Consider the following 55,478-nt stretch of genomic DNA (forward strand, 5'->3'; position numbering starts at 1 on the left):
GCCTGCCGGATACGCCGTGTCAGCGGTCGCTCAGGAGCCGGTGGCCCCCCAGGTGTGGGCCAGCGCGGCCGCCTCGCCGCGCGAGGTGACGCCCAGTTTCTCCAGGATGTTCGCCACGTGGAACTTCACCGTGGACTCGCTGATGTGGAGCTCCTGGGCGATCTGCCGGTTGCGCCGTCCGCGGGCCAGCCGCTCCAGCACCTCCAGCTCGCGCGCCCCCAGGACGTCCAGCGGATCCTCGCGGGCGGGCTGCGGCGGGCCGAGCGGCACGGTGGCCGTCACCGTGGTGCCCCACTCCGGGACCGCGTCCACGTCCAGCCGTCCGCCCAGCGCGGCCAGCCGCTCCCCGACCCGGCGGGCGTCCAGGGCGGTCCGCGTCAGGACGCCGGGGCCGTCGTCCCGCACGGTGGCGCGCAGCTCGCCCTCGCCGACCTTCCAGCCGATGTGCACGCGGCCCACCGGGCGCGGCGCGCCGTGCTGACCCGGCCCCTGCTCGTTGAGCATGGCGTGCACCACGGCCCGCACCACCGCGCGGGCCGTGTTGGCCACATCGGCGGCGAGCAGCCGGTCCGCGCCCTCCTCGGTGCCGGGCGGGCCGAGGTCCAGCCTGACGGACAGGCCGCGCAGCTCGGGGCGGAGCGATTCGGCGAGCCGGGCGAAGGCGTCACCGGCCGGCTCCTCCACCAGCGCCTGATCGCGTTCGGTCCGGGCGCGCACTTCGGCCAGGGCGCTGACGGCGAGGTCCACCGCGCGGGCCCGCGCGGTCCGGTCGTCCAGATCGCGGGTGCGCAACACGCCGAGCAGGGCGGACAGCGCGGCGCCGTGGGCGTCGACGAGCTCGGCGATGGCCGTGGCCCGCGCCGCCGCCGCGGCCCGCGACTGGCCCAGCGCCCCGGGCACCGCCTCGGCCGCCATCCGGTCGCGGTGGGCGGTCACCAGGTCCCACAGGGCGCGGGTGGCCGCCAGGGCCCCGGCCGGGACGGGGGTCTCCTCGGTCCGTACGAGGACGAGCAGCGCGCCCCGTGCGGTGGCGTCGCTGTGCACGGCCAGCACGGGCACCTCGGCCCCGGCCAGCCACGCCCGGCCCTGCCAGGTGCCCTCGGCGCGCGCCGCCGGGGCGAGGGCCGCCAGCTCGGCGGTGGTGATGGCGGTGCCGGGGTCACCGGGCGGGTCGCCATGGGTCTTGAACGGCGAGTGCGGGCAGTTGCCGGAGAGCTCGGCCACCGCCCGGTGCGCGATCGCCCCGGAGAGCGCTGCGGACAGGCGCGGCAGTATCTCGCCCAGGGGTGCCCGGATCACATCGACTGCGGCCGTGAGGTCCATGTCCGTCAGCGTAATGGCCCGTCCCGCGGCCCCGGCCGTTCCTCCGGCCAGGTGGAACTGGCCGAAGGAACGGCCGGGGTGGGGCATGTCCCGGCCCAGGATGGCGTTGTCACGGCAAACATGCCCTGGACAAGGCTGACGGGAGTGTGAGTGAGATGAAGGCGATCGTCTACGAGGAGTACGGCGGCCCCGAGGTGCTGCGGCTGAAGGAGACCGAGGAGCCCCATCCGGGCCCGGGGCAGGTGCGGCTGAAGGTTGTCGCCGCCGCCGTGAACCCCATCGACTACAAGATCCGCAGTGGCTGGATGCCGCAGATGGGCCCCGCCGCGTTCCCCGCGATCCCGGGCATGGAGGCGGCCGGGGTCGTCGACGAGGTCGGTGACGGGGTCACCGGTGTGTCGGTGGGCGATGAGGTGCTTGGCTGGACGGACACCGGGGCCTATGCGACGTACGCGCTGGCCACGGATGTCGTCCCCAAGCCCGCCGGACTCGACTGGGAGACGGCCGCGGCGCTGCCCGTGGCCACCGAGACCTCGGAACGCGTGCTGGACCTGCTGGGGCTGAAGGAGGGCGAGACGCTGCTGCTGCACGGGGCCGCCGGTGCGGTCGGCGGGATCGGTGTCCAGCTCGCGGTGGCCCGGGGCGCCACCGTCATCGGCACCGCCTCGCCCGCCAACCACGACTATCTGCGCTCGCTCGGCGCGATCCCCGTGGCGTACGGCGAGGGCCTGGCCGACCGGGTGCGCGCCGTGGCGCCGAAGGGTGTCGACGCCGTCTACGACGCGGCCGGCCAGGGCGCCCTGCCCGTGTCGATCGAGCTGCGGGGCGGCACGACCGACCGGGTCGTCACCATCGCGGACCCCGCGGCCGCCGATCTCGGTGTCACCTTCTCCGCGGGTGGCGGGGGCCGCCGCATGGAGCTCATCGCCGACTACGCCCGGCTCGCCGCGGAGGGCCGGTTGCGGGTGCCGGTGGTACGGAGCTTCCCGCTCGCCGACGCCGCCGAGGCCCATGAGCAGAGCGAGAGCGGCCACAGCCGCGGCAAGCTCATCCTGCGGCCCTGATATGAGCGCTGCCGCTGCCGTGGCTTCTGTCGTGGCTTCTGCCGTCGTCTAGGAAGCCGCGTTCATCAGGTCCAGCGCACTGTGCTGTCGTGCCGCGTCGGTCTTGTCCAGCGGTCCTGACCAGCGCAGTCCGTACTGGTCCAGGGCGTTGCGGTCGGCGGCGTAGGCGCGGTCCGCCTGCCGTGTGAGGTAGGCCGTGTAGGGATGGTCGGGCAGGGCCGCGTTCAGCTTGGCCAGCCCCCGCACATGGGCGCCCTTGAACGACGGGCCGTCGGCGCCGCAGTCACCGGTCTCACAGGGGTCCCTGAGGATGCCGTCGGCCGTGTTGAGCCGGGTCGAGGTGGTGGCGGCCGTGCCGATGCGACGGGCCGTGTCGAGCACCGAGCCGTCGCCGGTCGCCCGGTGCAGCTCGCTCAGGCCGCCGAGCAGCACACCCTGGTTGTAGGACCAGACCTCGCCGCCGTTGTTCTTGCAGGTGCCCAGGTCGATGCCGTCGTTGACCAGGTTCGAGGAGTTCACCATGCCGGTGCCCTGGAACCAGGTCCACTCCGCCTCGGCCCGTTGGAGGTAGGCGGTGTCGCCGGGGATCCGGTTGTGCAGGGCGGCGTTCAGCTGGAGGTAGAGGGAGTTGGCGATGGCGTTCTTGTACGTCTTCGCGGTGCTCCACCACACCCCGCCGCCACAGGTGGAGTCCCAGTAGGAGGCCATGTAGTCGGCGTCGGCGCGGGCGGTGGCCAGATAGCGGGAGTCCCCGGTGAGGTCGTAGGCGGCCACCCACGCCAGGCCCCACCAGCCGGTGTCGTCGATGTAGTCGTTGCGGAACTGCCCGCCCTGCGCACCGAGGTTGAGGTCGTAGGTGCGGGCGATCGCGTACTCATAGCTGTGCATGCCCGTGACGCGGATGTTGTCGATGACGGCCGTGAGGGCGTTGGCCGAGTTCCACCAGCCGGTGGTGGAGAACAGCCCGGTGTCGTACGAGTAGAACGCCATCTGGGCGGTGGCGGCGGCCGTACGGCGGTCGCCCGCGTTCCAGGTCGTACGGGCCCACGGCGTGCACGCGATGTCGGCGCGGTCACCGGCCTTGCCGCAGGCCCGCAGCGCGCCGACGCCCTTGGCACCCCAGTCGTCCACGTTGTACATCAGGGTGCGCCAGCCGCGCTGTCCGGCGGGGACGGCGGTGTTGCCCAGACGGCTGCCGGAGGACCAGGTCCTGCCGCCGTCGAACGAGCGGTCCAGCCACACCTCGTCGCCGGGGCTGCCGTTGTCGACGGACGCCCAGCCCATCGCGTCGGTGTCGTCGAAGTGCAGGGCGATCGAACGGGAGAAGACGGAGGCCGTGACGGGGGTGCGGCTCTGTGGGGCGAGCGCCGGGTCGCGGGCGTCGCAGTACTTGTTGCACACGGTGGCGGACGGCGCCGCTTCGGGCGTGGCCCTTTCGGCGGCGGCCCTTTGGGCGGTGGCCGCGTCCGCCGTGGCCGCTTCGGCCGTGCCCGAGAGGAGCTGCGGGGCCAGCAGGGCGAGTGCTCCGATGGCGAGGGCGGCCAGGCGGGTGCGCGGCGGTCTCTCTTGTCTCATACCGTGCCTCCTCCCGGCCTAGTTGAAGGGGTCCAGGGTGATGGACGCCTGCTGCGGATCGCCGTCGTGGACCAGCGACTCGTGCTGGCCGACGTCGTCGAAGGCGAAGGCGTACGCCTTTCCGTCCGCCATCTGGCCGTGGATGACGCGCGCGTAGTGGTTGGTCACGCCGTCGGCGTAGAACCCCGCGCCGCCGGTGTCCGGCTGGTTGGGGTTGGTGAGCAGGGTCGTGCGGTTGTAGCCCGCGCACAGGGTCCGCGAAATGGGGCCGCGCACCTGGTCGTTGGGGGCGTCAAGACGCTTGTAGCAGCCGAAGACGGAGTCGGAGTCCGGCTTCTGGAAGCTGGTGACCACGGCTCCCGAACCATCGGTGAAGTTCATGACGTCGCCGGAGACCCGCCCGGAGTACCTGACGTTCGGCCGGTCGGCGAAGGGTGTGACCGTGAGGGTGGTGCCGGTGTACTTCTGCCACACCCGGTTGATGTAGTCGTCCATCGCGTTGGCGGGCAGGGCGCCCGCCTCGATGCCGTGCCCGGGTGACAGGGCCCGCAGCACGGTGCCGTCCGGGCGGGTCTGGATGAGCTTGTCCCAGCCGCCGGGCTGTGCGCGCAGTGCGTTGAGGACGCCGTTGTAGCCGCCGGGCTTGAGGTGACCGGTGGTCTTCGTGCCCCCGCCGGCGCCCTGCACGCCCACCGCGTAGGGCGCGGAGAACATGTCGACCTGGGTGCTGTTGATGTACAGCCCGGAGTCGTCGAGGGTGAACTCGCTCCAGTTGAACAGGATGTTCCGGTTGGGGTCGGAGGGGTTCTGCACGGCGGGCTGCACCAGACCACCGGTGGTCAGCCTGAAGTCGATCTTCTGGCCGTAGGAGAAGTAGACCCGACCGGAGAGCTTGGGGATGCGGATCGTCAGGGACTGGCCGCCCGCCGGTCCGGCGATCGACGCGTCGGGCGCCGGGGTGGGCGGGTTGCCGCCGGCGGGCCAGGGGTGGAAGGTCCCGGAGGCGTCGGCCCAGCCCTGCTGCCCGGTCGAGAGCAGGGTGCCGAGCGTATAGACGTAGATCTGGTCGCCGCGCCCGGAGTTATTGGTGAACTCCAGCGGGATCGTGCTCGGCACGGCCGGCCGGGCGGACGCCTCGGGGGCCAGTGCGGTCGCGCCCAGGGCCAGGAGCAAGGCCGACGCCCAGCAGGGCAGGGCCCGGAATCGGGTGGAGACGCGTCTGGACATACGCCACCTCTCGCGCGGCCGCACGGCCGCGTCAGCGGGGGAAATGAGGAGTGCATATGAAGCGGGGGGTGCGCGGGGTACCGGGAGTGCGGTGGTGCCGGCAGTGCGGAGTTGTGCCGGTAGTGCCTTGTCATCATTGCAGTGAACATGTCACTGGACTAGACATAGACATCCTCATATGCCGACATCAGTGCATGGTGGCCGGGAACAGCCCGTGAGAGGTGGTGGCACACCGTGGCGAGGCGGCCCCGCGACCCGGCCGCACCACGCCCACGTGGGCTTTCGGGCGTAAAATCGGCAGCGTCCGCACCAGGGGGCACGAGGAGCGGAGGCATCACATGACCGAGGCAGCCCCCTCCCGCACCGAACGCGAACGGGAAACCGGCCATCCGGACGTGCCGTGGACGACCCCCTCGCAGGCCGAGGGCGAGCGCGACGACGAGACGGACACCGGGCACCCCGATGTACAGAGGTCGACTCCCTCACAGGCCGAAGGGGAGCGGGACTAGCCCTCCCGGGACTAGCCCCCCTCCCGGCCGCATGGCCAGGAGTCGGCGGCCGAGCGGCCCCGGCGGCTCGCTATCCTGGCCCGGGAGGCGAGATGGCACGCGCGACACAGACCACGGGCACGCCCGGCACCGGCCGACCGGCGGCACGCCACCACGGCAACCGGCACGGACGCAGCGAGCAGGCCCGGCTGGCGGTGCTGAACGCGGCCGACGACCTGCTGGTCGAGAAGGGCTTCGCGGGCGTCACCATGGAGGGCATCGCCACCCGGGCCGGTGTCGCCAAACAGACCATCTACCGCTGGTGGAGCACCAAGACCGCCGTCCTCATGGACGCCTTCCTCCAGGACGTGGCCGAGGACCTGACCGTGCGCGACCTCGGCGACCTCGCCCGGGACCTGCGCACCTATCTGTGCGAGCTGGCCTGGTTCCTCAGCGCGTCCGACTCCGGTGCCGTCTTCAAGGCCCTGATCGCCCAGGCGCAGCACGATCCGGCGTTCGCCGGGGACTTCCGGTTGCGGTTCCTCGACGACCAGCGCGGCCGCGACCGGCTTCCGCTGGAACGGGCCGTGGAGCGCGGGGAGTTGCCGCCCGGCCTGGATCTGGTGGCCGAGACCGACCAGCTCATGGGGCCCGTCTACTACCGGGTGCTGGTGACCGGCGAACCCGTCGGCCAGGAGTTCACCGACCGGCTCGTCGACGCCTTCCTCCACCGCCACGGACTGACGCCACCGCCCAAGGGCGGGCCGGTGCCGTGACCGCCGGTGCCGGAACGGACCACGGATCGGCCGCACCCACCCCGATTCCGGCCCGTTCCGGCCCCGTGACAGGGGAAGCCGGGGTTGCTTCAATGGTCCGTCGGTTCCCGCCGGACCCCGTCGACCGTTGGAGCGTGTCCGTGCCCCTCTCGCGCCGTGCCCTCATCTCCACGCTCCCGTCCGCCGCCCTGGCCGCCGTGGCCCTGCCGCTGCGGGCACGGGCCGCGGGAGGTCCGGCCGCGGCCGGTGGTACGACGGCCGGGGCCGCTCACACCCGGCTGATCGACAACACCGTGGCCGTCTTCGCCGGGACGCGGGAGACCAACGCCCGCCCCGAGCCGCGCGCCAAGCTCGCCGCCATCGCCGCGACCGCCCGCTCCCGGCTCACCGCGATGGACCGCGCAGGTCAGGGCGAGCTCTTCCAGGGTCTCGCCCTGGGCACCAGCGATCCCAACCTGGTCAGCTCCTTCCAGTACCTCTACGAGATCGCCCTCGCCACCCGCACACCGGACGGCGGCACACCCTCCGGCCTCTACGGCGACACCGGTGTCCAGCGACGCGTCATCGACGGTCTGATATGGCTCCATGAGCACTACTACGGCGACCAGTCCAAGGGCTACTACGGCAACTGGTTCACCTGGGAGATCGGCATCTCCACCCACGTCAGCAAGGTGCTGGCGCTGCTCGCGGACGAACTCGCCGCCTACCGGCCCGATCTCGCCGCCACCTACGTGGCCTCGATGGACGCGTATCTGCGAAACGGCAAGGACGGTGACGTCGACCTCGACTCGCGCTTCCACACCGGCGCCAACCTCGCAGACATCACCACCAACCGCGTCCTCCAGGGCGCCGTGCTCGGCGACGACGCCCGGATCGCCAAGGCCCTCGCCGACCAGCTGACCATCCTGGCCACCATCGACCCGTATGAGCTGCGGCACGGGGTCACCGACGGCTTCTACGCCGACGGCTCCTTCATCCAGCACGCGTCCGTGGCCTACACGGGCTCCTACGGCAAGGGCCTGCTCACCCGTGTCGTGCAGAGCGTCAAGATGCTCGACGGCACCGGCTACACCACCGATGACCAGCTGGTCCGGGTCGCCCAGGGGTGGGTGGTGGACGGCTTCGCACCGCTGCTCTTCGAGGGCTGGCTGATGGAGATCGTCAAGGGGCGCGGGGTGTCCCGGCCGGCCACCGGATACGCCGACGCGGCCGAGGTGGTGGAGGCCGTGGTGGGCCTGTCCGCCCATGCCACCGGCGCCGACGCCACGGCGCTCAAGGGCTATGTGGCGTATCTGCGGCAGACCTCGAAGGCCACGCTCGACCCTTCGGCGTTCGTGTCCCCGGTGTCCATCACGGCCTACGCCGACATCCTCGCCGACTCCTCGGTCCCGGCGGGCGACCTCGGGCCCGCCGAGCACCATGTGGCGTTCAACGCGATGGACAGGACCGTCCACCGGCGCCCCGGCTACGCCTTCGCCCTGGCCCGGAGCTCGTCCAGGATCAGCAGATACGAGTACATGAGCGGGGAGAACCTGATGCCCTGGTTCCAGGGGGACGGTGCCCACCACCTGTATCTGTCCGGCCAGGACCAGACCCAGGCGTTCGGCGTCGACTACCTCACCGCCGTGCCGCCCCACCGCCTCGCCGGTGTCACCGCCCCCGTGGAGACCCGCCGCACGGTCCCCGAGCTCTACGGCACGCCCTGGTACGACAACCCCGAGCGTGGCTTCACCTCCTCCTCGGAGTCGCAGAACACCTATGTCTACTTCCCCCGGAGCACCCACCCGTTCTCCGGTGGCGCCGCCCTGGGCCCGTACGGGGTGGCGGGGTTCGTCCAGTCCGACGACGTGGCGTACGCCGCGAAGCAGGCGGGCGACCTGCCCGAGGACTTCGTGGTGTACCGCGACGCCGACGCCACCAAGTCGTGGTTCCTGTTCGACGACGAGATCGTGGTGCTGGCCGCGGGGGTCGGCGACGCCGCCGGCCGCCCGGTGACGACCACCCTCGACACCCGGATCGCCGCGCCTTCGGACACCCTCACCCTCACCGGGCGGCGCCGCGGCGGTGCGCACTGGTCCGGCACCGGCACGGCCCCGCTCGCCTGGCTGCGCTACGCCAATGCCACCCGGGCCGCCTCGGTCGGGTATGTCTTCCTGGACGGCCCGCCGCCCACCGTCACACTGGACACCGTCACCCGCAGCCGCCGCGCGGTCCGGCTCGCCAACCCCGACACACCGGTGACCAAACAGCTCTTCGCGGTCACGGTGGAGCGAGCCGCTGACGCGCCGCACACCTCGATGGCGTACGCCCTCGTCCCGAACGCCACCGAGCGCCAACTGGGCGGCTACGCCCGTCATCCGCTCGCCGTCCTGGCCAACACCACCCGGCTCCAGGCCGTGGCCCACCGGGACTTGCGGATCACCGCGCTCAACGCCTTCGCCCCCGGCGGCCACCACGCCGGGCGGCTGTCGGTGCGCGGGCCCGCCTCGGTGATCCTGCGGGAGACCCACGACGGCGGCGTGGCGGTCGCGGTGTCCGACCCGACCACCGAGCGCGACACGGTCTCGGTCGTCATCCGGGGCCGGAGGATGCGGACCGTGGCGGCGGACGACGGTGTCCGGGTGAGCCGGGTCCCCGGCGGCACCCGGATCGTCGTCACCACCCGCCGCGCCTACGGCCGGAGCTTCACCGCGACGCTGCGCTGATCCGCGAGGTCCGCAGGTGCTGGGCGCCCGCGCGGACCGCCCACAGGAACACGGCGAGCGCGAGGACGCCCACCGTCACGGTGTCGTACGGCGCCGGGAGGCGGCCGGAGCCACCGAAGGTGCCCAGCCACGACAGCGCGGTCAGCGCGGCCAGGTGGAAGACCAGCCAGGCGCCGCGCCGCAGCTCCTCCCCCAGCGGTGTGTCCCCGTCCTCGCGGCGCTGCAGCAGGAACAACACGGCGCCGAGCAGGACGAAGGGCAGCGCGAGCCGCAGATCGTGCCAGCCGGACCAGTAGACGAACTCACTGGCCACCACGAAACTCACCGGTGCGATCCAGTGCACCCCCGGCACCTGGCCCTCGGCCCGTGCCACTCCCCGCTCGCGGTCATGTGCCCGGAACGCCGCGACGGCCACCGCCGAGGCGGCGTAGATCAGCAGATACATGTCGCCCATCACGCTCACGATGTCCTGCCAGCCGCCGAAGGGCAGCATGAAGACGACGATGACCGCGAGGTTGAGCAGCAGCGCCCGGCGCGCCACTCCGGACCAGGGATGGATGCGCATGAAGAAGCGGGGCAGCAGACCGTTCTTGGCCAGGGCGTACGTATGGCGAGCGTCGATGGCCACGCCCACATAGGCCGATCCGCCCGGGGAGACCACCGCGTCGGCGTAGAGCAGCGTGGCCAGCCAGTGGAGGTTGAGCACCAGGGCGAGCTGTCCGAAGGGCGACTCGAAGTCGACGCCCTTCCAGCCGTGACCCAGCAGCGCCTCGGGCACCGTGTACAGGAACGCCAGCTGGAGCCCGAGGTAGACCAGCACGGCCAGCCCGATCCCGGTGAGCACCGCGGCCGGTACGTTACGGCGCGGATTGCGGGCCTCACCGGAGAAGTCGAGCGGCGCCTGGAAACCGTTGACGGAGTACACGATGCCGCCGCCGGCGAGTGCGGTCAGGCAGGCCGCGTAGCCGTACGGGGCGAAACCGCCGTGCTCGGTGAGGCGTCCGGAGTGGGTGCCGGACAGGAACAGCGCACCGATGGTGAGGAGGGGGACGACGACCTTGAACACCGAGATCAGATTGTTCAGCCGGGCGAATATCCGCACCGCGAACCAGTTGAAGGCCGTCAGCACGACACTCAGCGCGACGGCCACCGCGACGCCGGAGGCGCTGAGGGTGGTGCCGTTGTAGAGCCCCGGCAGATAGTGCGCGGCGTACTCCATGATGGCGCTGATCTCGGCCGCCGTACCGCCCACCGAGAGCAGCACCGACCAGCCGACCAGCGTGCCGACCAGCCGTCCGCTGGCGTACAGCGGCCAGCGCACGGTGCCGCCGCCCTCCGGGCGAGTGGCGCCGAGCTCCACCATGACCAGCGCGATCAGGGCGCACAGCACACCCGCCGCGATCCAGGACAGCAGGGCGGCGGGGCCGGCGGTCTGGGCGGCGTACAGCGCCGCGAACAGCCACCCGGACCCCAGGATGTTGGAGAACCCGATCGCGGTCAGGGCCCAGAATCCGAGGTCCTTGTGGAGTCGTCCCTCCTCGGTGAGCACCTCCGGCTCGGCGATGGACTCTGGTGGGGGGTTCTGCGACACGGCGGCCTGTCTCCTCGGTGGTGCACGAACTCTGCAAGGGCCCAGCGTGCCACGCGTGCCAAGGGGCTCCGTCGACGTGCCCCTGGCCCGGGTGCGGGCGCGGGCGAGGCGTTCGACGGAAAAACACCCTCCGCCGGAGGGGAACCGCCGCATACCGGCCGGGGCGTGTTCTCATGCTGCAGATGTCCTCTCCCTCCCGCCGTGATGTTCTGCGGTCCGCGAGCGGTGCCGTGGCGGCCACGACGTGTGGCGCCGGCTGCGGCCACCACGCCGATTCCTCGTCGTCCAGACCGGCCGGTGCCGGCGAGACGCCCTCCTCCGGGGTGGTCTCGGACGGCGCCACGCCCGCCGGGCACGCGCCGCGCGGACCGGTGCGCTTCCCCGGGCTGCCACCGCGGATCGTCCACGGGCCGCGTGGCGGAACCGCGGTGGCCCTCACCTTCCACGGCCAGGGCGACGCGGGGCTCGCCCGCTCGCTGCTGTCCGAGGCCGAGCGCGCCGGGGCCCGGGTCACCGTCCTCGCCGTCGGCACCTGGCTGGACGAACACCCGGAGATGGCCCGGCGGGTCCTGGACGGCGGCCATGAGCTGGGCAACCACACCATGCGGCACCGCGCCGTGTGCGCCCTGCCCGCCGACCAGGCGTACGCGGAGATCGCCGAATGTGCCGAGCGGCTGCGCCGCCTCACCGGGGCCATCGGCAGCTGGTTCCGGCCGTCGCAGGCCCGTACCGCCACGGACCTCGTGACCCGTCTCGCGGCCCGCGCCGGATACCCGCACGTCCTCTCCTACGACGTGGACTCGCTCGACTTCCAGGACCCGGGCCCGGCCGCTGTGCGGGACACGGTGCTCGGCCAGGTCCGCGCCGGTTCGGTGGTCAGCCTGCACTTCGGCCACCCCGGGACCCTGACCGCGCTTCCCCCGCTCCTCGACGGTCTGCGCGGGCGCTCTCTGCACGCGGTCACCACGACGGAGCTGATGCACTCCGATGGCGTAGCAGCGACGGCGGGGCCCGGGAGGCGTACCGAGACTGGGTGAGACGCCGCGCGGCCGCCCGTGGTGTGCCCGTACGGGAGCGGAGGAGACACCATGCGCCGGAGCGGAAGAGACCCCATCACCCACCGCAAGGACCTCGGACTGCTCGCCCTGCGCCTCGGCGTGGGCGGGGTCCTGGTCGCGCACGGCACTCAGAAGCTCTTCGGCTGGTGCGGGGGTGAGGGAGTGGCCCGTACCGCCGAGGTCATGGAGGCGATGGGCTTCCGTCCGGGGCGGGTCAGCGCGGTGGGGGCCGGGCTGGGCGAGGCGGGCGGCGGGCTGCTGCTCGTGCTGGGCCTCGCCACTCCCGCGGCCGGGGCGGCGGCCGCGGGGACGATGGCGGGGGCGGTGTCGGTGCACGCACCGGCCGGGTTCTTCACCCAGTCCGGGGGTTATGAGTTCCCGGCGCTGCTGGGTTGCTCGGCGGCGGCACTCGGGATCTCGGGGCCAGGCCGCTACTCCCTGGACCACCTCACCTGCCATGTGCTGGACCGGCCGTGGCTGATCGCGGCGGCGTTCACCACGAGCGCCCTGGCGGCGGCCGCTGTGATCAAGCGCAGGCTGGCGGTGACCGCGGAGCGCGGGCTCGCCGAGGAGGAGGAGTACGAGTAGGGGCCCATCACGGGGATGCTGTCGGGCCCGGAGGAGCGGGGGGTGTCGGCCGCACGGGCGATCACGCTGAAGGGCATCGGCCACAATGTGACCCAGGAGGCTCCGGAAGACTTCGCCGGTGCCGTGCCGGTCGGGGCCGACCGTTCGCGGCGGCGCTGAGCGGCGCGGCCGGGCCCGGGAGGGCATGGAGGGCCAGGTCCGAAGGGGGCAGGGGATGGCGGAGTTCGAGGTGGCCACCGGCGCCGCGGAGCTCCCCGCCGACGAGGACCGTGGCCGCGGGGCCGCGGTGCGGACCGCGTTCGAGGGGCTGCTGCAGATCCGCCGGCTGATGAACACCGGCGCCGCCGATCCCGAGGGGGCGCCCGCCGACTGGGAGCGGCGTCAGCCGGTGCGGGCCGTGGCCCTGGCGCTGGAGGCCGCCGGTGTTCCGCCGTCGGCGGTCGACGCGGCGGGCCGCCGCACGGCGACCGGCTACTGCCTCGGCGCGGCGGAGCGGACCGGGGTGGTACGGGTCGAGTGGCTGGGGCCGCCGGGAAGTGGCGCCGGGTACGCGGCGGAGGGCGCGCTGCGGAGGTGTGCGGAGGTACTGCGGCGGCTGGGGTGGGAGGCGCTGGAGTACCGGGGGCCGCGCCGCCACCGCTACCTCGAGGTCGAGCCGCCCGTGGCCGGGCCTCCCCGGAGCTGACCCGCGCCGGGGAGCACACCCGGCCCCGGGGGGCGGGGGCTGACGCCCCGTCGCCTCCCGGGGCGGTGCCGCTTATGCGTTGGGGTCGAAGGGGATGTCGGACGGCTTGGCCTTCTCGAGGTGGGAGTTGAGCGTGTCGTCCTTCAGGCCGAGGGTGGCGCTGCCGAAGTCGGCCTGGCTCAGCTTGTCACGCAGCCCGGCGGGGTAGCCGTTCCAGCCGACCAGCGCGGGGTACTGCCAGGTCTGGTGGTGGTTCTCCGGCGGCTCGTCGTTGTCGTTCGCCGGGCGGAAGCAGTGGGTGCTCAGGCCGTCCTTGTGGTACACGACCTTGGGGTGGGTGCCGTCCCAGCGGATCTGGTCCCGGTTGTAGATGTTGAAGTTGCCGTGGGCCGAGGTGGCGACGTACTTGGCCTCGTCGTTCTGCACCCACACCACGACATGCTCCCAGTCGTGGCGGTGGCCGCCGAGACCGCTCCCGGCCACGGCCTGGTCCTTCTCGAAGTACAGGCCGTAGATGATCGCGCACCAGTCGTTGTTGCACTTGGAGCGGGAGTATCCGTTGGTGTTGTCCAGGTCCCAGGAGTCGCGGCACTGGCCGTTGAGGGCGCCACTCGGGTTGAGCCCTTCCGCGATCGTCCCGTCGGGGCCGATGGCGGGCGTGGGGTAGCAGCCGTCGGTGTCGTAGTCGAAGGCGGGCTCGAACGTCTGCTCCGTACCGTCCGCGTTGGCGGGCAGGGCCGTGGGCGGGTCCGCGAGCGCACTGCCCGGGAAGGCCACGACCAGCGCGATGGCGCTGCCGAGGATGGCGGACACTCTGCCGATCCGTGAACTCTTCTTCACTGCGTCCTCCTGAACGACCGCGGCGTGCTCGCACGCCGGGAAGGTGGGGGTTGGCATGCTCAGGTCAGCATGATCGCATTCCTTGGGCGTCGGCGGGAGATGTCGCCGTGATGAAGAGTCAGCCAACAGCTATAGCAGGTGTGGTGGAACGTGACGAAGGAGGGGGCGGGCACCGGGCGGGGAGGTGGCGGGCCCGCGGACGATATCCGGTGAAATACTCGGCACCCACCGCGGGCAGCGTCTCCGCGGGGCGTCCCGCCCATCACCGTCTCGCAGGCCCGGAAGGGAATCGCATGGACCGTAGCCAGGCAGGCACCACCGGCTGTTGCGCACCGTCGCGCGGCGGCGGCGCGGCCGTCACCGCCCCCGCGGCCGGGCACCGGGCGGACCCGGCGGAGACCGGCCGCCTCGGGGCGGACCCGGCCGGGACCGGTGGCGACGGGGCGGACACGGCACCGCTGCCGGGCGGGGCGTTCCTGATGGGGGCCGAGGACGCGGAGGGTTTCCCCCCCGATGGCGAGGGGCCGATCCGGGAGGTGACCGTGGCCGCGTTCCGGATCGATGTGCACGCGGTGACCAATGAGCGGTTCGCCCGCTTCGTACGCGAGACCGGCCACATCACCGAGGCCGAACGGTTCGGCTGGTCCTATGTGTTCGCCGGGTTCCTGCCCGCCGCGCTGCGCCGTGGCGCACCGCGCCCCGAGGGAACGCCCTGGTGGTGCGGGGTGGAGGGGGCCTCGTGGCGGGCGCCGGAGGGGCCGGGCAGTGGGCTCGGTGAGCGGGACCGCCACCCGGTGGTCCATGTCTCCTGGAACGACGCGGTGGCGTACTGCCGGTGGGCCGGGGCCCGGCTTCCCACCGAGGCCGAATGGGAGTACGCCGCCCGTGGCGGGCTGGTCGGGCGCCGGTACCCCTGGGGCGACGAGCTGACCCCCGGCGGTGTGCACCGCTGCAACATCTGGCAGGGGCGCTTCCCCACCAAGAACACGGCGGAGGACGGCTATCGGGGGACGGCCCCGGTGGACGCCTTCGAGCCCAATGGATTCGGTCTGTACAACGTGTCGGGGAACGTGTGGGAGTGGTGCGCCGACTGGTGGTCCACCGACCACGCCGAGCGGCCGCGCACCGGTCCCGGCGGCCCGGCCACCGGCCTCGCCAAGGTCATGCGCGGCGGCTCCTATCTGTGCCACCAGTCGTACTGCAACCGCTACCGGGTGGCCGCCCGCACCTCCAACACCCCCGACAGCTCCACCGGCAACCTCGGCTTCCGCTGCGTGCGGGAGGCCTGAGCCCTCTTTTATTCCGGGGTGTTGACGAAATAGATCGCCATGCGCATGCTGGTCGGCATGCACCCCCATCAGGACGGCCCGCTGGCCCGGCTTCGGCGGGGCCATGAGGACTTGGTACTGGACCTGTTGCGCAAGCACGGTCCGCTCAGCCGGGCCGAACTGGGGCAGCACAGCGGGCTCTCCCGGACGACCCTCAGCGATATCGTCGCCGGGCTGATCGAGACCGGCGCCGTGGTCGCCACCGCGCCCGGAGCGGCCCCGCGCAGGCGGGGGCGGCCGGTGGAGGCGCTGACCCTCAACCCCAGCGCGGGCCAGGCCATCGGCATCGACTTCGCCCGCCGGGCGGTGCATGTCTCCGCGGTCAACGTCGCCCACGAAGTGATCGGTTCGGCCAGTGAGCCGCACGATCCGGGGCTGCCCTGGGAGGAGCGGATCGCCCTGGCCGAGCGGCTGGTCGGCACGCTCGCCGACGGCGCCCTCCGGCTGGACGCGCTGAACGCCATCGGCGTGGGTGTCGTCGGCCCGGTCGAGGACGCCGCCGCGGAGCCCGGCTCGGGACCCGGCACCGGGCCCGCGCGGCCCTGCCGCTCCGCCGATCTGCCCGCCCTGCTGCGCAAGCGTTTCGATGCCCCGGTACTGCTCGACAACAACACCCGTCTTGCCGCGCTCGCCGAGGCCACCTGGGGCGCCGCGGCGGGCGGTCAGGACGTGCTGTATCTCCGGCTGTCGCACGGTGTGGGCGGCGGTCTCGTGGTGGCCGGTGCCCTGCACCGCGGGGCGTACGGCCTGTCCGGCGAGTTCGGGCATATCGCGGTCGAGTCGGGCGACGGACGATGTTCGTGCGGCGCCACCGGCTGCCTGGAGACGGTGGCCTCGGTGGGTGCCGTGCTCGCCGCCTACCGCCGCGCGGGCGGCCACGCGGACGGCCTGGCCGCGCTCCTCGGGGCGCTGGAGGCCGGCGATCCGGTGGCGCTGCGCACGCTCGAGGCGGCCGGCACCCATATCGGCACCGTGCTGGCGGCGGTGTGCAACGCGGTCGGCCCCGGGGTGATCGTGCTCGGTGGTGAGCTCGCCGCGGCGGGCCCACCGCTCTTCGAGCCGGTCGAACGGGCGCTGCGCGCGCACATCATGCCGATCTCACGGGACCGTGTGGACCTGAGGCCGGCGGCGCTCGGCGAGACCGGTGGCGCCCTGGGCGGTATCGCCCTTGTCCTGCGTGAATCCCCCCTGCTCAGCCAGTACCCGGCCCGTCCGGGCTGATCCGGCCCGGTCCCGGGCCGGAGAGGAGAACCCATGTACCCCGCGAGGCGTCCATGACGGTGGTCACCGCGCCCGAGAAGACCCCCACGACACCAAAGGCGCCACGCGGCGCGCGACACACCGTCCACCCCCTCGTGTTCAATCTGATCGCCCTCGTCCTGGCCATCGCCCTCTGGGCGCTGACCGCCGCGGCGGGGCTCGCGGACATCCCCGGACCGCTCTCCGTGAGCTCCCGGGCCCGCGAACTGCTCTCCGACGGAACCCTCACCGAGGACGCGCTGGCCAGCCTCCAGCGGGTGCTCCTGGGGTTCGCGCTCGGCACCGTGGTCGCCGTGCCGGTGGGCTTCCTGATGGGCTGGTATCCGGTGGCCCGGGGCCTGCTGGAGCCGTACGTCCAGTTCTTCCGTACGATCCCGCCACTCGCGCTGATCCCACTGGTGATCGTGTTGATGGGCATCGGCGAGACACCGAAGATCTTCGTCATCTTCCTGGCGGCGTTCATGTCCTGCGTGGTGGCCGCCTTCCAGGGAGTGACCGGTGTGGACCGGACGCTGATCGACGCGGCGCGGGTGCTCGGCGCCTCGGACCGCACCGTCTTCCTCAAGGTGGTCATCCCGGCGTCCACGCCGTTCATCCTGGTGGGCATGCGCATCGGGCTCGGCGCGGCCTGGGCGACCGTGGTGGCGGCCGAGATGATCGGCGCCCAGAAGGGTCTCGGCTTCGAGATGGTCCACGCCCAGACCTACTACGACGTACCCACGATCTTCGTGGGCCTCATCACCATCGGCGTCATCGGCCTGGTCATGGACCGGCTGTTGCTGCTGGCCGAACACCGTCTCACCGCGTGGCAGGAGCGTCGATGAGCCCCAAGATCTCCTTCCGGGACGTGGTCAAGACCTACCCGCTGAAGAGCACCACCTTCACCGCCCTCGGCCAGGTCTCGCTGGACATCGGGGACCGCGAGTTCGTGGCGGTCGTCGGCCCGTCCGGCTGCGGCAAGTCCACCCTGCTGTCGATGGTGGCCGGACTGGTGGAGCCCACCTCCGGCACGGTCACGGTGGACGGCGCGCCCGTCACCGGGCCGGGGCCGGACCGTGGGGTGATCTTCCAGCAGTACGCGCTGTTCCCGTGGCTGACGGTGCGCGGCAACGTCGAGTTCGGGCTGAAGCTGGCACACGTACCCGCGGAGGAGCGCCGACGCCGCGCCGACCACGCCATCGAGCTGGTCGGGCTCGACGACTTCGCCGACGCCCTGCCCAAGACCCTCTCCGGGGGGATGAAACAGCGCTGCGCCATCGCCCGGGCCTACGCCGTGGACCCCGAAGTCCTGCTGATGGACGAGCCGTTCGGGGCGCTGGACGCGCTGACCCGGGTGCAGTTGCAGGACCAGCTGCTGGACACCTGGACTCAGGAGCGGCGCACCGTCCTGTTCATCACCCATGACGTCGACGAGGCGGTGTACCTGGCCCAGCGGGTGGTGGTGATGGCCGCCAGGCCCGGGCGGATCCACCGGGTCATCGATGTGGACCTCCCCTATCCGCGGACCGAGGAGATCCGGCTCTCCGCGGAGTTCGCGCGCATCCGCAATGACGTCTGGACCCACGTCTACCACCAGTCACCGGCCGGCTCCGCCGTCTGACCCCAACTCCCCAACCCCACTCACTTCTTCACTTACTTCTCCGAGAGGACTCACCCGCGATGAGGATGAGCCGACGCGACTTCATGATCTCACTCTCCGCGACCGGGGCGGCACTTTCGGTGGCGGCCTGTTCGTCCTCCGGCAGCGGCGGCGGCTCCTCGGTCAGGTTCGGCTATATCGCCGACTACAACGGAGCGAGCCTGCTGGCCATAGCCGAGGAGCGGGGCCTGTGGAAGAAGCACGGACTGAGCGCCGAGCCCAAGGTGTTCGTCAACGGCCCGGTCCAGATCCAGGCCCTGCGCACCGGCAATCTCGACTACGGCTACATCGGCCCTGGCGCCCTGTGGCTGCCCGCCTCCGGCAAGGCCACCATCGTGGCCATCGACACCCTCACCTACGCCGACCGGGTCATCGCCAGGCCCGGTATCACCTCGATCCGGGGCCTGAGGGGCAAGAAGGTCGGCGTCCCCGAGGGCACTTCCGGTGAGATGGCGCTCAATCTGGCGCTGCAGAAGGCCGGGATGACGATGAAGGACATCTCGAAGGTGGTGATGGACGCGCCCACCGTCGTCTCCGCGTTCTCCTCCGGGCAGATCGACGGCGCGGGGATCTGGTATCCGCTCATCGACACCATCAAGGAGAAGGTGCCGGGGATGAGGGAGGTGGCGAGCACCGAGGACCTGCCGGGCTCCTCCTTCCCCACCGCGTTCGTCTCCGCTGCCAAGGCGAAGCCGGAGCGCGACCAGAAGGTGGTGAAGGTCCTCCAGGAGGCCAATGACTGGCGGGCCGCCCACGCCGAGGAGTCCATCGCGCTGGCCGCGAAGCTGCTGAAGGCCGATGAGGCGAAGGTCGCGGCGGACGCGAAGCATGTGAAGACGATGACGACCGCCGAGCTGGTGGCCAGGACCGAGGACGGCACCGTCGGGAAGTGGCTGGACGGCATGAGCCAGTTCTTCGTCAGGACCGGGCAGCTGACGAAGTCCCCCGACCCGGCCACGTTCTACGCCGGTGACCTCTACACCAAGGCGGCCGCCCGATGAACCTGCTGTTCCTGATGACCGATCAGCACCGCGTCGACACCCTCGGCTGTTACGGCAATCCGCATGTGGCCACACCGAACCTCGACCGGCTGGCGGCCACCGGCACCCGCTTCGACCGCTTCTACACCCCCACCGCCATCTGCACTCCGGCCCGCGCCAGCCTGCTCACCGGGCAGGCGCCGTTCCGCCACCGGCTGCTGGCCAACTACGAGCGCAACGTCGGCTATCTGGAGGATCTGCGCGAGGACGCGTTCACCTTCCCCGGCGCCCTGGCCGAGCGCGACTACCAGCTCGGACTGGTCGGCAAGTGGCATGTCGGCACCCGTCGCAACGCCGCCTCGTACGGCTTCGACGGGCCCGATCTGCCCGGCTGGCACAACCCCGTCGACCACCCGGACTACGCGGCGTACCTGAAGGAGCGCGGCCTGCCGCCGTACCGGATATCCGATCCGATCCGCGGCACCACGCCCAACGGCAATCCGGGCAATCTGCTGGCGGCGCGGCTGCACCAGCCGGTGGAGGCCACCTTCGAGCACTATCTGGCCACCCGCGCCATCGAGCAGCTGGAGCGCTACGCCGCGGACGGGCGGCCGTTCTTCCTGGCCACCCACTTCTTCGGGCCGCATCTGCCGTATCTGCTGCCCGACGCGTACTTCGACCGCTACGACCCCGGTCTGGTGGAGCTGCCCGCCTCGATCGCCGAGACCTTCGAGGGAAAACCACCGGTACAGCGCAACTACAGCGCCCACTGGACCTTCGACACCATCCCGATCGAGGTTTCCACCAAGCTGATCGCGGTCTACTGGGGCTATGTCACGCTGATCGACGAGCAGATCGGGCGCATCCTCACCCGGCTCGACGAGCTCGGGCTCGCCGATGACACCTCGGTGTTCTTCACCGCCGACCACGGCGAGTTCACCGGCGCCCACCGGCTGCACGACAAGGGCCCGGCGATGTACGAGGACATCTACCGCATCCCCGGCATCATCCGGATCCCAGGGGCGGCCCCACAGGTGCGCCAGGAGTTCGTCAGCCTCACCGACTGCACCGCCACCATCCTGGACCTCGCGGGCTGCGACACCTCACCGGCGGTGGACAGCCGCAGCCTGGTGCCGCTGGTGCGGGGCGAACATCCGCGGTGGCCGGCCGAGCTGCTCGCCGAGTTCCACGGCCACCACTTCCCGTATCCGCAGCGGATGATCCGGGACGAGCGCCACAAGCTCATCGTCAACCCCGAGTCGGTCAACGAGCTGTACGACCTGGATACCGACCCGCACGAGCTGACCAACCGCTATGACCACCCCGAGCTGCTGCCCGTGCGCCGCCGTCTGACGCGCCGCCTGTACGACCTGCTGCGGGAGCGCGGCGACAACTTCTACCACTGGATGACCCCGATGTTCGACATCGGCGACCTGGACCACGACCCGAGCCTGAGCTCCTTCGAGCCGGAAGGGACCGCGTAGATGAGACGACGCCGCAGCCGGAGCGCCCGGCACCGCCCCGGCACCCTCGTCGCCGCGCTGCTGTGCACACTGCTGGCCGGGCTGTTGCCCGCGGCCCGTTCGACGGCCGCCGCACATCCGGCGGCGGAGCGCACCACCACGGCCCACCGGGCGACCACCTACCGCAACCCCCTCACGGCCGGAGTGGTCGACACCTTCCCCGACCCGGTGATGGTCCGGGGCAAGGACGGCGTGTGGTACGCGTACGGCACCCAGAACCCGGTGTTCCAGGGCAAGGGCGAGGACGGTGAGCGGATGCTGCCGATCCTCCGCTCGGCCGACCTGGCGCACTGGGAGTACGCCGGGGAGGTCTTCACCCCGGAGACCAAACCCGCCTGGCACAAGGGCGCCCGGCTGTGGGCCCCCGACATCCGCTATGTGGACGGCCACTACAACCTCTTCTACTCGGTGTCCTCGGAGAACACCGTCGGAGTGGCGACCGCGCCCACCCCCACCGGACCCTGGACCGACCGCGGAGCCGTACTGCCCTCGCCGAGCGGCTGCGCCACCGGCAACATCGACCAGGCGCAGTTCACGGACGAGGGCGGTCAGCCGTATCTGTACTGGGGCAGCTACGACACGATCTGCGTGGCGAAGATGAACGCCGCCCGCACCCGTATCGAGGGCGCGGTGACCGAAGTGGCGCAGGGCCGCCGGATGGAGGGCGGATTCGTCGTCCGGCGCGGTGGCCACTACTACCTGTTCTACTCCGACGCGGGCTGCTGTGACGGCGCCTACAGCGGCTACCAGGTCAAGGTCGGCCGGGCGACCAGCCCGACCGGCCCGTTCGTGGACGACGGGGGCGTTCCGCTGACGGTCGCCACCAGCAAGGGCGGCGTGGTGCTCACCGCGAACGGCAACGGCTGGATCGGCCCCGGGCACAACGCCCTGCAGACCGATCTGTCCGGCCAGGACTGGCTCGTCTACCACGCCATCTCCTCCGGCGACCCGGATCTCAAACCGGCCGCGGGCGGCACGCTGAAGCTGTCCAAGCGCCCGATGCTGATGGACCGGCTAGACTGGATCGACGGCTGGCCGGTGGCACGGGCCGGGGCCGGGGCCGGGGCCTCCCGGGGCGCCCAGCGGGCCCCGGTGGCCTCCTGGGCGGCGGGCGGCACCTTCAACGACGGCTCGCTGAAGGGGTGGCACGGCGGTGGCGGCTGGAGGGTCGGCCATGAGCGGGACGCCCGTGGCTTCGTCACACCGCGCGGGAATCCCACCGGCGCCGCCCAGCTGGTCTCGGACCGGTCCGCCCCGGCTGCCCGGCGCGCCGAAGCCGATCTGCGGGTCACCTCGGCCACCGGCGCGGCCGGGCTGCTGGTCCGGTACACCGGCCCGGGCGATGCCGTGGTGGCGTGGCTGGACCGGCGGCGCGGCGCACTGGTGACGGACGTACGGGTGGACGGCCGCAGCCGTGGCATCCGTACGACCCCGCTGCCGCCCGACTTCGCCTGGGACACCTGGCACAACGTGGCCGCGGAGATCCGCGGCACCCGGATGACCGTGGAGGTGAGCGCGGACCGGCTGCGGGACGCGGTGGCCACCCAGGAGCGGCCGCTGCCCGCGGCGGCGGTGCGCTCCGGCAAGGTCGGCGTGGCCGCCCGGGGCGCCGGTGCGGCGGCGGACAACGTGGGGGCCGCGGCGCTCCACACACCGGTCACCCGCCGCGTCCCCGAGCGGGTGCCGGGTCCGCCGCTGCCCGCCTACAGCGATGAGTTCGACACCGCCACCGTCCCCGGCACCACCGCGGATTCGCCGTGGTCCTGGGTGCGCGGACCGGCGTCCGGGGTCGCGGTGTCCGGTGGCGCCCTGTCCTGGCCCACTGAGGATGCCGAGCTCCAGCTCGGCACCAATACGGCGTCGGTGCTGACCCGGGCCGCTCCCCCGGGCGACTACACGGTCGAGACCAGGCTCCGGTTCGCTCCGGGGCGCACCAATCAGCAGGCCGGGCTGGTGCTGTACGGGACCGACGACCGCTACTACAAGCTGGTGCACGCGGTGCTCCCGGTGAGCCACACGGACGGGAAGGTCACGCACGTCACCGAGTTCGCGAAGGAGGGCGAGCGTCCCACCACCACACCGCCGACACCGGTGGCCTACGGGCCGATGTTCGGCGGCCCGCCCGCGGACACGCTGTGGATGCGGCTGTCGTACCACGCCGACACCGCGCGGGACGAGACCGAGGTGCGCGCCGCCACCAGCACGGACGGTGTGCGTTGGGTCCACACCGGCGTCTGGACCCTGCCGGCGCTCGGCAAGCTCAGGATCGGTCTGATCGCGCAGAACACCGCGGGCGCGCTCGCGCGCTTCGACTATCTGCGCACCTACCGCGGCTGACCCGCCAAGTGGCCCCCGTCCTATGCTGATCACCGTTGTTGGGGCGAGACGGGGGCCACGTCGGTGGCCGGAAAGGTGAGAGAGCGTGGCCAAGCCTGTACGTGCGGCTATCGGGGGTGTGTGGATCACCTGTGTGTTCTGCAAGGGCGGCCTCTTCCGGGATCGTGAGGTGAAGCTCAACAGCACCGGTATGGAGCTGTTCAACTTCGCCTGGGCCAACGAGTCGGCCATCGGGCTGATCTGCTGGAACTGCGGCTATGTACACCTTTTCGCCAACAAGGACGTCGAGCTGTACAAGGTGCGGAAGGACGAGTTCTAGCCAGGCCCACCGATGGTCGCCCGAGGTCATGGCAAAAGTTGCTGCGCGGGATCTTTACATCGATGTAAACCGGTGATGGCATACCCCTGCCCGGCCGAATCCCCCGCCCTCCCGGAGATCCCATGGCCCATCTGGACATCACTTCGCCCGGAGTCTCGAACGACGTTCCGCGGCCCGAATATCCCCGGCCCAGTTTCATCCGTGAGGACTGGCTCAATCTCAACGGCGCCTGGCAGTTCGCCTTCGACCCCGGCGACAGCGGACTCGAGCGCGGTCTGGTCCACCGGGAGCTGGACGGACGGATCCTGGTCCCGTTCTGCCCCGAGTCCGAGCTGTCGGGGATCGGGGACACCGACTTCCACCCCGCGGTCTGGTACCGGCGCACGGTCCGGATACCGGCGGACTGGGCCGGGCGGCGGGTGCTGCTGCACTTCGGGGCCGTCGACCACGATGCCACCGTCTGGGCCGACGGCCGCGAAGTGGCCCGGCACAGCGGCGGCTTCACCTCCTTCACCGCCGACCTCGGCGTGGTGGCGGGGACGGGCGGCGGCGACGCGGAGGTGGTGATCGTGGTCCGGGCCCGGGACGCCCGCCACGGCCCCCAGGCACGTGGCAAGCAGGCCATCGAGTACGCCAACAGCGACTGCCACTACACCCGCACCACCGGCATCTGGCAGACGGTGTGGGCTGAGCCGGTGCCCGAGGTCCATCTGCGCAGGCCGCGGATCACCCCCGACCTCGCGTCCGGGGCCTTCCACCTCGAACTGCCGCTCAGCGCCAACCGCCCCGGCCACCGGATCACGGCCCGGGTGAGCGACGCGGACGGCGAGACGGTGGCCGAGGCCACCGTGCGCGCCGACCTCGACCTGGCCCCCCGTATGGCGCTCGCGCTGCCCGAGGACCGGCGCCGCCCGTGGTCTTTGGAGGACCCCCATCTGTACCGGGTGCGGATCGAGCTGCTGGACGGCGGCGGTGAGGCCGCGGACCGTGCCGAGTGCACCGCCGGGCTGCGGTCCGTGGCCATCGACGGCAAGCGGCTGCTGCTCAACGGCCGCCCGGTCTTCCAGCGGCTCGTCCTGGACCAGGGCTGGTACCCGGACGGGCTGATGACCGCGCCGGACGACGCCGCCCTCGTCCGGGACATCGAGCTGTCGCTGGCCGCGGGGTTCAACGGGGCGCGACTGCACCAGAAGGTGTTCGAGGAGCGCTTCCTCCACCACGCGGACCGGCTCGGCTATCTCGTCTGGGGCGAGTTCGGCGACTGGGGAGCCAGTGCCGGGCGCACCACGGGGGACAACCAGCGGCCCACCGCCGGATTCATCGCGCAGTGGCTGGAGGCCGTGGAGCGGGACTACTCACATCCGTCGATCGTGGGCTGGTGCCCGCTCAACGAGACCCACCAGGAACTCCACGACCGGCAGACCGCCCTGGACGATGTCACCCGCGGCATGTTCCTGGCCACCAAGGCCGCCGACACCTCCCGTCCGGTCCTGGACGCCTCCGGCTACTCCCACCGCGTGGCCGAGACCGACGTCTACGACTCGCACAGCTACGAGCAGGACCCGGAGGCGTTCCGCCGCCAGATGGCGGGGCTGGACAAGGACGATCCGTATCGCAACCCCGACGACCGGGGGAACCCCGGACGGAAGGACACCGACGCGGAGTGGTCGCTGCCGTACCGCGGCCAGCCCTACTTCTGCAGCGAGTTCGGCGGCATCTGGTGGAATCCGGAGGAGGCGGACGCCGCGGCCGGTGACGACCGCGGGGTGTCCTGGGGGTACGGGCAGCGGCCGCGGACCGAGGAGGAGTTCCAGACCCGCTTCGCGGGGCTGACCGGGGCGCTGCTCGACGACCCCCTGATGTTCGGCTACTGCTACACCCAGCTCACCGATGTGTTCCAGGAGCAGAACGGCGTCTACCGCTTCGACCGGAGCCGCAAGCTGGACGTGGAGCGGCTGCGCGCGGCCCAGCAGCGCCCCGCCGCCTTCGAGCGCCCGGCCGGTGAGGAGGGGCGATGAGCGGCCTGTCACGGCGTGGTCTGCTGAGGGGCGCGGTGTACGGGGCGGGGGCCGCGGTGTCGGCGTCCGCGCTCAGCGGCTGCGGTTCGATCGCCGGGAGCGTGCGGAGCGCGGACGAGATCGAGTACTGGACGCTGTTCACCGGCCCGGACGGCGAGCTGATGAAGACCATGACGCGGAACGTGGAGAAGCGCGTCCCTGGACTCAAGGTCAGGACGACGGTGCTGGACTGGGGCCCGCCGTACTACACCAAGCTGGCGATGGCCTCGGCCGGCGGCCGTTCGCCGGATGTGGCGATCATGCACCTGACCCGTCTCGCGGGCTATGCCCCCGGCGGTCTGCTCGACCCGTGGGACACGGAGCTGCTGGCCGGGTTCGGCCTGGCACAGGACGACCTCAACAAGACGCTCGTCAAGCGGAGTCTGTACCAGGGCGACCCCTACGCCGTTCCGCTGGACACCCATCCTTTCGTCGTCTTCTTCGACCGGGACGTCATGGACAGGGAGGGACTGCTCACCGGTGACGGGCAGCTGGTGCCCTTCGAATCGCCACAACACGCCCTGGAACTGATGGACAAGCTCCGCCGGTCCAGCGGCAAGCTGGGGCCGGTCTTCGGCCACGCCAACGACGCGGCCATGGGCTGGCGGATGTTCTGGACGCTGTTCAGCCAGACCGGCGCCACCTTCGACCTCACGGGGAAGCGGGCCGAGATCGACGAGGACACCGCCGTCGAGGTGGTGCGCTTCATGGCCGACCTGGCGCGCGACAGCCGCACCATGGACGTCCAGACGGCCATCGCCGCCTTCGCCAACGGCCGCTCGCCGATGATCTTCTCGGGCGAGTGGGACATGGCCACCTACAAGTCGGCCCTCAAGGACAGGCTGGGCGGCGCCCCCATCCCCACCTTCTACGACCGTCCGGCCGGGGCCTCGGACAGCCACGCGCTGGTGCTGCCGCACCAGGACAACCCGGATCCGGAGCGCAGACGGCGCGCCCACCGGTTCGTGGCCGAGCTGGTCAAGTCCGGGCTGACCTGGGCGACCGCGGGCCATATCCCCGCGTACACCCCGGCCGTCTCCTCCGCGCGGTACGCGAAGCTGCGCCCGCAGTCGGAGTACGCGGGCGCCGCGAAGCAGCTCGTGCTCGACCCGCCGGTGTGGTTCGCCGGCTCCGGCTCGGACTTCCAGACCCGGATGTGCCAGGCGCTCGATCCCGCGCTCGGCGGCTCGTCGTCCGCGCGGAGCGCGGTGCGCACGATGGTCTCCCAGATCAACACCCTGCTGGCCCAGCCGAATCCGGCCTGATCGCGACGGAGTCGCAACGGAAAGGAGCGATGTCATGGCTTCCGTCTCCACGCCCGCGCGGCGGGCCGCGGCCGGACCCCGGCGCACCGGATTCCGGCGCACCGGATTCCGCCGGGCCGCCGCCACGGACCGATCCCGGTCGGGCGGCGCCGGGTGGCTCTTCGCCACCCCCTTCCTGGTGTTCTTCACCCTCTTCCTCATCGTGCCGATCGGCATCGGCCTGTGGATGAGCTTCACCGACGCCAGCCTGACCGGACACGGTGACAGCAACCTCGTCGGCCTGGACAACTACACCGAGGCGTTCGGCGACGGGCAGGTGTGGCAGACCCTCGGCAACACGGTCTGGTTCACCGTCCTGACCACCGTCCCCCTCGTCCTCATCGCCCTGGTGATGGCCCTGCTGGTGTACACGGGGATGCCGGGGCAGTGGCTGTGGCGGCTGGCCTTCTTCGCCTCGCACCTGCTGCCGGTCGCGGTGGTCTACCAGATCTGGAGCATGCTGTTCCAGCCGGACCGGGGGATGCTCAACGGCCTGCTGAAGATCTTCGGCATCGACGGCATCGCCTGGCTGACGGACGAGAAGTACGCGATGTGGTCCATCGCGCTGGTGACCCTGTGGTGGACCGTGGGGTTCAACTTCCTGCTCTATCTGGCCGCGCTGCAGGCGATCCCGGACCACCTCTACGAGGCGGCCGCGCTGGACGGCGCCGGGGCGTGGCGCCGGCTGTGGTCGGTCACCCTGCCGCAGCTGCGCCGGATCACCGGGCTGATCGCGGTGTTGCAGGTGATGGCGTCGCTGAAGGTGTTCGACCAGATCTATCTGCTGACCAAGGGCGGCCCGAACGGCGCCACCCGGCCGATCCTGGAGTACATCTACGACACCGGCTTCACCAACTACCGGCTCGGCTATGCCTCGGCGGTGTCGTACGTGTTCTTCGGGCTCATCATCATCCTCTCGATCGCCCAGCTGAAGATCTTCTCGCGCAGGGAGGACTGAGCGCGCCATGACCACCGGGACACTTTCTCCCCGTACCCCAGACAAACCCCGCTCGACCATGCCGCGGGAGGTGGTCAGACGGCGCCGCTACGGCGGCCGGGTCTGGCACCCCTCGCTGGGCCCCGGCCCCCTCCCCCGGGTGCTGACGCTGCTGGCGCTCGCGCTGATGACGGTGGTCTGGCTGGTGCCGTTCGGCTGGGGAGTGGACACCTCGTTCAAGACGGAGGTCGACGCGAGCGCGTCGGGCGTCGACTGGATTCCCAAGGCGGGCTTCACCCTCGACGCCTACCGGACCATCTTCGGCCAGGGCAATCTGCCGGTGTGGGCGGTGAACAGCGTGGTGATCGCCGTGTGCGTCACGGCCATCACCGTGGCCATCTCGGCGATGGCGGCGTACGCCTTCTCGCGCACGCTCTTCCGTGGCCGCCGGGTGCTCTTCGCCGTCACCGTGGCCTCGATCATGGTGCCGCCGCAGATCCTGATCGTGCCGCTGTTCCGGCAGATGCTCGCGATGAACCTCGTCGACACCTATGCGGCGGTGATCCTGCCGCAGGTGGTGGCGCCCGCGATGGTGTTCATCCTGAAGAAGTTCTTCGACGGCATTCCACGGGAGCTGGAGGAGGCGGCCAGGATCGACGGGGCGGGCAGCTTCCGGGTGTTCTGGAGCGTGGTGCTGCCGCTGTCCCGGCCGATCCTCGCGGCCGTGGCCATCTTCGTCTTCATCAACACCTGGAACAACTTCCTCTGGCCGTTCATCAGCACCAGCGATCCACAGCTGATGACGCTGCCGGTGGGGCTGTCGACCGTGAAGGACTCCACCGGGCTGCGGAACGCCCAGGAGTCGGCCGCCTCGATCCTCGGCTCCATCCCACTGCTCATCGTCTTCATGCTGTTCCAGCGCCAGATCGTGAAGTCGGTGGCCACCACCGGTCTGGGAGGTCAGTGAGCGGTCGTGGCGGTTCCGCCCTCGGTGGACTCGCGGGTGTGCAGGGTGTGGCCGACGACGACCTCCTGGGCCGGGCGGTCGGGTGTCCCGATCCGCTCCAGCAGCAGATCGACGGCGTGCCGGGCGATGGCGCCCTTGTCCGGTGCCACGCTGCTCAGGCTCGGTGTGCTGTAGCGGGCCGCCTGGATGTCGTCGAAGCCCATCACGGCCATGTCGTCCGGCACCCGCACTCCGCGCTCGTACAGGGTCCGCAGCGCGCCGAGGGCGAGGGCGTCGTTGAAGCAGAACACCGCGTCCGGCGGCGCCGCCCCGTCCAGCAGAGCCGCCATCGCCCGCGCGCCCTCGGCCAGGTGGTAGCGGGGGGTCTCCCGCTCCAGCCGGGGGTCAAGCGGCAGCCCGGCCTCCTCCAGGGCCCGGCGGTAGCCGGTGGCGCGCAGCAGCGGTGTGCCGATGTACGGCTCGGGCTGGAGGCCGATGGCGGCGATCCGGCGGCGCCCGCCGGCCACCAGATGGGCCACGGCCTCCTTGGCGGCGGCCACGTTGTCGATCACCACATGGTCGGCGAGGCCGCCGCTGGGGCGTTCGCCGATGAGGACGAGCGGAACGGTGCCGAGGTGGTTCGCCAGTGCGCTGCCGTGCAGGGCGAGCGGGCTCACCACCATGCCGTCCACGACCTGGTCGCCGAGGCCGTGGATCACCGCAGCCTCCCGCTCGCGGTCGCCGAGGGTCTGCTCGATCAGCAGGGTGCGGCCGTGTTCCTCGGCCGTGGTGAGGAAGTGGCGCCCCAGCTCGGCGAAGTACGGGACATCCAGTTCGGGCAGGACGAGACCGATCATGCCGGTGCTGCCGCGGCGGAGGTTGCGCGCCACCCGGTTGGGCCGGTAGCCGAGCTCCCGGATGGCCCGCTGGACCCGCTCCCGGGTCGCCGGGGACACATGCACAAAGCCGTTGATCACGTTCGACACGGTCTTCGGGGAGACCCCGGCGAGCGTCGCCACGTCCTTGACGGTGGCGCTCCGGCCGGCACCGTCCGAGCGCTTCCGCCCCGGTGCCGCTTGGTCCCTGGTGGTCTGCTGTTTCACGGCGGTCACCGACCGATCCTAGAGCGTGCCGGTGGCGGACCGCACCGCCGGGCCCAGCGCGGGCGCCGCCCCCTCGGGCCGTGACCTGGGGCAGCTCACCTCAGGCGGCGGCCCGGGGCAGCGCCTGCTCCGTCCAGATGCACTTGCCCGTCGTCGTGAACCGCGTCCCCCACCGATCGGACAGCGCCGCGACCAGCTGCAGCCCCCGGCCGCCCTCGTCGGTCTCGGCGGCCCGGCGGATCCGCGGGGTGGTGAGGCTGCGGTCGGAGACCTCGCAGATCAGCGTCCGGCCGTACAGCAGGCGCAGCCGCGAGGGGCCCTTGGCATGCCGGACGACATTGCCGACCAACTCGCTGACCAGGAGCTCCGTGGTCATCGTCAGCTCGTCGAGATGCCATGTGGACAGTTGCTCGGCGACATGGCCGCGGGCTTCGGCCGCGGCGATGGGGCCGTCCGGGAGCGCCCAGGACGCCACCCGGTCCGCGGACATCGACCGGGTCCGGGCGATCAGCAGCGCGGCGTCGTCGTGGGTCTCGGCCTGCTCCGGCACCAGCGCGCTGATGACGGCGTCGCACAGCCGCCCCGGGTCGTGCAGCGTGGTGGGTGCGGACCCGGCCCCGGGCGGACCGGCAGGGGATGCGGCGGCCCTGGTGAGGGCCTGGGCGAGGCGGTCCATGCCCTCGTCGATGTCGACCGCGGACGACTCGACCAGGCCATCGGTGTAGAGCACCAGATGGCTGCCCTCGTCCACTTGGACCTCATGGGTCTCGAAGGGCGGACTGGCGGCGCCGAGCGGCGGATCGGCGTCGACGTGCGGGAAGTGGACCGTGCCGTCGGGGTGGACGATGACCAGCGGTGGGTGCCCGGCGCTCGCGAACGCATAGCGGTTGGTGACCGGGTCGTAGACCGTGTACAGACAGGTGGCGTAGAAGTCATCGCCGAGGTCGCCGACCAGGTCGTTGAGATGGGTGAGCAGCTCATCGGGCGGGAGCTCGAGATCGGCGAGGGTGTGCACGGCGGTGCGCAGCCTCCCCATCGTCGCGGCCTCGGCCAGCCCGTGGCCCATCACATCGCCGATGACGAGGGCGACCCGCTCCCCGGACAGCGGGATGAGGTCGTACCAGTCGCCGCCGACCTGCACGCCCTCGCTGGCGGGCAGATAGCGCGCCTCGGCGGCGACGGCCGGTACGACGGGCAGCGTACGGGGCAGCAGTCCGCGCTGGAGCTCCTGGGCGCGGTTGTGCTCGGCGTCGTACAGCCGCGCCCGCTCCAGCGCCTGGGCGACCAGTCCGCTCAGTGCGATGAGCAGGGACCGGTCCTCCCCGGAGAAGTGGCGCGGCCGCGAGAAGCTCACCACGCAATAGCCGATCTGCTGGTCGGAGGCGATCAGCGGGAGGAACGCCCACGCCTGCATCCCGCTGCGGTGGAGGTAGTAGGCGGCGTCCGGATGCTCCTTGGCGTACTGCTGCGGCGTGGACAGGAAGGTCGGGGTGCGGGAGCTGAGCACCTGGACGATGGCGGACATCTCCGAGATCATCAGCTTCTGGATGAACTCGAGGAACCCCTCCGGGTATCCGGCCGAACCGACGATCCGCATCCGCCCGTTCTCGATCAGCTGGCAGATCAGGCCGGTCGCGCCGAACGGCGGAAGCATCCGGTCGGCGACCGCCTTCACCACGTCCTGGACGGTCAGCGCCTCGGCGAGCGCCGAGGTCAGCTCGCCCATGCGCATGACCCGCTCGGCCGCGGCGCGCTGGGCCGCGGACTGCTCGGCCTGCTCCCTCCGGCGTTCGGTGATGTCCGCGATGTGGATGACCAGTCCGTCGGGGAGCGGGTCGAGGCGCGCGTGGTACCAGCCCGGTCTGCCGGGCCACCGGGTGTCGAGCCCGGCCGGTGCGCGAGTGGTCACGGCCCGCCCGTGGCAGGCGGCCATCCCGGTGTCCCGGACCACCGGGTGGTCCCACAGCACGGTCCCCAGCGCCTCCTGGGCGGAAACCCCCAGCAGCTTCAGGGCCGCGGGGTTGGCGAAGGTCAGCCGTGCCTGGTCGTCGAGGGCGAGCAGGCCGTCGTTCATCCGCCATACGGCACTGCCGACGGCGTCGCCGCCGAGGGGCCGCTTCCCGTGCTCGACGTCCGTGGCGGCGGGGCGTGCGGGCCGCAGATACTCGGCGACCCAGTCGGCGACCATCCGCAGGAACGCACGTTGTGCGTCGTCGAGCTCATCCGGCGCCTCCACCAGGGCGGACAGCGCGCCCACCGGCTCCCCGTCGGCCGTGATCACGGGCACCGACGCCACCCCGCTCCCGGGCGGGAGCGAACCGGCGCCGGGAGGCACGTCCACGTGGGAGGAGCGGCCGGACGGCGGGAGGGGCGCCCGGTGCGGCACATCGGGCGGGGGCGGCGTCCACACGTGGGTGCCGTAGCGCACACAGGACACCGGGGCCGCGCTGTCCTCGTCCGTAAGGGTCTCCCACCCCGCGACCAGGTTGTCCGGCAGCCCCGTGCTGGCCACCAGGCGCATCACCCCCTGGCGCGGATCACACACATGGATCATGCCGCCCAGGGCGCCGAGTTCGGCCACCGCCTGGCCGAGGGCGAGCCTCATCGGCCCGGTGCCACTCAGCTGGCCACCCGCGGAACCCATCAGCCGAAGCCGTGTCCGCGCCGACCGAGTGATCCGGGTGTCCGCGCTGTCTGGGTGCTGTTCATCCACACCCATGGCGTCACCTGTCATCGTCCTCAGGAGCCCCGTGCCGTGGGGATCGCAGGCCAGCCGCGTCCCATATAGCCCGAATATAACGCCCCTCGGGAAACGAGTCCCGTCGGCCGGGCCATCGCCCGCCTGCAGGGGGAGCGGATCCCCGACGGGGAGGCCGTGGTCGCCCCCCCGGCTCGTCATCCGGGGCACCACGGCCGCGCCCGCCTGAGGCGCGCGGGGCGGGCCGGGAGGTCAGCCGAGCTGGTTGAGCAGCTCTTCGGCGAGCGGGCCGGAGGATGCCGGGTTCTGGCCGGTGATGACGTTGCGGTCGACTTCCACATGCGGTGCGAAGGGGTCACCGGCCCGCACGGTCAGACCCGCCTCGGTCAGCCGGTCCTGCAGGAGCCACTTGGCCTTGTCTGCGTTGCCGGCCAGCTTCTCCTCCTCATTGGTGAAGGCGGTGATCCGGTAGCCCGCGTACGCGTGGGTGCCGTCCTCCGTGACCGCCGCCAACAGCGCCGCCGGGCCGTGGCAGACCACGCTCACCGGCTTGCCGCTCCGCACCGCGAGGGCGAGGATCCTGCCCGAGTCCGCGTTGACCGCGAGGTCCTCCATGGGGCCGTGGCCACCGGGCACATGGACGGCGTCGTAGTCGTCCAGCGTGACGTCGCTGAGCGCGACGGGGGCGTGGAACTCCGCGGCGGTCTCGGTGACGCCCCTGACCCTGGCGGCGTTCTCCGGGCCACCGTTGACGTCGGGGCTGAGGCTGGCGGAGTCCACGGGCGGGACGGCGCCGCCGGGGGTGGCCACGGTGATCTCGTGGCCCGCGGCCTTGAGCGCCACATAGGGGGCGACGGCCTCCTCGGCCCAGTAGCCGGTGGGGTGCTTCGTACCGTCGGCCAGTGTCCACTGGTCGGCACCGGTCATCACAAACAGGATCTTCGCCATGCTCACTCCTCGGTACGACCACCTGCGGTGAAGGTGATCGCTGGATTCTCGCGGGGCGTCGTCGCCGCCCCGATGTGGCGCCGCCGTTCCGGCGGCGTGCTCGAAGGTAGATCCACTGGGCATCGGAATGCCAATAGATCGGTCGATCGAAGGCATCGGGTTTCCGATGGAAGGAAGCGCCGGGCGCCGCTCTATGCTGGGCCGCATGGCGGACGGGACACAGCAGGACGGCGACATCGTCATCGGCGGCGGCGCGCCTCCGCAACCCGCCGATCTGAATCTGCTGCGGACCTTCCTGGCCGTCTACCGCTCCGGGTCGTTCACCGCCGCGGCACCACTGCTCGGGCTCTCCCAGCCGACCGTCACCGCCCAGATCCGCGCCCTGGAGCAGCAGACCGGACGCGCGTTGTTCACCCGGCTCCCGCGCGGTGTGGAGCCCACCCACCTCGCCCATGACCTGGCCGGGCACATCGCCGGGCCGCTCGACGCCCTCGCCTCCCTCGGCGGCCGGGACACCGTGCTCACCGGCCGCACCACCCCCGTCCACCTGGCCGGGCCGGCCGAGTTCCTGTGCGCCCGCGCCCTGCCCGCACTCGCCCCGCTGATCGCCGAGGGGGTGCGGCTGCGGATCACCATGGGGCTGACCGATCCGCTGCTGGAAGCGCTGCGTGCGGGACACCATGACCTCGTGATCGCCACCAGGCGCCCCGGCGGCCGCACGCTGACCTCACTCCCGCTGGCCGACGAGGACTACGTCCTGGTCGCCTCGCCCGACTGGGCCCGGCGCGTCGGGGAGTGCCTGGCGGCCGACGGGCCGTGTGCCGCCATCCGTGACGTACCGCTGATCACCTATGCGGAGGACCTTCCCATCGCCCGCCGGTACTGGCGCAATGTCTTCGGCAAGCGGCTCACCGCCCAGGCCGCGGTGACCGTGCCGGATCTGCGCGGAGCGGTGTCGGCCGTCGCCGCGGGCGCCGGTTACAGCGTGCTCCCCCGCTATCTGTGCCAGGACGAACTCACCTCCGGTGGGCTCGTCCTGCTCCATGAGCCCGAGGAGCCGCCGCTCAACACGCTCTTCCTGGTACAGCGGCCGGGTGCCGACGCCAACCCGGATGTCCCCCGGGTCCGGGAGCGGCTTCAGCGCGCCGCCCGCACCTGGTGACGCGCACCCGCCGGAGACACCCGCAGGTTCAGCCTCCGCCACTGGGCGAGGGCTCGTCCACCATGCCGTGCTCCCAGGCCCAGGCCGCGATCTCGACGCGGTTGCGGGCGGCCAGCTTGCGCTGGACGTTGCCGAGGTGGGTCTTGACGGTGGAGAGGGTGACATGGAGCTCCGCGGCCACCTCCTCGTTGGTACGGCCACGGGCGACCCGCCGGACCACCTCGGCCTCGCGCCGGGTCAGCTGCTCGATCAGGTCCTCGGGCCCGCCGCTCCCCCGGCGGGCCGGACGGGTCTCGGACGGGGCACTTCGGCCGCGGTGGGGTGCCATGCGCGCGAGCAGACGGACGGTCACCGACGGGGAGATCAGCGAGGTGCCGGACGCCGCGGCCCGTACCGCCTCGGTGAGCAGCCCGGGCGCGCCGTCCTTGAGCAGAAAGCCACACGCGCCGTTGCGCAGCGCCCGGTAGACGTATGCGTCGAGGTCGAAGGTGGTGGCGATGAGGACGTTGAGGGGATCAGGCACATCGGGCCCGGCGAGGAGCCGGGTGGCCTCCAGACCGTCCAGCTCCGGCATGCGGATGTCGAGGAGGCAGACGTCCGGCCGCAGCCGCCGGGCCTGCTCGACCGCCTCGACGCCGTTCGCCGACTGGGCGACAACGCGCATGTCCGGCTGGGAGTCGAGAATCATGTGGAAGGCGGCCCGGACCATCTCCTGGTCGTCGGCGATGAGTACCTGGATCGTCATATCACGCATGATCGCAGGCGATCGTCTCCTCAGTGGCGGTCCCGTCCAGCGGCAGGGCCGCCAGCACATGCCAGCCGCCGCCGTCCCGTGGCCCCGATGTGATGTGCCCGTTGACCTCCGCCACGCGCTCGGCGAGCCCCACCAGCCCGTAGCCGCTCCCCTCGGCCGGCCGCTCGGCGGCGGGTGCGGCGCCGCCCTGTCCGTCGTCGACGACCGACACCTCAAGCCGCTCCGGATCGCCGGGTCGGACGCCTATCCGCACCTCCACCCGGCCCGCCCCGGTGGCGTGTTTACGGGCGTTGGTCAGGGACTCCTGCACCACGCGGTGGACCGTGGTGGCGATGCCGGGCGGGAGGGGCCGGTCGGCGAGTTCCGGGGCGAGGATCAGCTCGGCGAGCGGCCCCACCTCGGAGAACTCCTCGGCGAGGACACGCAGATCACGCAGACCACGCTGTCCATGCGGTCCGTGCCGGCCGTACGGTCCGTGCGGACCCGCCGGATCGCCCTTGGGCCGGGTCGTGGCGGAGGCGGTGGCGTGGTCCCGCAGGTTGGTGACCATGGCGCGCATCGAACCGAGCGCCTGGGATCCGGCCCGCTCGATGTGGGCGAGCATCCGGTCCAGGTCCTCCGGGGACTGGGGGTTTCCGGCCGCGGCGGTGAAGCGCGCGGCCTTGGTCTGGGTGACGATCGCCGTGACATGGTGCGCCACGAAGTCGTGCAACTCCCGTGCGTGCTCAAGACGTTGGGCCTGCCGGATGGCCTCCCGCTCCCGCTCCCGCAGTGTGTCGTACAGACGCAGACACACCCCCGCCACCACCATGAACGGCACGACGCAGACCGCGATGACGGCGATCAGGTTCTTGAGGTGGTCGTCCCACTGCTCGATCCGCAGCGGAAGGACCACGGCGGCGAGGGAGGACACCGCGACCGGCCCGGCCGCGCGCAGTGGCGGGCAGCGCCGTACGGCGCGGGTGCTGAGCAGCAGCAGCGCACCCAGCTCCACCATGCCCGGGGTGTTCGGGGGACGCGCGGACAGCTGCGCCTCCGTCACGGTCAGTACGCACGAGATCGCCGCCGCGCCGGTGGCGTAGCGCGCGAAGTGGCGTTCCGGCACGGCGAGCGCGGCCAGGCACAGCGCTCCGGACACCATCGTGGCCGCGGCCATCGCCGGATGCGGCGCGTTCAGCCCCTCCAGGAACACCAGGACGGCCAGAGCGACGCCGACCAGGCCCTGGCGTAGGTGCCGGAAGCGGAAACGGGACCGGGGCCGGAACTGGGAGATCATGGCAGGTCACGCTACGGTCCGGCCGCCGTCGCCACATCAGACTTTCGGCCGAGGGGACGCGCTGAGCGGTCAGCACGCGCCGTGCGGTCAGGCGGCGTCGATCAGGGCCAGGTCGGGGGGAACGAGCGTGGTCGACATCATCAGGGCGCGGATCAGATGGTCGTTGAGCGCGTTGCCGACCGGCTCCCCGACCTCCTCGCGGGTCAGCCACGGCACTCCGCCCCGGGACAGCATCGCGCGGACCCGGTTGACCAGGTGCTCCACCCGCTTCTCGCTCCAGCCCTCGGCGGGGCGCAACTCCGCGAGCTGGGAGGCGGTCTGCCTCCAGGTGAGGGGCTGCGGCCGGGGCTCGTGGAGCAGATACCGCTGTCCGAGGACGATGAGCGCCAGCTTCTCCTCCTCGGTGAGCACCCATACGCGGGGCGGGCGGGTGACATCCCCGGGCAGGGCCACCGGCCGCTCGGTCTCGGGGCCGCTGACGAAGACCTCCAGCAGATGCTCACGGTCGCGTGAGCCCCGGACGAACAGCGGGGTGTAGCCGGTCTCGAGGGGCAGTGGCTCCTCGCCCGTGAAGAGCAGCCGGGACGGGAACCGGAGGGGCAGCCGTCCGTTGTTGGCGACCCACCACCGGCCGTGGCGGTGGGTCAGTCTGCCCTGGCAGCGGCTGACCTGGGGGTCGTCCTCGCCGACACAGATGTGCACCTCGGGGCGGTTCCGCCCGAAGAGCAGCTCACGGCCTTCGCCGGGGCCGAGGGTCATGCCACCGGTCAGCGCGAGGGCGAAGGCGGTGCCCGGCGCCGGCGCGGTCACCCCACGGGCCAGACTGCCGTGCGCGGCGGGCAGCGATCGGCCGCCCACGGCGGGACGGGCGGTGGCGGGGCGACGGGCGGCGGGGGCCCGGCCGGTGGCAGGGCGATCGCTGCCGGGAGGTGTTGTGATCATGATGTGGGGAGTTTCTTCGCGGCCGTGGCGGCGAGCGCCTTGGCGGTTTTGCAGAGCTTTTCGGTGGACCGGGGCCCGTAGACGTTCAACGACACGAACTCGACGGTGTCGTCACCGAGGGAGTTGCGGTACGACCGGTGCAACATCTGGACCAGGCACGAGTCGTCGTCCCACTCGTTCGGGGACACCGAGCTCCGCTGGCCGGCGATGACCGCCCGCTGGCCGTCATCCGTGGAGAACTGGTTGTCCCGGTTGAACACCACCTTGACCCCCGCGTCGCCCGAGCCGTCCGTCCACTCGCACTGCCAGTCGCCGAAGCCCGGGTCGCGGTCCGCCACCCGGACACCCGCGACCCGCTTGAGCTCATCGCTGTCCAGCAGCCCGCAGGCGTGTCCCCGCAGCAGGGAGCCCGCCACCGGCTGCCCGGAGCGCCGGGGGACCTGACCGCGGTCCAGCACACTGAGCACGTAGTCGGTGGCGGCGTCGCCCAGTTGACAGGGGTCGGGCGCGGGGGTGTCAAGCCGCTCGGTGATGATCCAGATCTGCTTGTGGTCGGCGGACGCGATGTTCCGCAGGCACTCGTCACCGTCGCGCTGATACGCGCCGACGGTGACATTGCCGACCCGTCTGGTGGGCACATCGCCACCCGGCTCTGGCGGATCGGCGCTGAAGTTGAGCTGGACGTCGGCGATGTCATCGCCGCTCTCGCCCTGCAGCAGGACATCGCATCGATCGATCTCGCCGTAGTCCGGGTCGAGCACGGTCTCGCCGAAGCGGCTGAGCGAGACGGGGTTGAGCAACGTGCAGGGGTCGGCGGTCCGCGCGTCGCCGATGGTGCCGGCCGGGCCCGTACCCGCCGGTGAGCCGGCCGTGCCGGACGCGCCACGCCCGCCGTCCTTCCCGGACCCACGGCTCTCGTCGGAGCGCCCGTCGCCCCAGGGGCCGAAGAGGGCGCCCCAGGCCACCAGGGCGGCGGCGGTGCCCAGCGCGGCCGTGGTGATGACCACGCGGCGGCCCGGACGGCGCCACGCACCCCGGACGGACGGCGGCACCAGCCGCATCGTGAAGGGGGTGCGGTCCAGCGTGCCGCCGTCGTGCGGGGCCTCAAGGGCCTCGATGTCCTCGAGACCGTCCAGGTCCTCCACTCGCGGGGACGAGGGAGCGACCCGCCGCAGCAGCCGTACGGCCTGGTCGGCGGCGGGGCGCCGCCTCGGCTCCAGGGCCAGCAGCTTGGTGAGCGCGTCCACCAGCGGACCGGCGCGGTGCGGGGTCTCGATATAGCCCTCGATGGCCCGCGCCACATAGGCCATGGGGTGCGATGCCTCACCGTACGGGGACCGCCCCTCGATCGCCGCGTAGAGGGTCGCGCCCAGTGAGAACACATCGGACTTCCGGTCGGCCGCCTCTCCCCTGGCCACCTCGGGCGGCAGATACGGCGGCTTGCCGCGCACCCCGCCCGTCTGGGTCATGGTGGCCTCGCTCCACAGCGCCCGGGAGATGCCGAAGTCGGTCAGCTTGGCGACCCCGTCCTCGGTGATCAGGACGTTCTCCGGGGTGACATCACCGTGCACCACGCCCTCGGCGTGCGACTTCGCCAGCGCGGCGGCGATCTGGCAGCCGATGGCGGCCGCCTCCTCCGGAGGGAGCGCGACACGGTCGCGCACCATGTCCGCGAGGCTGCCCCCGGACACGTATTCCATGACGATCCAGCAGATCTCGCCCTCGTCCACGAAGTCGAACACCGAGACGATGTGCGGATGGTGCAGCCGTGCGGCGTTGCGCGCCTCGTTGGTCAGGCGCGCCACCGCGCGGTCGTCGTCCGGCCGCGCGCACTTCACCGCGACCTGGCGGTCCAGCAGTTCATCGTGGGCCCGCCAGACGACGCCCATCCCCCCTCTCCCGATGGGCTCCTGGAGGAGATATCGGTCGGCGACCTTGTCACCGGCCTCCGCCATCACCCGCACCCCCGCTACCCCGCTTCATCACCCGTCACGTACCAGTGTCGCCACGGAGAGTACTTGCCCGCGAGGTCAGTGGGTAGCGCTTCCGGCGGATAGCCCCCGGAACGGGGACGGCGACGTGTCCGGATCGGGGTAGGAGTCGGGGACTGTGCCGAGCCGGGAGCACGCCACCGTGCGTCACGCCACGCCGCTGGGGCGGAACTGGACGCTGATGCGCGGGCCGGTGGCGCGGGAGGACTTGGGGACGGCGTGTTCCCAAGTCCGCTGGCAGGAGCCGCCCATCACCAGCAGATCGCCGTGGCCGAGCGGCCGCCGCATGGCCTTGCCGCCACCACGCGGGCGCAGCAGCAGGTCCCGGGGCGCGCCCACGGACAGGATGGCGACCATGGTGTCCTCGGTCCTGCCGCGGCCGGTGCGGTCGCCGTGCCAGGCCACGCTGTCCCGGCCGTCGCGGTAGTAGCACAGCCCGGCCGTGGTGAAGGGCTCCCCCAGCGCGGTGGCGTAGTACGTGGAAAGCGCCTCCCGGGCCTCGGCCAGGACGGGGTGCGGCAGCGGGTCGTCGGCGCCGTAGAAGGCGAGCAGCCGTGGCACGTCCACCACCTGCTCGTACATATGCCGTCGCTCGGCCTGCCAGGGGACCTCGGCGACGAGCCGGGCGAACAGCTCGTCCGCTCCCCTCAGCCACCCGGGCAGCAGATCGATCCAGGCCCCGGACCCGAGTTCGGTCCGGTGCGTCCCGCGCAGCGAGCCGAGACCGATGTCATCGGTCTGGTCGAAGAGCGAGCCCTGGAGATACGTACCCATATGTACAGGGTACTCGCTGTAATCGAGCAAGCGTTCTATTGGCGACCGCGGGTCACTCCGGGAGCCGGCTGCGGTGGGCACGGCGGGTCAGCGGCTCGGCGATGGCCTCCACCAGCCAGTCCAGCTCGGACTGACGGGCCCGTACCGGGTTGCGCAGCACGCCGACCCCCTCGATGGAGATCTCCACCACGTCCCCGGCCCGCAGGGTGAAATCGAGCGCGGGCACGATGCCGGTGCCGGTGGACAGCACCGCGCCGTCGGGGAAGGGCTGGCAGCGCCACAGGTGGTCCACCAGCCCCTGCGGGGTGCGGTGGAACGCAGCGGTCGACGTGGCCGCCTGGTACGCCGCCTCGCCGTCGCGCCACACCGCCATGGTGATGTCCAGCGCGTCGGGCGCGTCGATCTCCCAGGCGGGCACGATCGCCGAGGACACGGCGGCGCTTCCGGCGTAGATCTTGGCCTGCGGGAGGTAGAGCGGGTTCTCGCCCTCGATGGACCGCGAGCTCACATCGTCGGCGACCAGATAGCCGACGGTCTCGCCGTGCCGGTTGAGCGCCAGCGCCAGTTCGGGCTCGGGGACGTTCAGCTCGGAGTCGTCCCGTACGGCGATCGGCTCGCCGTCGGTCACCACCCGCCACGGCGGCGACTTGAAGAACAGCTCCGGGCGCTCGGCGTCGTAGATCCGCTCGTACACCGACTGCTCGGTGCTCTCCTCCACCCGGGCCTCGCGCGAGCGTTCATATGTCACACCCGCCGCCCACAGCTCCATCAGCCCGTCAAGCGGCGGCAGCGGCAGAACGTCCTCCTCATGGGCGGCGGCCGGGCCGGAGGCGGTGTTCTCCACCAGGGCCCGCAGCTGCGTCACGGGCAGCCGCAGCAGCTCGGCGATGAGCGGCGCACCGGGGAAGGCCCGGATCCCGCCGGCGTCGTCGGCCACTCCGGTCCGGACCGTCCCGGCCTCATCGGCGAAGCGCACGATGCGTGTCATCTGTCGTCCTCTCCTCAATCGGATCCGAGGGTGTAATCGGTGTTCCTACCCAGCGGAGGGTGGTCGCCTCGCCCACACCGGCCGCCAGGATGGCGGCGATGGCGTAGAGACCCGTGGCGCCCGAGCCGGTCCCCGGCTCCGCGACGCCCAACAGATACGGGCCCAGGAAGCCGCCGAGGTTGCCGAAGCCGGAGATCAGCGCGATGGTCCCGGCCATATGGGCGCCGGACAGGATGGTCGGCGGCACGGTCCAGAAGACCGGCTGAGCGCCCAGGAACCCGAGCGCGGCCACGCACAGGGCGGCGATGGCGGGGCCCGGGGCAGCAGCACCCCGCCGAGCAGTCCGGCGACTCCAGGAGCGGATCGAGCGGATGCGCGGTCTGCAGGATCCGGAGGAGCTGGTCCACGAGGACATCGCCTTCCACGCCGACATCATGGCCGCCTCCGGCAACCGCACCCTCGCCTCGCTGGCCGACTCGGTCACCCAGCGCACCGCCCGGGCCCGTATCTGGCGCGCCCTGGTCACGTCCGATGTGCTGTCCTGGACCCACCAGCAGCACATGGACGTCTACACCGCGCTCCGCGCCCATGACAGCCTGGCCGCGTTCACGGCGGCCAGTCGGCACGTGGGCGATGTGGAGCTGTGGGTACGCGACCGGCTGGACGCGGTGCGCGACCGCCGCTGACCGCGCGGGAGGGGTGGCCCTCCCCGTGGACCGGACCGCCGCTGAGCACGCGGCGGTATGCCCTTCACGGGTCAGATGTCGCGCCGTACGAGGAAGTCCAGCAGGGTGCGCAGTTCCGCTCCGGCGCGGGGCGCGAGCGGCAGGCTCTCCAGGCATGTCTCCACGGCCGTGATGTGGCGGTCGGCCTCCTCCAGGGCCGCGGAGCGGCCACCGGCCTGCTCGATCAGGGCGGCGGCCCGGCGCGTGGTGGCGTCGCCCGGGGTGTCGGAGGAATCCGGAGTGTCCGAGGTCGTGTCCGGGGTGCCCGGGGTCGTGTCCGGGGGCTCCTCCAGCAGCGTGGCCAGCCGCTCGGCGGCCGGGGCGCCGGGGCCGCGGGCGCTCAGCGCCGCGAGCACGGGGAAGGTCTTCTTGCGCTGCCGCAGATCCCGGTGGACGGGTTTGCCGGTGACCGCGGGATCACCCCAGATCCCCAGCAGATCGTCCACCACCTGGAACGCCACGCCCATATGCCGTCCGGCCCGGTCGAGGGCGGCCACGGTGGGCTCCGGCGCCCCGGCGAGCGCGGCGCCCAGGGCGGCGGCGCAGCCGAGCAGCGCCCCGGTCTTGTGCTCGGCCATCGTGCGGTACTCCTCCGGCCCCACCGCCTCGGGTCCCGTCCAGGGGCGTGACTCGAAGAGCAGGTCGTCCGCCTGGCCGCGGACGAGGTCGCCCAGCGCCGCGCTCAACTGCCGTACCGCGGCCGCGGATCCGACGCCGTCCACGGCGGCCAGCGCCTCCACGGCCAGCGCGAAGAGGGCGTCACCCGCGAGCACGGCCGGTCCGGTCCCGTACGCCTTCCACACGGTGGGGCGGGTGCGGCGGGTCTGGTCGCCGTCCATGATGTCGTCGTGCAGCAGTGAGAAGGTGTGCACCAGCTCCACCGCCACCGCCCCGGCGACCGCCGCCTCACCGGACGCCCCGGACGCCTCCGCACACAGCACGGCCAGGGCCTGCCGGACCCCCTTGCCGCCCGATCCCCCGGCGGGCGTACCGCCCACATCGCACCAGCCGAAGGAGTACGCGGCCATCTCGGCCACCCACGGGTGCAGCCGCCCGACCGCTTCGGCCAGCGCGGGCCGCACCAACTCCCGGCAGCGGCCGAGGATTTCGTCCGCGCTGGCCGTGGTCTGATCCGCGGCGCCTGTGGTCCGATCCGCGGTGGCCGCGGTCTCGTCCGCTCCGAGGAGTTCGGGGAACGCCGTCGTCACAGCGCCACCTCCAGGACCTCGGTGAGGCCGAACTCCTCACGTGCCCGGTCCACCATCCGGCGGGCGTGCCGCAGGCCGATCCGCTCCAGCGCACCCGCCAGTTCGGACAGGTCATCGGCGGTTTCGGCACGGTCGCGGCCCAGCCGGGCCAGGGACTTGATGAGCCCGAGCCGGGCAAGACCCTCGCCGCGCGGCTCGCTCATCTCCCGGAACTCCTCCAGGGCCCGCTGGTACATCGCGCGGGCCGCCTCGTAACGGCCCGCGCGGTAGAGCACATTGCCGCGCATCTTGTGGTTGTACGCCAGCGCGCTCACCAGGTTCATCTCGCGGCAGGTCAGCTCAGCCTCGGAAAGCAGCTCCAGCGCGCGTTCGACGTCCCCGTCGCGTACGGAGACGATGTCGGCCATGCCCCGCAGCGCCCATGCGTGTCCGCGCCGGTCCTCGGCCTTCGCGGCTATCTCCGCGGCCTCCTCGAACATCGCGTAGGCCGAGTCGTACGACCCGGTGTTGCGGTGCATCTGGGCGATGCCCTCGAGCGCCCAGACGGTGTGGCGTGCCTCGCCGCGTTTCCTCGCCTCGGCGAGAAGCCGCTCGTGGAGCGCGCCCACGGCGTCGTAGTCGCCCTGGATGCGGCCGGTCTCCGCCATCCCGGCCAGTGAGTAGCCACGGACGACGATGTCCCCGCCGCGCTCGCCGAGGTCGGCCGCGAGGGCGAGCAGCCGCCACGCCAGCGCCAGCGCGCCCCGCTGGCGGGCGAGGGTGCCTCCGCTCCACAGCGCCCACGCCATCGCACCGAGGTCCCCCGCCGCACGGGCCGCCCGATAGCTGGCCTTCCACTCGCGGTCGGCCTCGCCCACCTGCCCCAGCCGGCGATGCGCCTCGGCGACCGCGAGCCCCGCGCGGGCCGCCTCGCCCGGGGAGCCGCCCCGCTCGGCGGCCCGCAACTGCTCGGTGCCCGCCGCCAACACCTCGACCAGGGACGAGTTCACGGACAGGGTGGTGAGGGAGCCCTGGTACTCAGGGGCGAATGCCTTGCCGTACATGAATGCCTTTCCGTCTGTTGTCTCCCGGAGCGCACGCCTCTATACGCCAAGTGCATACACGGGGTGTAGGCATCCCATGTATACATGCCGTGTATAGGTCCCCGGAAACCGGCCCCGTCAGTGGCACCGGTGCTGTGCGTCCGTTGTCGATCTAGACGCGGCCGGGCTCCGAGAGGTTTACCGCCCGGCGGTGCCGATGGCAAAAAACCTCATGGACCCGGCCTGGTCCGGGCCCCCGCCACCTCGCGCTCGATCCAACGGCAGATCACATCGACCACGTATGCCCGCTCCGCGCGGCTCAGCTCCCGCCCCTTGGGAATCCCGTGCCAGCGCCGCAGGCAAGTACGGCAGCAGGTGGCGGTCGCGTGCTGGGCGACGAAAACGGGGTGGCCGCGATAGGGCGTCTGCTTGCCGTCCTTGTAGGGCTCGGCGGGGGCCAGCCGCTTGGCGATCAGGTCATAGGCGTGCCAGCGCAATGCCGACGGGCCGCTCAGCTCGGCCGTGGCCCGCTCGCGACCGCGCAGATGGAACTTCGCGCGGAACGGATGGCGCGCGACGGCGGCCAGCCGCTGGTCGAGCGATTCGGGGCTCGGATCTGACGGGTCGGACGCCGGGTCGGACGCACGGGGCATCGGCTCGGACGGGTCGGGTGGCGGGTCGGATGAGTCGGGCATCGAAGGCTCCCGGAGACGGCAAAGTCCCCTTTCCGATCGTATGACGGCTGGACCACCGCGCCGTCGGCCGGTGCCATGTCTTGCGCGCCCGCCACGCCCGGGGGCACCGTGACGGCCATGGTGGACACGCACTTCTCCGATCACCGGCTGGCCGCGCTGTACGACCTGTTCTGCCCCTGGGACGAGCGCGGGGACTTCGGGTTCTATCTGCCCCTGGTGATGTCCGCCCGTTCCGTCCTGGACGTGGGCTGCGGCACGGGCGCGCTGTTGCGCGGGGCGCGGGAGGCCGGGCACGAGGGGCGGCTGTGCGGGCTGGATCCCGCGGCGGGGATGCTGGAGGTGGCGCGCGAGCGCCCGGATGTGGAGTGGGTGCTCGGCGACCTGGCCTCGGCGCCGGGGTGGCACCGCGAGTTCGAGCTGGTGGTGATGACCGGCCACGCCTTCCAGACGCTGCTCGGCGACGAGGAGTTGCGCGGTGCGCTGGCCGCGATCGCCACGGCGCTGGCCGACGGTGGCCGCTTCGTGTTCGAGACCCGCAATCCGCTGGTGCGGGAGTGGGAGGGCTGGGACGAGCGGTACTCGGGCGAGGTGGTGGACGTCACCGGGGCCGTGGTGCGCTGTGTGTGCGAGGTGGAGCCGCCCGGCCGGGGCGATCTCGTCACGGCCACCCACACCTACAGCAGCCCGGCCTGGGAGCGGCCCCTGCTGAGCCGCAGCACCCTGCGGTTCCTCGGCCCGGACGCGCTGGCGGGGTTCCTGGACGAGGCGGGGCTGGCCGTGGCGGAGCGGTTCGGGGACTGGGATCGCGGGCCGTTGACGGACACCAGCCCCGAGATCATCACCGTGGCCCGCCGCCACCGCTGATCCGGTGGGGTACGGCCGTCAGCCCCAGGTCCTGCCGGTGACCAGGTCGGGGCCGAAGTAGCGGGCGGCGATGGTGGTGATGGCCGGGGCCGGGCCGATCCGGCGGGCGAGTTTGTAGGTGTGGACCACACAGGTGCGCACGGGGTGCACCTCCCCGTGGGCCTTCGCCGTGTCCTCCGTGGCGAGCGGGCGGACCTGGGGGCGGGCGAGGGCGAAGCACACCAGCATGGTGCGGTGGTCCTCGCCGATCAGGAAGTCGGAGATGCCGCGGTGGCGGAAGTCCAGACGGGGAAAGACGACCGCGATGTCCTCCCTGCCGTAGGGAGCCGCCCGGAGGGCCGGGAGGACGTGGCGTATCGACTCATCGGTGGCGAGCAGCCTGGCGTCCTCGTGGGAATCGCCCCAGGGCGGCGGGTCGTCGTCCTCCTGCCACAGGAGGTGCCGCTCGGTGCGCAGCGATGTCCCCGGGGCGGGCCGTTCATAGCACGCCCGTCCGCTGACGCTGACCCAGTTGAGGCTCGCGTTGACACAGAGCCTGCCCGCCAGGAGCCACCACGGCGTACGGACCACACGCTCCCTGGCCAGCTCCACCACGAGGCGGCCGAAGGACTCCGGCGGAAGCGGGGACGGCTCGGGGGGCGCGACGAAGGCGTCGGTCCAGGTCGCCATCAGGAGGGCTTCCGACCCGCCCGCCACTCCGGTGCGAGCACCGACCAGATCTCCATGTCATGCCGCTCGCCCCGGTAGAGATAGCACTCCCGCAGCACACCGTCCTTGGTCATGCCCAGCCGCCGGGCCACGGCGACGCTGGCCTCGTTCGCGGGCTTCGCCCACCACTCCACGCGGTGGATGCCCCGCTCCTCCACGGCCCAGTCGATGATCACGCGCGTGGCGCGGGTCACCAGCCCCCTGCCCACCGCCGACGGCTCCAGCCAGCAACCCGCCTCCGCGGTGCGCTGCTTGACGTCCATCGTGCGGAAGAGGACTCCGCCGACCAGCGTGCCGTCCGTCCAGATGCCGTGGATCCGTCCGGTGTCGGCCGCCGCCTTGTCCGCGTACCCCTGGAGGAACGCCCGGGCCGACTCCAGGTCGGCCACGGCGTCCGCCAGTGCGATGTGCCGCCCGATGAACTCCCTTCCCCGGTCCATGTGGGCGAGGAACTCCTCGGCCTGCCACGGCTCCAGCGGGCGCAGCTCCGCGCCGTCCTCGCCCAGGGGTATCGCGTACATCGTCACCTTCCACGTCTTCCGCCGTACGAACCGGCGCGCCCAGTACCGGGGGATCCTCTCACCGGGGAGCCGTCCGCGCGTTTCCTTTTGTACCTACTAGTATGTAGGGTCGTCGTCATGGACACCCGGGAACGACTCATCGCAAGCACCCGTGAGCTGCTGTGGGAGCGCGGCTATGTGGGCACGAGCCCGAAGGCGATCCAGGAGCGCTCCGGCGCGGGCCAGGGCAGCATGTACCACCACTTCCGCGGCAAGCCCGACCTGGCGCTCGCCGCGATCGGCCGCAGCGCCGAGGAGCTGAGGGGCCGGGCGGAGGCCGAGTTCGGCGGCTCCGGCGGCGTGGTCGAGCGGATCACCGCGTATCTGCGGCGGGAGCGGGACGCGCTGAAGGGGTGTCCGGTCGGCCGACTCACCCAGGACCCCGATGTGATGGCGGATCCCGAGCTGCGCCGCCCTGTCCAGGAGACCTTCGCCTGGCTCACCGACCGGCTGGCCGGGCTGCTGGCGGAGGGCCGGGCGCGCGGCGAGCTCGACACCGGGCTGGACCCGGTGGCCACGGCCACCGCGCTGGTCGCGGTGTTGCAGGGCGGCTATGTGCTGGCCCGCGCCGCCGACTCGGCCGAGGTGTACGCCCGGGCGATGGACGGGGCGCTCGGCCTGCTCACCACCCATGTCCGCTGGCCCCGCGCCCGCTGAACCCATCTCCGCCGGGCCCGTGCCCTTCCCCGACCCCCGACCCCTCGTCCGAATGGGAGCCCCTGAACATGCCCTTCGTCCGCATTGACGCACTACGGGCCGACGCCGACCGGCTCGACGCGCTCGGCCGGGCCGTGCAGGACGCGCTGGTGGAAACCATCGGCTTCCCGCCCAACGACCGGTTCCAGGTCCTGACCAGCCATGACGGCAACAGCGGCATGCTGCGCTACGACGACTACCTCGGTGTGCCGCGCGACGACGGCATCGTGTACATCGCCCTCACGATGCGCTCGGGGCGCACACCGACGCAGAAACAGGCCCTGTACCGGCGGATCGCCGAACTCGCCGAGGAGTACGCGGGCACCGAGCCGCGCAACGTGTTCATCACCCTGACCGAGAACGAGTCGGCCGACTGGTCGTTCGGCCACGGGGTGGCGCAGTACGTCGAGGGATGAGACGCGATGGGACGCCGCCATCGGGCCGGGACCGGCGACCATGCGTTGGCTGGAATCCGTTGGCTTCTGTCGTTCCAGCCCCTGGGTGCTCCTCTTCCGGCTCCCTAGCGTGGGGCGGGCATCACCCGCCCCACGCCCGGAAGGAGACGCTGGTGCCCACCACGTTCGTAAGGGAGCCGGACGCCACCCGATGACCAAGATCCTGCTCACCCTGCACGTCCTCGCCGCCATTGTCGCGGTCGGCCCCGTCACCGTCGCGGCCAGCATGTTCCCGCCCGCGGCCCGCAACGCCCACGCGGCCGCCGCCGAGGGCCCGGCGGACCTGGGCACGGTGCGGCTGCTGCACCGCATCTGCCGCGTCTACGCCACGATGGGCCTGGCCGTGCCCGTCTTCGGCTTCGCCACCGCCGCCGTGATGGGTGTCCTCGACAGCGGCTGGCTCACCGCCTCCATCGCCCTGACGGCCGCGGCCGCCGGTGTCCTGGTCGCCTTCGTCCTGCCACGCCAGGGCGAACTCCTCGAAAGCCTCGGTGCGAGCAAGGCCCTGGAGCGGTCCGACACCGTCCAACTGGCCATGTTCACGGGCGTGTTCAACCTGCTCTGGGCGACGGTGACCATCCTCATGATCGTCCGGCCCGGCTCGACCACCGGAGCCTGACCCCGTCGGGCCTCCCGCGCCGTGGCCCGGAGTCGAGCACCGCTCGGGATCCGGCCGTGGGCGCGGGATAATGATCGGGAGCGCCGGGGCGGAGACAGGAGGCGGTGCAGGGCATGCACGGTGAGTACAAGGTGCCGGGCGGCAAGCTGGTCGTCGTGGATCTGGAGGTCCACGACGGCGCGCTGCGCGGGGTGCGGGTGGCGGGGGACTTCTTCCTGGAGCCGGACGAGGCGCTGCACGCCATCGACCGGGCCCTGGAGGGCGCGCCCGCCGACGCGGACGCCCAGGCACTCGCCGCCCGCGTCACGGCGGGGCTGCCCGCCGACACCGTGATGTTCGGCTTCTCCCCCGAGGCCGTGGGCATCGCGGTGCGGCGTGCGCTGTCCCGCGCCACCGACTGGACGGACCACGACTGGCAGCTGATCCATGACGGGCCGCAGAGCCCGGCGCTGCACATGGCCCTGGACGAGGTGCTGACCGACGAGGTCGCCGCCGGACGGCGACCGCCCACGCTGCGGGTCTGGGAGTGGGGCGGCCCGGCCGTCATCATCGGCAGCTTCCAGTCCCTCCGCAACGAAGTGGACCTGACGGGCGCGGCCCGCCACGGAGTCACGGTGGTGCGGCGCGTCTCCGGTGGCGGAGCCATGTTCGTGGAGGCCGAGAACACCATCACCTACTCCCTTTCGGTACCGGCCTCCCTCGTCTCCGGCCTGTCGTTCGCCGACTCCTACGCCTATCTCGACGACTGGGTGCTGAGCGCGCTCGGCGACATGGGCGTCAAGGCCTGGTACCAGCCCCTCAATGACATCGCCTCCGAGGAGGGCAAGATCGCCGGTGCCGCGCAGAAGCGCCTGGCGAGTGGCGGCGGCGCGGTGCTGCACCACGTGACGATGGCGTACGACATCGACGCCGGCAAGATGCTCGACGTGCTGCGCATCGGCAAGGAGAAGCTGTCCGACAAGGGCACGGAGAGCGCCAGGAAGCGCGTCGACCCGCTGCGCCGCCAGACCGGCCTGCCCCGAGCCGAGATCATCGACCGCATGCTCGGCTCCTTCCGTGCCCGCTACGGCCTCGCCCGGGGGCGGGTCACCGAGCAGGAGATGGCACGTGCCGAGGAACTCGCCCTCGTGAAGTACGGCGACGAAGGGTGGACGGCGCGGGTGCCATAGCAATCACATCCAGCGCGGCGCTCAGCCCCTGCCGGAACCGGTGTCACCGGCGTCGCCTGCTGATATTCGGAATGCGGCGACCGAGCCGGTCGTCCCGAAACCGCTGTCCAGTTATGAGCCATCGCGGTTCAGGAGTGGTCAGCCCATCTGGTGGTCGGGGATGTCGTGGCGTGATGCGCTGTGACTACGATTGCGTGATGAGGCAACGATCGAGTGGGGAAGGCCGTGCCTGAGTCGTACTGGGAACCGACGGGGCGGCCGGGGGACTTCGGGCCGCTTGGTCCGTGGACTCTGGAGCTGACCACGTATCGGGCGTGCACCGATACGGTCGTTCGTTGCCTGCCGGTTGTTCTTCAAGGTCATGTGATCGGGTACCTCTGGGCCTCGGAGACCGAGGATGCCGCTGGCTACGTCAGCCGGGGCGGCACCGGAGCGGTCGGGTTCGACGCGGGCGGGCCGTGGTATCGGCGGTTGAAGGAAGCCTGGGACGCCAGCTTCTCCGCCTGGGAGGCGGTGCAACTGTGGGTCGGCGAGCCGGAAGACTCCGTCGCGGGTGCGATTCCTGATGACGCCGAGGACCTAGTCCTGCCGAATTCACAGGCCGCACGGTGTCTTGCCAGCCACGCCGACAACTACGAGCGGCGGCGAATGTGATGTCTCACGCTCGACTATGGGTACGAATGAGGCAGGTAGCGCGTCGGGGGAGAACCCTATCTTGGCGGTCCCAAGCGGATGGTGATCCCGACTGATCAGTACTCCTGCCGATAGATCGTGATCTTCATGTGTCCTTCGCGGCCTGTCAGCGATAGTGGCTGGCCTGGGATCGGACCTCGTGGCGACGTCGCCGGTCGGACCAGCCGAGCCGGTGGGCCGTATCGTGCATGTGCCGGACGGCGAGCACCGTGAACAGCAACGGTAGGAGACCAGCTCACCGGTGGTGCGGTTCCCGACCCCTGCCAACGGCTTCTGCCAGGCCCGCTTCGGCACCGTCATGGCGACGCGTTCGCGCGGAAGTTCGGATTGCCGCCGCAGACCTCGTTGCCTGCGACCCAGCCCATGTGACGCCCGACGTCCAAATACCCATCTACACCGACGGACCAGGCAGATCCAACACTGTTGACAGATCGCTGCGTGCGGCTCAGGTCCCCGGCGGACGGCTCCCGGCCCCGCGTAGCCTGATCCGGTCATGGACCGGCCCGAGTGGGGGGAGTGGCGGATGAAGCTGATCGCCGTGGGGGACATGGTCGTCGCCCGGAGACCGGCCGTGGCCCTCGGCGGGGACCTCTCCCCCGGCACCTCGGCGCTGCCACTGCTGCGGGACGCCGATCTGACGATCGGCAACCTCGAGGTCCCGCTGACCGACACCGGGTATCCGGCCGAGAAGCCTGTCGTCTTCCGCGTGGGCGGCGATATGGCCCCCGAGCTGGCCCGGCTCGGCTTCGACGGCTGTTCGCTGGCCACCAACCACGCGCTCGACTACGGCATCGACGGTCTGCGCGGCACCAGGGCGGCTCTGGACGCGGCCGGTGTGACGCACGCCGGGGCCGGGGAAGACCTCGACGAGGCGCTGCGCGCGGTACGGCTCACCGGCCGGGGCCGCGCCGAGGTGGCCTTTCTGAGCCTGTGCTGTGCCCTGCCACCGGGTTTCAACGCCACCTCACATCGGCCCGGGATCGCTCCGGTGCGGATCGAGCAGAGTTATGAGTTCGACGGTGTGCTGGTCGAGGAGCAGCCCGGGACCGTGCCGTACGTCCGCACCACGGCGCGCGAGGCCGATGTGGTGCGGGCCGAGGAGGCGGTCCGGCGGGCCGGGGAGCTGGCCGCCACGGTGGTGGTGGCGGTGCACTGGGGCGTTCCCTGGTGCTATCTGCCCAGCAACCAGGGGCCGTTGGCCGAGTATCAGCAGCCGCTGGGGCGGCGGCTGGTCGACGCCGGTGCGGATCTGGTGATCGGACACCATCCGCACTGCCTCCACCCGGTCGAGCGGTACGGGGACGGCCTCATCCTCTACTCGACCGGGAACTTCCTGTTCCATCCCTGCGAGGAGGTGGCCCCCGCCGACCGGCGCCCGCCCTCCCGCTACAAGCAGCGGATATTCGACCGGCCGTGGTTCGAGAGCGCGGTGTTCGAGGTGACCCTGGGGGACGGGCCTCCCCGGCTGCGTCTCCATCCGGTCGAGCTCACCGCCGAGGGCGAGCCGGTGATTCCCCCGGCCCCGACGGCACGGCGGATCCTGCGGCAGGTCGAAGAGGCCTCCCAGGAACTGGCCCCCGCGACGAGGGTGGACGGGGACGGCCGTGTGCGCTTCTGACGGCGCCGGTCGTGTGCGTTTCTGACGACGCCGGTGTCTCGCCGGGTGACGGTGGCCACGGGACGGGTCCCCGCCGCGGTGGCTGGGCCCGGATACCGCGGCCCCGGCGCCGCCACGGGGTTCAGTTGCTGTAGACGCGCTCGGGGTGGACGAAGACGGCGGCGCGGCGCTGCTCGGCCATCACGCGGTCGTAGGCCGCCCAGTCGTCGTGGGCGCCGCCCGCGGCGGTGAAGATCTCGCGCAGCAGCAGCCGCAGCCGCTCCGGGTCGATCCCGGGGAACGGGTCGTCGGGCCCCGCGATCTCGGTGCGGCCCTCGACGGCGGCCCACTTCCATCCGGCGCGGAAGACCACGGTGGCCCGCGGACGCGCCCGCAGATGGGCGAGTTTGGCGGGGCCGTAGGTGACGAAGGCGACCACCTGGTCACCGGAGACCGGATGGCCGACGATCCCCGCGTTGACCACGGACGCCTGGACCGAGCCGTCGGCGCGCGTCGTCGACACGACCGCCAAGTGGTGGTCGGCCGCGGCGATACGGTCCACTTCCTGAAGATCCGTCATCGGTTGCCTTTCTGGGCGGACCGGTCGCTCCACCATGACTGCCCCGGCCCGTACCCGCATCCTGGTACGTCCATGCCGGTGAATCCGGGGGCGGGGGGCGGGTTGCCATCGCCGTGGCCACCGCCACTACGGCTGGCCGGACGCCTCGATCAGGTGCCGCAGCTGGGAGCGGGCCGTGACGCCGAGCTTGGGGAAGCTGCGGTAGAGGTGCGAGCCCACGGTGCGGGGAGAGAGGAAGAGCCGTTCGCCGATCTCGCGGTTGCTCAGCCCCTGCGCGGCCAGGCGGATGATGTGCTGCTGCTGCGGGGACAGCGAAGTGAGGGCGTCGGGGCCGGCGGGGGCGGATTCGACACCGGCGGCGCGCAGTTCGGCCTGGGTGCGGTCGATCCAGGAGGGGGCGCCGAGCCGGCGGAAGGTTTCCAGCGCGGTGTTCAGCTGGTGGCGGGCCTCGGTGATGCGGTGGCGGCGGCGCAGCCATTCGGCATGGTCCAGCAGGAGCTGTGCGCGTTCGAACGGCCATTGGCCGCCCGCGGGTTCGGCGAGTGCCGTGCTGAAGTGCGGCTCCGCCCGCGACGGTTCGAGCAGCGCGCGGGCGCGGTGGATCAGGATGCGCATCCGGGGCGAGGGGTCCTCGGCGAGCCGGTCGGCGGTGCGCTCCACGATGGCGGCGGCCTCGGCGCCGTGGCCGGTGCGGACCGCCGCGGCGGCCAGTTCGGCGACCGCGGGGTAGGAGCACGCGTAGTGGACGGGGTCGCCGTCGGCGGTGAACACCATCCGGAACTGCTCGTACGCGCCGGCGTGGTCGCCGTCGGCCACCGCGGCCATGCCCAGCGCCCACCGGGCCCGGACCGCGACCGCGCGGCTGCGGTGCGGGTCGACGAGGGACAGCGCGGCCGAGCCCGCGGCGCGGGCCTCGTCGGTCCGTCCGGTCAGCGCGAGGGCGGCGGCCTCGAGCGACCGTGCGGCGGCGTCGAGGTGCGGCAGCCCGGCGCCCGCGGAGCTGGTGTTCACGGCGGCGGTACGGGCCTGCGCCCACCGCCCGTGGTCCAGGTATGACCACCCGGCCGAGCAGCCGAGGCCGATGGGCAGGGAGCCGCCCAGCCGCCAGCGGTGGAGGGCGTCGTCGAAGATCCGTACCGCGAGTGCGGTCTCGTCCAGCAGCCAGGCCATGGCGCCGAGCGAGATGAGCCGGGCGGGGTCGCCGTCCGCCCGCTCGACCAGAGCCGGGATCGCCGCCACCCGCTCGGACCGGTGCGCGGTGGGGTCGGTCACCGCGAGCGTCCAGGGGTCGTCGGGCACCCGGGCCCGTACGGCGAGGCGGTACTCCTCGGCGCCCGAGTAGAAGCCCGCCACCGACGCCGAGGAGAGCGCGACCCGGCGCAGCTCGGGGTCCTCCGCCGCCCGCAGCAGCAAGGACACCGCGGTGTCGTGCTCGGTGCTCAGCGTGAGCACCTGGCCCACCCGCAGCGATGCCTCGGCCGACAGCGCCGGGTCGTCGGTGAGCGCGGCGGCCCGCGCGGCGAGCCGCCGCACCCAGTGCGGCTGTCCGGTGGACACCGCGGCACCCGCCGCGGCCACCAGGCGGCGGGCGCGGTCGCGCCGCCCGGGGCTCAGCTCGGCGGCACGCTCCAGCGCGGTGGTGGCCGCGGTGTATCCGCCGCGCTCCCGGGCCCTGGCCGCCGACTCCTCCAGCGCGGCGGCGATCTCCTCGTCCGGCCCCTCCGCGGCGGCGGCCAGATGCCAGGCGCGGCGGTCGGGCTCGGCGCCGAGCAGCGCGGCGAGGTCGCGGTGGGCCTGACGGCGGGCGGCCAGTGGTACGGAGTGGTAGATGGCGGACCTGATCAGCGGATGCCGGAAGCGGGCCCGCCAGCCGTCGCGGCCACCGCCGGTGATCCGCAGCAGTCCGGCGGCCTCGGCGGGGGCCAGCGCCTCCACCCGGCCCGCCACCGCCCGGTCGTCCGCCGCGACCAGGAGCAGCGCCTGCCGGGTGGCTTCGGGCAGGGCCTCGAGGTCGGCGGCGAAGACCCGCGTCAGACGGTCGGTGGGCGGCAGGAGCTCCCCGTCGGCGGAGTCGGCCGAGTCCGCGCCGCAGGCGCCGTTCGCCCGGGCGAGTTCGATCAGCGCCAGGGGATTTCCGGCGGCCTGGTCGAGGATGCGGAGCCGGCGGCTGCCGGTCGGCGGATACGGCTGCCGGTCCAGCAGGAGGCCCGCGGCGGCCGCGTCCAGCGGGTCGAGCGTGAGGACGGGGAAGCCGGAGAACGGCGACCGGGCCCCACCCCGGGCGCCGTCGCCCGCCCCGTCCCTGGCTCCGGCCAGCACGGCGAGGGGTTCGTCGCCGATGCGCCGGGCGGCGAAGGCGAGCAGTTCCAGCGAACCGGCGTCGATCCACTGGAGGTCATCGGCGAACACGAGGACGGGCGACCGCCGGGCGAGCTCCGACAGCAGGGTGAGCAGCGCGACCCCGAGCAACAGTCGATCGGGCGGACCGCCGGGGCGGGTGTCGCGGGTGCCCCCGGGGCGGGGGTCGCCGTGTCGCGGGTCGCCGTGTCGCGGGTCGCCGTGTCGCGGGTCGCCGCGCCCGAAGTCCCCAAGGCGGACGTCTGCGCATCCGGCACCTCCGAGACCGATGCCGCCACGCCCGCCATGCCCGGCACCCCCGGCACCCCCGGCACCCCCGGCACCCCCGGCACCCCCGGCACCC

The 55,478-nt window shown here is 72.1% G+C and carries 50 protein-coding genes; 28 read left to right on the top strand and 22 right to left on the bottom strand.

Annotated elements, in window-relative coordinates; genetic code table 11:
* Positions 1 to 30 precede the first annotated feature (30 nt).
* Positions 31 to 1,323: a helix-turn-helix transcriptional regulator gene (locus VT50_RS40985; RefSeq protein WP_046088404.1), complete on the bottom strand. Its 1,293-nt coding sequence runs from the start codon at positions 1,321 to 1,323 to the stop codon at positions 31 to 33.
* Positions 1,324 to 1,478: 155 nt separating this feature from the next.
* On the opposite strand from VT50_RS40985, the gene VT50_RS13960 reads away from it, so the two are divergent.
* Entirely contained in the window at positions 1,479 to 2,387 is a 909-nt protein-coding gene (locus VT50_RS13960) for an NADP-dependent oxidoreductase (protein ID WP_046088367.1), read from the top strand.
* A gap of 48 nt (positions 2,388 to 2,435) precedes the next feature.
* Here the strand turns inward: VT50_RS13960 and VT50_RS13965 are convergent, their stop codons facing one another.
* Together VT50_RS13965 and VT50_RS13970 are read right to left on the bottom strand one after the other, a co-directional pair.
* Positions 2,436 to 3,962, bottom strand: a complete 1,527-nt coding sequence (locus VT50_RS13965; protein WP_107424797.1) for a glycoside hydrolase family 76 protein — start codon at positions 3,960 to 3,962, stop codon at positions 2,436 to 2,438.
* An 18-nt stretch (positions 3,963 to 3,980) separates the two neighbouring features.
* Entirely contained in the window at positions 3,981 to 5,189 is a 1,209-nt protein-coding gene (locus VT50_RS13970; RefSeq protein WP_107424798.1) for a glycoside hydrolase family 64 protein, read from the bottom strand.
* Between the two features lie 338 nt (positions 5,190 to 5,527).
* Between VT50_RS13970 and VT50_RS39295 the strand changes: the two genes are divergently transcribed.
* The 3 genes from VT50_RS39295 (at position 5,528) to VT50_RS13980 (ending at position 9,158) form a co-directional block, all read left to right on the top strand.
* Positions 5,528 to 5,698 carry a hypothetical protein gene (locus VT50_RS39295; protein ID WP_158083206.1) on the top strand — a complete coding sequence of 57 codons (171 nt, stop codon included), beginning with the start codon at positions 5,528 to 5,530 and terminating at the stop codon, positions 5,696 to 5,698.
* Between the two features lie 92 nt (positions 5,699 to 5,790).
* A complete protein-coding gene (locus VT50_RS13975; protein WP_046088368.1) occupies positions 5,791 to 6,453 on the top strand; it encodes a TetR/AcrR family transcriptional regulator in 663 nt (220 codons plus the stop codon).
* Between the two features lie 140 nt (positions 6,454 to 6,593).
* A complete protein-coding gene (locus tag VT50_RS13980) occupies positions 6,594 to 9,158 on the top strand; it encodes a polysaccharide lyase family 8 super-sandwich domain-containing protein (protein WP_107424799.1) in 2,565 nt (854 codons plus the stop codon).
* Here the strand turns inward: VT50_RS13980 and VT50_RS13985 are convergent.
* A complete protein-coding gene (locus tag VT50_RS13985) occupies positions 9,139 to 10,749 on the bottom strand; it encodes an APC family permease (RefSeq protein ID WP_078840851.1) in 1,611 nt (536 codons plus the stop codon). The genes VT50_RS13980 and VT50_RS13985 overlap by 20 nt on opposite strands.
* Positions 10,750 to 10,931: 182 nt before the next feature.
* On the opposite strand from VT50_RS13985, the gene VT50_RS13990 reads away from it, so the two are divergent.
* From VT50_RS13990 to VT50_RS14000, 3 genes are all read left to right on the top strand, one after another.
* Positions 10,932 to 11,786: a polysaccharide deacetylase family protein gene (locus VT50_RS13990; protein ID WP_046088408.1), complete on the top strand. Its 855-nt coding sequence runs from the start codon at positions 10,932 to 10,934 to the stop codon at positions 11,784 to 11,786.
* Positions 11,787 to 11,837: 51 nt separating this feature from the next.
* Positions 11,838 to 12,395, top strand: coding sequence for a DoxX family protein (locus VT50_RS13995; protein WP_063893245.1), 558 nt, complete (start codon positions 11,838 to 11,840; stop codon positions 12,393 to 12,395).
* A gap of 214 nt (positions 12,396 to 12,609) precedes the next feature.
* Positions 12,610 to 13,080, top strand: coding sequence for a hypothetical protein (locus VT50_RS14000; protein WP_046088370.1), 471 nt, complete (start codon positions 12,610 to 12,612; stop codon positions 13,078 to 13,080).
* Positions 13,081 to 13,152: 72 nt separating this feature from the next.
* On the opposite strand, the gene VT50_RS14005 is transcribed toward VT50_RS14000, so the two are convergent.
* Positions 13,153 to 13,920 carry an NPP1 family protein gene (locus VT50_RS14005; protein WP_046088371.1) on the bottom strand — a complete coding sequence of 256 codons (768 nt, stop codon included), beginning with the start codon at positions 13,918 to 13,920 and terminating at the stop codon, positions 13,153 to 13,155.
* Between the two features lie 293 nt (positions 13,921 to 14,213).
* On the opposite strand from VT50_RS14005, the gene VT50_RS14010 reads away from it, so the two are divergent.
* The 12 genes from VT50_RS14010 (at position 14,214) to VT50_RS14065 (ending at position 28,571) form a co-directional block, all read left to right on the top strand.
* On the top strand, positions 14,214 to 15,209 hold the full coding sequence (locus tag VT50_RS14010; RefSeq protein WP_075200451.1) for a formylglycine-generating enzyme family protein: 996 nt from the start codon (positions 14,214 to 14,216) through the stop codon (positions 15,207 to 15,209).
* 45 nt (positions 15,210 to 15,254) lie between these two features.
* Positions 15,255 to 16,469 (top strand): ROK family transcriptional regulator, encoded by a 1,215-nt coding sequence (locus tag VT50_RS14015; RefSeq protein WP_046088411.1) that lies wholly within the window; start codon positions 15,255 to 15,257, stop codon positions 16,467 to 16,469.
* A 53-nt stretch (positions 16,470 to 16,522) separates the two neighbouring features.
* On the top strand, positions 16,523 to 17,332 hold the full coding sequence (locus VT50_RS14020; RefSeq protein ID WP_046088372.1) for an ABC transporter permease: 810 nt from the start codon (positions 16,523 to 16,525) through the stop codon (positions 17,330 to 17,332).
* Complete coding sequence (locus VT50_RS14025) at positions 17,329 to 18,108, top strand: ABC transporter ATP-binding protein (RefSeq protein WP_046088373.1); 780 nt, start codon at positions 17,329 to 17,331, stop codon at positions 18,106 to 18,108. The genes VT50_RS14020 and VT50_RS14025 overlap by 4 nt, the downstream gene beginning before the upstream one ends.
* A gap of 59 nt (positions 18,109 to 18,167) precedes the next feature.
* Complete coding sequence (locus VT50_RS14030; protein ID WP_046088374.1) at positions 18,168 to 19,148, top strand: aliphatic sulfonate ABC transporter substrate-binding protein; 981 nt, start codon at positions 18,168 to 18,170, stop codon at positions 19,146 to 19,148.
* Positions 19,145 to 20,611 carry a sulfatase family protein gene (locus tag VT50_RS14035; RefSeq protein ID WP_046088375.1) on the top strand — a complete coding sequence of 489 codons (1,467 nt, stop codon included), beginning with the start codon at positions 19,145 to 19,147 and terminating at the stop codon, positions 20,609 to 20,611. Before VT50_RS14030 ends, VT50_RS14035 begins: the two co-directional genes overlap by 4 nt.
* Complete coding sequence (locus VT50_RS14040) at positions 20,612 to 22,987, top strand: glycoside hydrolase family 43 protein (protein WP_046088376.1); 2,376 nt, start codon at positions 20,612 to 20,614, stop codon at positions 22,985 to 22,987.
* An 85-nt stretch (positions 22,988 to 23,072) separates the two neighbouring features.
* A complete protein-coding gene (locus VT50_RS14045; RefSeq protein ID WP_046088377.1) occupies positions 23,073 to 23,306 on the top strand; it encodes a hypothetical protein in 234 nt (77 codons plus the stop codon).
* 122 nt (positions 23,307 to 23,428) lie between these two features.
* The gene (locus VT50_RS14050; RefSeq protein ID WP_046088378.1) at positions 23,429 to 25,324 is read left to right on the top strand and encodes a glycoside hydrolase family 2 protein; all 1,896 of its coding nucleotides are present in this window, start codon (positions 23,429 to 23,431) and stop codon (positions 25,322 to 25,324) included.
* Complete coding sequence (locus tag VT50_RS14055; RefSeq protein ID WP_046088379.1) at positions 25,321 to 26,628, top strand: extracellular solute-binding protein; 1,308 nt, start codon at positions 25,321 to 25,323, stop codon at positions 26,626 to 26,628. Before VT50_RS14050 ends, VT50_RS14055 begins: the two co-directional genes overlap by 4 nt.
* 34 nt (positions 26,629 to 26,662) lie before the next feature.
* Positions 26,663 to 27,625, top strand: a complete 963-nt coding sequence (locus VT50_RS14060) for a carbohydrate ABC transporter permease (RefSeq protein ID WP_046088380.1) — start codon at positions 26,663 to 26,665, stop codon at positions 27,623 to 27,625.
* A 58-nt stretch (positions 27,626 to 27,683) separates the two neighbouring features.
* Entirely contained in the window at positions 27,684 to 28,571 is an 888-nt protein-coding gene (locus VT50_RS14065) for a carbohydrate ABC transporter permease (RefSeq protein WP_063893246.1), read from the top strand.
* Here the strand turns inward: VT50_RS14065 and VT50_RS14070 are convergent.
* From VT50_RS14070 to VT50_RS14080, 3 genes are all read right to left on the bottom strand, one after another.
* Entirely contained in the window at positions 28,565 to 29,662 is a 1,098-nt protein-coding gene (locus VT50_RS14070) for a LacI family DNA-binding transcriptional regulator (RefSeq protein ID WP_078840852.1), read from the bottom strand. The two genes, VT50_RS14065 and VT50_RS14070, sit on opposite strands and share 7 nt — an antisense overlap.
* Before the next feature lie 91 nt (positions 29,663 to 29,753).
* Entirely contained in the window at positions 29,754 to 32,372 is a 2,619-nt protein-coding gene (locus VT50_RS14075; protein ID WP_053048692.1) for an ATP-binding SpoIIE family protein phosphatase, read from the bottom strand.
* 231 nt (positions 32,373 to 32,603) lie between these two features.
* On the bottom strand, positions 32,604 to 33,299 hold the full coding sequence (locus tag VT50_RS14080; RefSeq protein ID WP_046088382.1) for a type 1 glutamine amidotransferase domain-containing protein: 696 nt from the start codon (positions 33,297 to 33,299) through the stop codon (positions 32,604 to 32,606).
* 205 nt (positions 33,300 to 33,504) lie between these two features.
* Here VT50_RS14080 and VT50_RS14085 point away from each other — a divergent pair, with 205 nt between their 5' ends.
* Positions 33,505 to 34,461 carry a LysR family transcriptional regulator gene (locus VT50_RS14085; RefSeq protein ID WP_046088414.1) on the top strand — a complete coding sequence of 319 codons (957 nt, stop codon included), beginning with the start codon at positions 33,505 to 33,507 and terminating at the stop codon, positions 34,459 to 34,461.
* 28 nt (positions 34,462 to 34,489) lie between these two features.
* On the opposite strand, the gene VT50_RS14090 is transcribed toward VT50_RS14085, so the two are convergent.
* The 7 genes from VT50_RS14090 to VT50_RS14120 form a co-directional block, all read right to left on the bottom strand.
* On the bottom strand, positions 34,490 to 35,215 hold the full coding sequence (locus tag VT50_RS14090) for a response regulator (protein WP_420822193.1): 726 nt from the start codon (positions 35,213 to 35,215) through the stop codon (positions 34,490 to 34,492).
* Positions 35,208 to 36,491, bottom strand: coding sequence for a sensor histidine kinase (locus tag VT50_RS14095; protein ID WP_046088384.1), 1,284 nt, complete (start codon positions 36,489 to 36,491; stop codon positions 35,208 to 35,210). The genes VT50_RS14090 and VT50_RS14095 overlap by 8 nt, the downstream gene beginning before the upstream one ends.
* An 87-nt stretch (positions 36,492 to 36,578) precedes the next feature.
* A complete protein-coding gene (locus VT50_RS14100) occupies positions 36,579 to 37,433 on the bottom strand; it encodes an FHA domain-containing protein (protein WP_240529167.1) in 855 nt (284 codons plus the stop codon).
* Positions 37,430 to 39,388, bottom strand: coding sequence for a serine/threonine-protein kinase (locus VT50_RS14105; protein WP_046088415.1), 1,959 nt, complete (start codon positions 39,386 to 39,388; stop codon positions 37,430 to 37,432). Before VT50_RS14105 ends, VT50_RS14100 begins: the two co-directional genes overlap by 4 nt.
* A gap of 183 nt (positions 39,389 to 39,571) precedes the next feature.
* Positions 39,572 to 40,198 (bottom strand): alpha-ketoglutarate-dependent dioxygenase AlkB, encoded by a 627-nt coding sequence (locus tag VT50_RS14110; RefSeq protein WP_046088386.1) that lies wholly within the window; start codon positions 40,196 to 40,198, stop codon positions 39,572 to 39,574.
* A gap of 52 nt (positions 40,199 to 40,250) precedes the next feature.
* Positions 40,251 to 41,186: a fumarylacetoacetate hydrolase family protein gene (locus tag VT50_RS14115; RefSeq protein WP_046088387.1), complete on the bottom strand. Its 936-nt coding sequence runs from the start codon at positions 41,184 to 41,186 to the stop codon at positions 40,251 to 40,253.
* On the bottom strand, positions 41,158 to 41,478 hold the full coding sequence (locus VT50_RS14120; RefSeq protein WP_046088388.1) for a hypothetical protein: 321 nt from the start codon (positions 41,476 to 41,478) through the stop codon (positions 41,158 to 41,160). Before VT50_RS14120 ends, VT50_RS14115 begins: the two co-directional genes overlap by 29 nt.
* A 13-nt stretch (positions 41,479 to 41,491) precedes the next feature.
* On the opposite strand from VT50_RS14120, the gene VT50_RS14125 reads away from it, so the two are divergent.
* A complete protein-coding gene (locus tag VT50_RS14125) occupies positions 41,492 to 41,872 on the top strand; it encodes a FadR/GntR family transcriptional regulator (RefSeq protein ID WP_075200452.1) in 381 nt (126 codons plus the stop codon).
* A 71-nt stretch (positions 41,873 to 41,943) separates the two neighbouring features.
* On the opposite strand, the gene VT50_RS14130 is transcribed toward VT50_RS14125, so the two are convergent.
* The 3 genes from VT50_RS14130 to VT50_RS14140 all read right to left on the bottom strand — a co-directional run bounded on the left by VT50_RS14130 (position 41,944) and on the right by VT50_RS14140 (position 44,836).
* On the bottom strand, positions 41,944 to 43,119 hold the full coding sequence (locus VT50_RS14130; protein WP_078840853.1) for a polyprenyl synthetase family protein: 1,176 nt from the start codon (positions 43,117 to 43,119) through the stop codon (positions 41,944 to 41,946).
* A complete protein-coding gene (locus VT50_RS14135) occupies positions 43,116 to 44,162 on the bottom strand; it encodes a tetratricopeptide repeat protein (protein ID WP_046088389.1) in 1,047 nt (348 codons plus the stop codon). The genes VT50_RS14130 and VT50_RS14135 overlap by 4 nt, the downstream gene beginning before the upstream one ends.
* A gap of 209 nt (positions 44,163 to 44,371) precedes the next feature.
* Complete coding sequence (locus VT50_RS14140) at positions 44,372 to 44,836, bottom strand: DUF4186 domain-containing protein (protein ID WP_206269406.1); 465 nt, start codon at positions 44,834 to 44,836, stop codon at positions 44,372 to 44,374.
* Positions 44,837 to 44,953: 117 nt separating this feature from the next.
* Here VT50_RS14140 and VT50_RS14145 point away from each other — a divergent pair, with 117 nt between their 5' ends.
* Positions 44,954 to 45,700: a class I SAM-dependent methyltransferase gene (locus tag VT50_RS14145; protein WP_046088390.1), complete on the top strand. Its 747-nt coding sequence runs from the start codon at positions 44,954 to 44,956 to the stop codon at positions 45,698 to 45,700.
* Between the two features lie 18 nt (positions 45,701 to 45,718).
* On the opposite strand, the gene VT50_RS14150 is transcribed toward VT50_RS14145, so the two are convergent.
* Positions 45,719 to 46,369 (bottom strand): hypothetical protein, encoded by a 651-nt coding sequence (locus VT50_RS14150; protein WP_143645217.1) that lies wholly within the window; start codon positions 46,367 to 46,369, stop codon positions 45,719 to 45,721.
* Positions 46,369 to 46,929 carry a GNAT family N-acetyltransferase gene (locus tag VT50_RS14155; protein WP_046088392.1) on the bottom strand — a complete coding sequence of 187 codons (561 nt, stop codon included), beginning with the start codon at positions 46,927 to 46,929 and terminating at the stop codon, positions 46,369 to 46,371. The genes VT50_RS14150 and VT50_RS14155 overlap by 1 nt, the downstream gene beginning before the upstream one ends.
* A 117-nt stretch (positions 46,930 to 47,046) precedes the next feature.
* Here VT50_RS14155 and VT50_RS14160 point away from each other — a divergent pair, with 117 nt between their 5' ends.
* The 6 genes from VT50_RS14160 to VT50_RS14185 all read left to right on the top strand — a co-directional run bounded on the left by VT50_RS14160 (position 47,047) and on the right by VT50_RS14185 (position 52,218).
* Complete coding sequence (locus tag VT50_RS14160; RefSeq protein ID WP_046088393.1) at positions 47,047 to 47,625, top strand: TetR/AcrR family transcriptional regulator; 579 nt, start codon at positions 47,047 to 47,049, stop codon at positions 47,623 to 47,625.
* Between the two features lie 68 nt (positions 47,626 to 47,693).
* Positions 47,694 to 48,080, top strand: a complete 387-nt coding sequence (locus tag VT50_RS14165; protein WP_046088394.1) for a tautomerase family protein — start codon at positions 47,694 to 47,696, stop codon at positions 48,078 to 48,080.
* Between the two features lie 190 nt (positions 48,081 to 48,270).
* Positions 48,271 to 48,738 carry a DUF2269 family protein gene (locus tag VT50_RS14170; RefSeq protein WP_046088395.1) on the top strand — a complete coding sequence of 156 codons (468 nt, stop codon included), beginning with the start codon at positions 48,271 to 48,273 and terminating at the stop codon, positions 48,736 to 48,738.
* Positions 48,739 to 48,851: 113 nt separating this feature from the next.
* Positions 48,852 to 49,907: a lipoate-protein ligase LplAB gene (locus tag VT50_RS14175; protein WP_046088396.1), complete on the top strand. Its 1,056-nt coding sequence runs from the start codon at positions 48,852 to 48,854 to the stop codon at positions 49,905 to 49,907.
* A gap of 225 nt (positions 49,908 to 50,132) precedes the next feature.
* A complete protein-coding gene (locus tag VT50_RS14180) occupies positions 50,133 to 50,561 on the top strand; it encodes a hypothetical protein (protein WP_046088419.1) in 429 nt (142 codons plus the stop codon).
* A 532-nt stretch (positions 50,562 to 51,093) separates the two neighbouring features.
* Complete coding sequence (locus VT50_RS14185; protein WP_053048694.1) at positions 51,094 to 52,218, top strand: CapA family protein; 1,125 nt, start codon at positions 51,094 to 51,096, stop codon at positions 52,216 to 52,218.
* A gap of 121 nt (positions 52,219 to 52,339) precedes the next feature.
* Here VT50_RS14185 and VT50_RS14190 read toward each other — a convergent pair whose 3' ends face one another.
* The gene (locus tag VT50_RS14190; RefSeq protein WP_046088399.1) at positions 52,340 to 52,777 is read right to left on the bottom strand and encodes a TIGR03618 family F420-dependent PPOX class oxidoreductase; all 438 of its coding nucleotides are present in this window, start codon (positions 52,775 to 52,777) and stop codon (positions 52,340 to 52,342) included.
* Positions 52,778 to 52,903: 126 nt separating this feature from the next.
* On the bottom strand, positions 52,904 to 55,246 hold the full coding sequence (locus VT50_RS14195; RefSeq protein WP_240529171.1) for a helix-turn-helix transcriptional regulator: 2,343 nt from the start codon (positions 55,244 to 55,246) through the stop codon (positions 52,904 to 52,906).
* Between the last annotated feature and the right edge of the window lie 232 nt (positions 55,247 to 55,478).

This window comes from Streptomyces antioxidans (assembly GCF_000968685.2).
GTDB classification, from domain to species: domain Bacteria; phylum Actinomycetota; class Actinomycetes; order Streptomycetales; family Streptomycetaceae; genus Streptomyces; species Streptomyces antioxidans.

Coding starts and splice junctions, on each gene's coding strand:
- VT50_RS39295 (WP_158083206.1), top strand. CDS start 5,528: ATGACCGAGGCAGCCCCCTCCCGCACCGAACGCGAACGGGAAACCGGC.
- VT50_RS14190 (WP_046088399.1), bottom strand. CDS start 52,777: ATGACGGATCTTCAGGAAGTGGACCGTATCGCCGCGGCCGACCACCAC.
- VT50_RS14160 (WP_046088393.1), top strand. CDS start 47,047: ATGGACACCCGGGAACGACTCATCGCAAGCACCCGTGAGCTGCTGTGG.
- VT50_RS13975 (WP_046088368.1), top strand. CDS start 5,791: ATGGCACGCGCGACACAGACCACGGGCACGCCCGGCACCGGCCGACCG.
- VT50_RS14140 (WP_206269406.1), bottom strand. CDS start 44,836: ATGCCCGACTCATCCGACCCGCCACCCGACCCGTCCGAGCCGATGCCC.
- VT50_RS14115 (WP_046088387.1), bottom strand. CDS start 41,186: ATGACACGCATCGTGCGCTTCGCCGATGAGGCCGGGACGGTCCGGACC.
- VT50_RS14000 (WP_046088370.1), top strand. CDS start 12,610: ATGGCGGAGTTCGAGGTGGCCACCGGCGCCGCGGAGCTCCCCGCCGAC.
- VT50_RS14030 (WP_046088374.1), top strand. CDS start 18,168: ATGAGGATGAGCCGACGCGACTTCATGATCTCACTCTCCGCGACCGGG.
- VT50_RS14185 (WP_053048694.1), top strand. CDS start 51,094: ATGGACCGGCCCGAGTGGGGGGAGTGGCGGATGAAGCTGATCGCCGTG.
- VT50_RS14075 (WP_053048692.1), bottom strand. CDS start 32,372: ATGGGTGTGGATGAACAGCACCCAGACAGCGCGGACACCCGGATCACT.
- VT50_RS14110 (WP_046088386.1), bottom strand. CDS start 40,198: ATGGGTACGTATCTCCAGGGCTCGCTCTTCGACCAGACCGATGACATC.
- VT50_RS14145 (WP_046088390.1), top strand. CDS start 44,954: ATGGTGGACACGCACTTCTCCGATCACCGGCTGGCCGCGCTGTACGAC.
- VT50_RS14100 (WP_240529167.1), bottom strand. CDS start 37,433: ATGATCACAACACCTCCCGGCAGCGATCGCCCTGCCACCGGCCGGGCC.
- VT50_RS14080 (WP_046088382.1), bottom strand. CDS start 33,299: ATGGCGAAGATCCTGTTTGTGATGACCGGTGCCGACCAGTGGACACTG.
- VT50_RS13965 (WP_107424797.1), bottom strand. CDS start 3,962: ATGAGACAAGAGAGACCGCCGCGCACCCGCCTGGCCGCCCTCGCCATC.
- VT50_RS14065 (WP_063893246.1), top strand. CDS start 27,684: ATGCCGCGGGAGGTGGTCAGACGGCGCCGCTACGGCGGCCGGGTCTGG.
- VT50_RS14025 (WP_046088373.1), top strand. CDS start 17,329: ATGAGCCCCAAGATCTCCTTCCGGGACGTGGTCAAGACCTACCCGCTG.
- VT50_RS14015 (WP_046088411.1), top strand. CDS start 15,255: ATGCTGGTCGGCATGCACCCCCATCAGGACGGCCCGCTGGCCCGGCTT.
- VT50_RS14150 (WP_143645217.1), bottom strand. CDS start 46,369: ATGGCGACCTGGACCGACGCCTTCGTCGCGCCCCCCGAGCCGTCCCCG.
- VT50_RS14085 (WP_046088414.1), top strand. CDS start 33,505: ATGGCGGACGGGACACAGCAGGACGGCGACATCGTCATCGGCGGCGGC.
- VT50_RS14105 (WP_046088415.1), bottom strand. CDS start 39,388: ATGGCGGAGGCCGGTGACAAGGTCGCCGACCGATATCTCCTCCAGGAG.
- VT50_RS14165 (WP_046088394.1), top strand. CDS start 47,694: ATGCCCTTCGTCCGCATTGACGCACTACGGGCCGACGCCGACCGGCTC.
- VT50_RS14010 (WP_075200451.1), top strand. CDS start 14,214: ATGGACCGTAGCCAGGCAGGCACCACCGGCTGTTGCGCACCGTCGCGC.
- VT50_RS14170 (WP_046088395.1), top strand. CDS start 48,271: ATGACCAAGATCCTGCTCACCCTGCACGTCCTCGCCGCCATTGTCGCG.
- VT50_RS14125 (WP_075200452.1), top strand. CDS start 41,492: ATGGCGGGGCCCGGGGCAGCAGCACCCCGCCGAGCAGTCCGGCGACTC.
- VT50_RS14050 (WP_046088378.1), top strand. CDS start 23,429: ATGGCCCATCTGGACATCACTTCGCCCGGAGTCTCGAACGACGTTCCG.
- VT50_RS14035 (WP_046088375.1), top strand. CDS start 19,145: ATGAACCTGCTGTTCCTGATGACCGATCAGCACCGCGTCGACACCCTC.
- VT50_RS13995 (WP_063893245.1), top strand. CDS start 11,838: ATGCGCCGGAGCGGAAGAGACCCCATCACCCACCGCAAGGACCTCGGA.
- VT50_RS14135 (WP_046088389.1), bottom strand. CDS start 44,162: ATGTACGGCAAGGCATTCGCCCCTGAGTACCAGGGCTCCCTCACCACC.
- VT50_RS14020 (WP_046088372.1), top strand. CDS start 16,523: ATGACGGTGGTCACCGCGCCCGAGAAGACCCCCACGACACCAAAGGCG.
- VT50_RS13970 (WP_107424798.1), bottom strand. CDS start 5,189: ATGTCCAGACGCGTCTCCACCCGATTCCGGGCCCTGCCCTGCTGGGCG.
- VT50_RS14040 (WP_046088376.1), top strand. CDS start 20,612: ATGAGACGACGCCGCAGCCGGAGCGCCCGGCACCGCCCCGGCACCCTC.
- VT50_RS14155 (WP_046088392.1), bottom strand. CDS start 46,929: ATGTACGCGATACCCCTGGGCGAGGACGGCGCGGAGCTGCGCCCGCTG.
- VT50_RS13990 (WP_046088408.1), top strand. CDS start 10,932: ATGTCCTCTCCCTCCCGCCGTGATGTTCTGCGGTCCGCGAGCGGTGCC.
- VT50_RS14175 (WP_046088396.1), top strand. CDS start 48,852: ATGCACGGTGAGTACAAGGTGCCGGGCGGCAAGCTGGTCGTCGTGGAT.
- VT50_RS14090 (WP_420822193.1), bottom strand. CDS start 35,215: ATGCGTGATATGACGATCCAGGTACTCATCGCCGACGACCAGGAGATG.
- VT50_RS14095 (WP_046088384.1), bottom strand. CDS start 36,491: ATGATCTCCCAGTTCCGGCCCCGGTCCCGTTTCCGCTTCCGGCACCTA.
- VT50_RS13960 (WP_046088367.1), top strand. CDS start 1,479: ATGAAGGCGATCGTCTACGAGGAGTACGGCGGCCCCGAGGTGCTGCGG.
- VT50_RS40985 (WP_046088404.1), bottom strand. CDS start 1,323: ATGGACCTCACGGCCGCAGTCGATGTGATCCGGGCACCCCTGGGCGAG.
- VT50_RS14060 (WP_046088380.1), top strand. CDS start 26,663: ATGGCTTCCGTCTCCACGCCCGCGCGGCGGGCCGCGGCCGGACCCCGG.
- VT50_RS14055 (WP_046088379.1), top strand. CDS start 25,321: ATGAGCGGCCTGTCACGGCGTGGTCTGCTGAGGGGCGCGGTGTACGGG.